Genomic DNA, 57,671 nt, shown 5'->3' on the forward strand with positions numbered 1-57,671 from the left:
TCCCTGGGCTGGACTGGTGTCGAAGGTGCCCGCGATACGGAGCGCAACGAGCGGGCTGAGGATCACGCGCGCCGCGTCGAGTGGCAGGCGCGGTCGCGCCACGCCCTTGTCGGCGGCATTCTTGGCGATCGTCCCGGAGCCGCTGGTGGTGACGATCTTCGAATATTTCAGGAAGGTGTCTCGCGTCTGGACGGTGAAGCCCCGGCGTGCCGATTCCGCGATGCCGTTCTGGGCATAGCCATAGGTGCCGCCGACGATGACGCTGCCGTCGAGCAGGGTCGTGCTCTGGCCGGGCAGCGGCGCGCCCGTGCCGCTGTTCTCCACCAGTCGCAGCGCGCCGGGGATCGCCATCGCATATTTGGCCGGCACGAGCAGATACTCGCCGCCCGGCACGCCCGGCGCGCCGTCGAGCCGCACCGTTCGCCCGGCATTGCCGCCATAGAGATCGACCGGGCCGCCGCTGCCGTAATCGGCCGAATAGAGCGGGTCATAGGGCGCGATCCTGTTCGCCTCGCTGACCGGCACCAGCGCGAAGACCTGCCGCTGGTCGGCGAATTGATACCCGCGCCCGGTGGCCGGATCGAAGCCGTTCCCACTGAACGGATCCCGGTTGAACCGGTCGAGCAGGTCGCGCGATCCGCCCACGCCTGACTGGAACTCATAGGCGAACAGGTCGCCGCCGCCGCGCCCATCGACCCGCGCACCGGCTTCTTCGACGATCGAGGCCGCGGCCAGATTGAGCTGTCCGGTCGGCAGCCGGGTGATCGGCGTCGGGATCGTCGGGAAATAATATTCGATCAGGTCGGACGTACTGCCATAGGGGATGTTGAGGCCGGCACCCGAAACCGTAGTGACGCTGCCCGCGCCGAAGCTCAGCGCAGTGGTGGCCAGAGCGGACATTCCGCTGAAGTTCACGGCGCTGTTCGAGCCGAGCTCAAGCAGCCCCAGCGGCGCCGCGAGATACCCGTTCTGCGCGATCCGCGCGGCAAGGACGCGCAGATGCGTGCCCGCCGACAAGGGCGCGGGGACACTCGCATCGAGATAGGTGTTGCCGAAGGTGATGCTGTGGTCGCCGAGCGCGGCAATGTCGAAGGGATCGATATTGCTGGTCTTGCCTTCGAGCAGCGCCTGCAGATTGCCGGTGCCGGTCGTCGCATAGGTGCGGCGCGCGTCGATCAGCAGGTCACCCGCGGTGAGGAGCTGCCCGCTATAGGCGATCTGTCCCAAGCCGCGGTCGTTCACGCCCGTCAGGCGGAGATCGCCCGCGCTGCGCAATCCGATCGAGGCTATGCCGCGGTCGAAGGCGACGCCCCCCACCAGGTCGATGCCTTGCGCACCGGCCACGAACTCGACACGCGCATCGCCGGTCGTTCCACCGGGCAGCGCCGCGGAGCGATCGCTGGCGAACCGGATATAGCTTGCCCCGACCGATGCCCTGGTGCCCGCGGTCGCCGCGACATGGACCTGGCTGCCGAACTTTGCCCCGGCAACCGTCGGGTCCTGCGAGAGGACCATCAGCGACTTGCGCAGCGAGAGCGAGAAGTCGCCGTCCAGGGTAAGCGTGTTGCGCGCGACCAGGCTGTCGAAACCGCTCGCCGCGATCATGCCCGCATTGAGATAGTCGAGCCCCCCGGCGGCATTCGCGCCCAGGGTCGGCAGCAGCCATTCGAGCCGGCCACCCTCGGCCTTCGCCGTGCCGCCATGCGCGTTGATCGGCGTGATGCCGAGCGAACCGCCGCCCAGTGCCGAGATCGTGCCCGCCGCGCTCCACTCCAGATAGGGCGTGAAATTGCCCAGTCCGGTCGCCAGGTCGACGAACGCGCTGGCGCCGCCGATGTCCAGCATCGCGCCGTCGCGCCGGGTCAGGGTCGATTGCGACAGCACCGCCGAGGAAGAGCCGCGCCGCGTTGCTTCCATGCCGGAGCGGAGCGCGATGCTGCCGCCATCGAGCAGACGCGCCGTCCGGACCTGGGCCCCGCCCGGCTGAATCGGGGTGCGCGGGTTGAATATCGCGATGCCCGAAAGATCCGTGACGCTGCCATTGTCGAGCAGGATCCCCTGCCCGGCATCCAGCCGGCCAAGGAAGTAGATCAGTCGGTCCGAGCCTTCGCGCGAGACCAGCTCGCGATTGGTGATCACCCGGTTTGGGTTCGCATGGTCCGTGACCCCGGCGGCGTTGAGCGCACTCTCGTCGAACCGTCCGAGCGCATCGGTTCCGCCGCCGAACGCGTCCGCCAGCCCATGGCCACCCATATCGCCCCCCCGCACGCCGAGCCCGCCGACGACGAGGTCATTGGGCAAGTCGTTGCGCTGGGTGATCGTGCCGCCGTGCAGCGCGATCGTGCCGCCATTGTAGAGCTTCCCGACCGTGAGGCTCGCCTCGGGCGCGCCGCTGATCGTGCCGCCCGCGAGCACGTCGAGCTCGGTGAGTCCGCCGAGCACCAAGTGCGCCGCCTTCCGATCCCATATCGCCTCCATCCGCGAGGGCGCGAGGAACGATTGGCCGCGCAGTTCCGCCCCCGTTGCGAGTCCGCGCAGCGCGCTCGCCTGATCGGCGTTCGGCACCGAGGGGAGCAGCCATTGCGTCAGATCGAGCGTTTCGCCCGCCTTCACGGCGAACTGGCTGGTCTCCAGGAAAGCGGATTTGCCGGCACGCGGGTTGGTGAAGACGTCATCGACGATCCGCGAGCGATAGCTGCTCAGGTCGAGCGTGCCGAAGCCGGTGGTGCGGAAGAAGTCGAAGCCGATATGCGTGGTGCCGGCCCGATTGTCCGAACCGAAGCTGATGTCCGGCGCGGCCAGTGAGAAGGTGCCCCCACCGGCAAAGCCATAGCCCAGGATCGTCGCGCCCCCGATGTCCACCGTCGCGCGCGGATCCGGCACGAGCTGCGGCAATACCGGGGTGCCCGGGAACGGCAGCCCCCCGACCGGGAGCGGCGTGAAGTCGACCGATTGGCTGGTGCCTCCGAGCGGCTTGTCCGCCAGCGGATTGGACGATTCCTCGATGCGCCCGCTATTGGTCAGCCCGGCCGCCGCATAGGTGGTCGCCGCCGACAGCGAGACATTGCCCCCCTTGCCGTCGAGCACCAGGCTTCCCGTCGTGCTGACATAGCCGCCCGACATCACGTCGAGCGTCCCGCTCACGCGCACGCTGCCGCTCAGGTCGACTGCCTGGGTCGCCGTCTCCAGGCTCGTGCCGATTGCCGCGAAGACGTTCCGCGCAGCCGACAGGGTGATGCTGCCGCCGTCTCGGAACGCTCCGCCCCGCGGCGCGCCCTGCTCGACATAGTCATTGACCCACAGCCCGGCGGTCGAGAGCTTTCCGGTGACGATCACGTCGAACGGGTGGAGCTCTCCGGGGTCGGTGGCGTACAGCAACAGGCCGCCGGTGCCGAGATCGTCCCCGTTGCCATTGCCATAGGCGCCGATGCGATAGGCCGATCCCGGCGGGGCCAGGCCGAGCGCAGCCGTGTTCACCGTCCGCGCGTCGATCGAGCCCGAACTGGCCGTCACCGTGCCGTCGAACCGGATCGTCCGCCCGGCGATGACCGTCAACGCGCCACCCGGCGCCAGGGCAAGATCCGACGCGCCGGTGATCCGCAGCGCGTCCGGCGTCTGCAGCGTGAAGGGGTTGGTCCCGGCAAAGGTGACGGCGCCGAGCGTAGTGAGCGACAGGGCCGACAGGCCGGCATCGTTCAGCATCGCGTCGCGGAGCAGCAATTCGCCCCGGTCGGCCGCCGCGGTGCCGCGCTCGCCATGATAGATCAGCATGTCGCCGGCGGAGCGGATCGACACGGCGCCGCCCGAGGGCAGCTCGAACGCGTCCCGCTGGAGCTTCCGGCCATCGCCGGCGACCGTGCTCGCCAGGCTCGGCCGGTCGGCCGCCGCGATCTGGCGGGCACCGGCAAAGGCATTGCCGTAGAAGGCGCCATCGACCGTCACCGTCGGCGCATTGGCGACCATCGGATCGCCGATCACCAGCCTGCCGGCATCACGCCCCTCGTCATAGGCGGCGTCGAGACGCAAGCCCTGGCCGGATGCGCTCAGATAGGTGCGCAGCACGCCGAAACGCGGCTGGACCTCGGTGAAGCCGTCGACCACGCCGACATAGACGTCGTTCGGATCGGCCTTGCCGATATCGACGATCCGCCCGTCCTTGGTGACGAGCCGGCTCGTCCGCACCGTGCCTGCGGCATAGTTTACCCAGCCTCCCGAGAAATCGATCGTCGCGCCCCGCGCGATATGAACGCTCGCCGGGTTCGAAGCGGTGCCGCCCAGCGGCGACGTCAACAGGCTGACGCTGCCGCCCCTGGTCATGAACTCCTGCGCAGTCACGCCGATCTGGCTGGCGAGGCTGCCCGCCTCGATCAGCGGCGAGCCGACCCAGGCGACTCCGTCCGCCCGCACGCCGGAGAGGCGCGGATCGACATAGAGCGTCGCACCGTTGAGCGTGAAGTTGCCGTCGAGCGCCACGTCGCGATAATTGGGCGTGTCGCGCAGTTCGTTGCGCTTCACCGGCGTGATCTCGATCGAATTGCGCGACGCGCTGAGCTGGACGTCCTTGTAGCCGCTGACGTCGATAGTCGCGCCGCCGGCGATGTCGATGCGCCCCGGTGCCAGATTCGCCACGGTCGTGAGGTTCGGGCCCGCGCTCGCCGCGCCCACCGAGACATTCGCCCCGGGCGCATAGATCAGCGCATTCTGCCCCATGCTGAAGTTGGTGGCCCACAAGGCGCCGACCGGCGCGCCCAGCACCTGGACCTGCGTGCCGATCTCCAGCTGCGAGGCCTTGAAAGGCGCGGGCTCGTTCGCCGAACCTTGCGGAATGGTCTCGCCATTATCGTCGGCGATCATCTCGATCCCGCTCGCGCTTCCGGGATCGGCACTGCCCGCGAGCAGGATGTTGCCCGCGGTGATCGAGATCTTGCCGTTGCGCGAGACGCTGGTCGTCGTCGCGAGCAGCCCGCGATTCTCGATCGAGCCAAAGGCGCCGGTCCCGAGCGAGAGATAGCCGCGGCGGGATTCGATGATGCCGTCAACGACGATCTTGCCGTCATCGGGCCGGGGATCGCGCGGCAGCTGAACGTTCCCGCGAAGGCCGTAGTCGAAGCTGTTGAGCTTGTAGCCGCGAACATAGGGATCGGCGCTGCCGGCCGCGCCCGTCGATTCGATGAAGCTGACCGCACGGCCCGCCTGCAGGCTCACCTGGCCCTCGATCGCCCGCAACGCGCCCGCGCTGTAGATCTCGGGAGCGGCGAGAATGAGGAAACCGCCGCTGGTCGTGCTCAGTTGCGCGCCGCTGTCGACGGTGATGCCGCCCTCGACTTCGCTGACGAACTTGACGTTGGTGCCGTCCTGCTGCGTGATCCCGGACACGAGCAGTGCCACGCCGGTCGGTGTGGTCTCGGTAATGTCCACGGCATTGTTGGCAGGCGCGAACAGGCCATTTTCGAGATAGTAACGGTTGCGGTCGCGGATCGACGCCACGGCGGTCCCGCCCGTCGCCCCCCGCACCGCCGCATTGCCCAGTTCCAGCGTGCTCGCCAGCAGCGAATGGGTGTTCACCTGGCTGTTCTTGCCGAAGATGATGCCCGCGCGATTGAGCACGACCACCGTGCCGTCGGCCTTGAGGTTGCCGAGGATCAGGCTCGGATCGGTCGTGTTGGTCACACGGTTGACCGCGACCCAGCCGGGCTTCGCGACGCCGTTCTCCTTCTGGTTGAACTGGAGCGTCGTGTTGGTGCCGATGTCGAAGCGGTTCCAGGACAGCAGCGCCCGCTCCTGGGTCTGATCGATCGTGACGACGACGCGCCCGTCGACCACCGTCTGGCTCGGCAGCCCCGCACCCTGCCAGGTCTTGAGCCCGGTCGCGTCATTGGCGGCACCCGCGCTGACGAGGAGCTGGTTGGCGCGCGCGGTGTCGCCGGCCTTGGTGGCTGCGATCGCTTCCCGGATCGCATCGGTCGGGTCGAGGCCACCGGACGACAGGCCGTCGGTCACGCCGGTGCGCGTCGCAGCCTGGCGCAGCGAGCTCGCATAGGCACGGATCTGCGCGATCCGCGACTGAGTCGAGCGCTGGCGCGACAGTGCCGCCTGCATCGTCGGCGAGCGCACCGGTACCGCGCTGGGCTGCTGCGCCTGGGGTCGCGGCGCGCCGGCCTGCTGGCGGAGCAGCCCCCCCATCGTCTGGGCGGCGGCCGGCGAACCGGTCAAGCCGAGCGCCAGCGTCGCCGCGCTCGCACCGAGAAGCAGCAGATGACGCCGGGCGTCAAAGGACGAAGGCAAGCGACGAGCCGTCATTGCGGTACTCCAGCCTGAAAGTCGTTCAGGGACGCGAAGAAGGTCGGGGCAAGGCAGCCGCGCCGCCGCCAATGACCGGCGCAGTCGCGCGGACATGGCCGGGCGGCGCGGCGGCGCATCAGAAGGCCACGCTGAGGTCGAGGTGCAGCACGTCGATCGCCAGAGGCGCGTCGACGATCTGGTTCGCGCTCAGCCAGCGTGCACCCAGCGCAATGCCGTCAAAGGGCGCCCAGGCGCCGCCGACGACGAAGCCTCGCGCGTTGGTGCCGCCCAGGTGGAAGTCGGAATCGGTGAAGCTGTCGGGAACGGCATCGCTCTCGAGATATTTATAGGCGAGGTTGACGGCCCAGGCGCCCCGCTTCGCACGGCGCGGATTGACGCTGAACAAATTGGGGTCGCCGATGGAGAAATAGCCGCCATAGCCCTGATTGCCGCCGACGAACCGCGCCGGCTTGGTCGCGTCGCAGGCGCCCTGGAGCGGATTGTTGGCCGGGTCCGAGAGCACGACGTTGTTGAGCGGTGCCCCATCCGGCCCCTCGGCGCAGATACCCTTGGGATTGAAGCCGAAATTGTAGAGATAATTGCCGGTCAGCCTGGCGACGACCCGGTCGGAGATCGGCACGCTGACCGATCCGCTCAGATCGAGCACGCGATAGGCGAATTTCAGCCCCAGATATTGCGGCTGGCGCGGATCGTTGGGGTTGGGATTGGCGGTCGTGTCGAACCGCCGCAGGAACATCAGCGTGTTCCCCTTGGTCGCGAAGAGCGGGCGCAGCGCATCGGTCGAACATTCGATATTCTCGACCGAATAGATGTCGCACGGCGCCGAGACATGGCCGCGCAGATAGGTGAAGTTGTGATAGGCGCCGGCCAGATGCGCCTCGACGCCGTTGCCGAACTTCTTCGCCAGCTCGAGCTGGCCGCTGAACAGATAGCGGTCGCGCCAATTGCGCTTCTCCGACGCGGTCGAGGGGTAGTTCGGATCCTCGAACATGATCGGGAACGCCCCGCCGCGCACCGCCAGGGTAAAGCCGTCCTCGCCGACGATCTTGGCGAGGTTCGCCTCGCCATAGAGCCCGTCGAGCGCCAGATCGGGATCGAACATCAAGTCGGTGGTGCGGAACGGGTTGTCGAACCGGCCGAGCATCGCCGTGACGCCGGGGACGAGTTCGCCCTTCACATAGGCGTTCTGGAGCCACAGGTCGCGCTTGCGGAATCCGCCGGTAAGCGTCGCATTGGTCGAGATCGGGCCGGGGTCGTTCCCGGTTGCGAGCTGGAAACCGAGCGTGAACCGATCGGCCACGGTCGCTTCCAGCCCGATCCGCGCACGAAGCTCCATGTTGTTGCGCTTGTCGCGGGTCGTGTTGATCCGCGGCGCGAGCTGCCGGGTGAGATCGATCGGCCCGGTCGCATTGAACTCGGGTACATTGATATAGTCGGGCGAATTGTCCTTCGCATAAAAGGCGGAGGCCGAGCGGAAGCGCAGATCGCCATGGATCCGGATATTGTCGACCCAGTCGGGCGCGGCCTTGCCCGGCGCCGCCCAGCCCTCGGTCTTGGCCTGCGCCAGCACTTCCTTGCGCAGCTCCTCCTTGATCTGGTTGCGGACTGTTTCGGGAACATAGGGCACCCGCACCGTTCCCGCAGGCGGCGGCGGCAGATCGGCAGCGGCCTGCTGAACCGGCACGGCAGGCGCCTGCGCCATCGCGGCGCGCGCCTGCACTGCCTCGGCCTGGGCCTGGTCCATCAGCGCCTTGCCCTTTTCGGGCGTCAGCACGCCCTGCTCGATCAGCAGACGGACCAGATTGACCATCGCACTGTCCGAGGGCTGGGCCGGGGTGACCGCCTGTTGCGCGAATGCCGGCACGGTCCAGAGCAGCGCCACCGCCGCGGCGCCGCTCGCCATGGCGCGGCGCGAACGCCGGAGCTTCAATCCAACGAACATCATCACACCCCTTCGTGTTCCGCGCGCGGCCCCCTTGTCCGGGGCCGTCACACGCCAAATTGTCGAGCCGCGCCGCGGGCCGGATGCCACGCGCACGTCAAATCCCCCGCCGGCCGCGGACGGTGATCCGCTGCGGAAAGGCCATGGATTGCGGCGGTGCGTTGAGCCCGCGGATGCCGGCGAGCAGCGCGGCCAGCCGTTTCATGCCTTCTTCGTCATTGCCCCCGCGCACCTCCAGCAGGCGCACGCCGGTCACCCGGCCGTCGGTCGTCACGGTCAGCGAAAGATCGGCCGAGAAGACCAGGCGGCTCAGCCGCTCGTCGGCGCGCACGCGGTCCTCGAGCGCGGAACTGAGATAGCGGCGATAGAGCCCCTCACCCATGCCCCCGCCGGCGGCCGGCTTCGCGCCACAATTGGTCCCGAGGCAGGTGCCGCCACTCCCTGGCGCGCCGATTCCGCCGCCATTGCCCGCCGCCAGCCCGAAACTGTCGGTTCCAGCCTGTGCCGGCGCCGCGATCGTCACCGGCGCCGCCTGGGGCTGCTGCTGCGGCGTCTTCGGCGCCTCGGCCGGCGAAGGCTGGGGCTGCTCGGTCGGCTCGGGCGGCTTTTCCTTGAGCTCGGGCGGCGGAGGCGGCGGTGGAGGCGGCGGCAGCGGCACCACATCGACCACTGACCTGGAGTCCTCGTTGACCCGCACGCCGCGCACCGCCGTGATCTGGCTGTAGACGAACCAGGCAAGTGCCCCCAGCAGCAACAGCCCCACGACATAGGGCAGCGCTTCGCGGATCGGCGCGCGATCCTCGAAGGCCTCGAAGTCCTTGGGCTGCGGGGTGATCACCTGCGCCTCGCCGCTCAGGAGGTGGTGCCGGGCTTGCCGGTGACCAGCCCCACCTTGTTGAGGTCGAGCTGGCGGCACAGGTCGAGCACCTGCGTCACCTTGCCATATTGCGCGGCCTGGTCGCCCTTGAGCACGATCGGCACATCGGGATTGCTCGCCTTGGCGTTGCGCAGCCGGGTCTCGAGGTCGGCCATCGTCACCGGAAAGGCGTCCATGAAGATCTGCCCGTCCGTGGTGACGGTGATCGCGATCGTCTTGGGCTGGACCAGGCTCTGCGCCGCGCTCGCCTTGGGCAGGTCCACCTTGATCCCCTGCACCGAAGCGGTAGCCATCAGGATGAAGATGACGAGCAGCACATAAGCCAGATCGAGCATCGGCGTGATGTTGATGTCGTCATAGGCCTTGCGGCCCTTGTTGATCTGCATGGTCGGTCTCCCCTTCCCGCAATCACTCGGCCGCCTGGAGCACGGGCGGCGGCGCGTCCTCGATCTGCATCTCGGCGAGGCGGGTGATCAGCCGGTCGACGAAGACGCGCATCTCGTCGGAGAGCGCCGAGATCCGGCTGTTCAGATAATTGTATCCGAACAGCGACGGGATCGCGCAGGCGAGGCCCGCGATCGTCGCCATCAGCGCCGCGGCAATGCCGGGGGCGATCGCGTTGACGTTGACGTCGCCTGCCTGCGCAACGCCGGCGAAGGTGTTCATCACGCCGAGCACCGTGCCGAGCAGCCCGATGAACGGGCCGCCCGAGATCGCGATGGTGAGCAGCACCAGCCAGCGGTCGAGCTTCTGGTTCTCCTCGACCACCACCGCGTCGACCGCCGCGCGCATCGCCTCGACGCTCTCGCCTGCCAGCGGGCGCCGCCCCCGCGCTTCGCGGCGCACCTCGAGCTCCTCGATCCCGGTCTCGTAGATCCGGCCGAGCGGCGACCGCTCGATCGCGGCGAGCTCGCGCGGGCTCACGCCCTCGACTTGCTTCATGCTGACGAGATGCTCGTGCAGACTGCGGAAACGCCGCACGAACACGCGGTTCGCGCGCACCGATCGGTTGATGTAGTTTGACTTGGAGATCATCACGATCACCGCCAGCACCAGGATGAACAGGCACAGGCCGATGATGAAGGCATCGATCAGCTCGACCTTGCCCAGCACGTAGAAGAAGGTGCCGCCGCCCGAGCTCTGCCGCTCCGCGGTGCCGGCGACGGCGACGATCTTGTTGCTCGGCCCCTCGGCCTGCGCGCTCGCCAGCAGCATTGCGGCGGGACGCGCCGTCTTGGACAGGCGGACCTCGTCGAGCTCGCCGGTGAACGGCCGGCCGGCAGCGCCGCCCAATGTGATCGGCCCGTCAAGCGCAGGCAGCACGCCGGCTGCCGCGGCGGCTTCGACGCCGCTCGCATAGAGGCGCAGATTCTGCCCGTCGGCAACCAAGCCGAGCTGCGTCCATTCGCCGGGCTTGAGTGCCGCGGCAGCCTGGATGCGCTGCGTGCCGACCAGCGCGAACGGCACACCGTCGGCAATGCCGACGGTCAGCGGCCCGCGCGTGAAGATTGCCTGTTCGCCCGCCGGCTGGTCCGCCTTCACCCAGGCGCTCAGCGTCAGCGGCGCCCCGGCGGGCATCGCCAGTGAAGGCGTTGCCGGGATGACCAGCTCGCCCTGGCCCTGGAAGCGCGCCGCGCGCGCGATCACGCCATTCTCATCGATCGCCGGGACCGCGTTCTGCGCATTGTTGGCGTTCGCGGTCAGGTCGCCGGCCGGTTTCCCGGCGGCTTCGCTGAAATGATAGGCGGCGATCGTGTCGGGATCATAGGTCTGGGCGACGTTGCCGGCCGCCGACGCGTTCTTGTTGCCGTAATAGAGCCAGAGCTGGCGCTTCTCGCCGCCATTGAGATTGGGCACCGACACCCATAGCGCCGCGATGCTGTTGGTCGCGTCGTAACGCTCGATATGGAAAGGCAGCGGGGTCTTGCCGTCGGCGTCGATCACCCGCAGGTCCGCGCCATTCTCGAGCGCGTCGCCAAAGGTGAAGTTGCCGTCGTGCAGCCGCACCAGCAGCACCGTGCGGCCGATCGCGCCGCTGATATTGCCCCCCGTCGGCGAGGTGTCGACCGTCACCGGGCGGCGATAGGGCCAATCCTTGTTCCACCAGCCGCCGCTGGTCTGGGCAAAGGCCGGGGTGGTGATCGCGAGCAGCGCGATCAGCCATGCTAGAAATTTACGGCCCACGTTCAGATCCCCATTGCTGTCCGAAGTTAGAATTCGCCCTTCAGCGAAAAACTGTATCGCGGCTCGCCACGCCTGGTCGTCGGCCCCGCGCGCAGCGGCACGCCGATCACGAACTCGCCGCTGAGCAGCTTGAAGACCTGCAGCCGGAAGCCGCCGCCGATCCCGGCGATCCGGAATTCGTCGGTCTGGCCGATGGCGGGCGCACGCAGCCGCGCATATCCGGCGTCGAGAAAGGTGAAGAAGCGCAGCTCGTCGACAAAGCCGGCAAGCGACGGCGCCAGGCTCGGCGTGCGCATCTCGATCGAAGTGACGAAGCCGTCGTCGCCGACCGCCTCCGAAACATAATAGCCGCGCACGCTCGACATGCCGCCGATCGAGAACTGCTCGTTGGTGACCAGGCTCGCATCCGCGAATTGGCCCGAGACGCGCAGCGCGAGCTGATAGTCCGCGATCAAGGTGCGCGTGTAGTTGAGGTCCAGGTTGAAATGGACGAAATTCTCGTTCGCATCGATCGCGCGGCCAGTGAACTGATCGGCGACCACCCCGATGCTGCCATTGCCCAGCCGGCAGGTGAGCACCCCGGACGGCGGCGTCGGGGTATCGAAGGGGCTCTCGAAACAGTCGTCGCGCTTGACGACGCGCAGGCCGGCGGTCGCGCCGAAGGTGAAGCCGAAGCTGCTGACCTCGTCCGCGCCGCTCAGCGCATATTCGGTGACGAACGGCAGATAGCGGATACGGGTCGGCTGCAGCGCCTTGCCTGCCAGCGAGATGTTTTCCTTGAAATTCTTGAAATCGGGCCCGAAGCTTATCTGCTGCGAGACCTTGTCGCCCGGCAGGCGATATGTGGCGCGCGCACCGATCTGATAGCCGTTGCCCAGCACATTGGTGCCGCCCAGCGCAGCGACGTTGCTGTTCGACTTGTAGCCATAGAGCAGGAACGACCAGGGCGTTCCGATCAGCGGCACATTGTACGAGGCAGAGAGCACTGCGCTCTGGTGCGTGTCCTGCGGCGTGAATGCGCTGGTGAGCGTCAACGTATGACCCTGCCCCCACAGATCGGCGTAGCGCACCGTGCTGCTCAGGCGCAGCGGCCGGGTGTTCGGGCTGTTGTCGTTGTTGAGGTCGATGCTGGCGTGGAGCGGCAGCTTGTCCTCGACCTCGAGGTCGACATCGACCGTGCCGGGGGTCGCGCCAGGCTTGAACTTCGGATTGATCGCGCGATCGGGATAGCGATTGGCCGCGGCGACGTCGCGCTGGAGCGCGGCGACGTTGATCGGCTGCCCCTCGACGAGCGAGGGCACCTGGGCGCGCGCGACTTCGGCCGAATGATGCTTCGCGTCGACCACCTGGACGCGCCCGAGCGGCGCCTCGCGCACGGCGATCTGGACGATGCCCTGGCTGAAGGTCTCGTTGGGCTGGATCGGGATCTCCACCTCGACCGCTTCGAATCCCTTGGCCGCATAGGCCCGCTCCAGCGCTTTCTGCGCGGCGATCACATCGTCATTGGTCCGGCCGGGACCGAGATAGGGATAGACCAGCGTCTCGATCTCGGCATTGCTGAGCCGGGTGACGCCGGACACATCGATCGCAGCGATCATGAAACTGGCCGGCGCCGCGCGCGCGCCGGCGCGCTCTGCTTCAGAGGGCGGCGCATCCTGCGCGAGCACGGCGGGAACCGAGCCCATGGCGACCAGCGCGGCGACGGAGACCATGCGGAAGAACGGCTCCTGCATCTCAGATCTCGATCAGGCCCGCGCCGATCGCCAGGGCGACGGCGTGGATCTTGTTGACGGCGTTGAGCTTCTTGCTCGCCCGCGCCACGTGCAGCTCAACGGTGCGGATGGAGACGCCCAGCTTCTTCGCAGCTTCGGCCAGCGTCTCGCCGAGCGCTGCAAGCCGCAGGCAGGCAATCTCCCGGTCGGACAGCGCCGGCCCCAGGCTGTTGCTCGGCGGCACGATCACCTTGGCCATCAGGTGAAAGGCGAGCGCCAGCATCGCGAGCGACGGCGCCTGAGTGTCGACGAGGTGCATGGCCCCTTCTTCGGTGCCGCCGAACAGGATCAGGCAGGCGGGGCCGGCCGGATGATCCTGGACGGGCACCGTGACTCCGGCGGGCCGGCCCTGGAATTGCTGCGCCGCATACCAGCCACGCTGCTCGTCGGTCAGCCCCTCGCCTTCGCCGCTTGACCAGGCGAAGGGCAGGAAGGCCATCAGGATGGTCTCCACCCCGGCCTGATCGGTCATCCAGAGATTGGCGCTGTCCGGATGCGTCGAGAGAAAACGCTGCAGCTTCCAGTGCGGAAGGCGCTGTCCCAGATGCAGATGGCCGAGATGCATGTAGCGCGCGCCGCGAAACCCATGCCGTAGCGCACGATCGGCGAGCCATTGCTGCAACGCCTCGGCGTTCTCGCATTGGGCAAGATCGTCGACAAGCGCGGCGAGCGACGCCGGGGCAGTCAGCCCCACCCGATCCGCAGGCCGCAGCCTATCGGGTGCAACGGGGCTGATGTGGCGCCCAAAGGCGCTGCTCGCGAACATTTCTCTTTCCCCGCCGATCTGGCTCCCTGCTAAGTGGACACGGGGCTAGCTCCATTTTGGCAAAGCTTTTTTGTTGCAATTTGATGACGATATTTGTCTGAAATCGCACAATGTGGATCATCTAGAATTGATGCTGAGTATAAATTGAAGAATGAATTTGGAATTCATGCCATGAATCATCAAAATGTGACTTTATTTTCATGAAATAGTCGAATTTTATCATAATTTATTCTTCGGCTACTATTGATAATTTCCTGACACGGCATGCTCCTCGAAAGTTCCCGGCCGTGATGACGAGAGATCGATCCTCACCTGCGGAACCGAACGACTTGTCCGGCCCGCGACAATGCCTGGCTCGATCGAGGGCCTTGCGGACCGAGCTGCATGCAATTCGTACCTCGCAACCGGCCCGGCGCTGCTCTATCCTGACCCGCAATGGCGCCGCCGATCTTCTTCAGGATGGTTCCGGCATGCGCGGTCCTGGGGGCCCTGCCCGGCGCGGCCTTCCCCGCTTGCGAGGCGCGGACGCAGGCGAGCAGCGGCGAGCAGCGCATCGCCTTCGATATTCCCGCCCAGCCGCTCGATGCGGCGCTTGCCAGCTATTTCCGCGCCACCGGGGTCCAGCTGCTCTATGACAGCGCGCTCACGGCTGGTCGCCGGTCGGGCGCGGTGCGGGGCAATTTCACGCCGCGCGAGGCCTTGCGCCAACTCCTGCGCGGAACGGGGCTCATCGTCCGCTACAGCCGGGCGAACGCCGCGATCCTGACCAGCCCCGAGGCCAGGGAGGCCGCCTCGCTGGTGCCGCTGGGGCGCGTCGTCGTGCGCGAGCAGGTCGCGCCGCCGCCGCGTCTCACCATGATCCAGCGCCTGGCCTTTTACGGGCAGCTCGCGCGCGAGCTCCAGGCCTATCTGCGCAGCGACCAGCGTACCAACCGCCTCGCCTTCAGCATCCGTGCCTCGATCGAGATCGCGCCGGGCGGCACCCTGGAGCGCATCCAGGTCGAACAAGGGGGGGATCCGCGCGTCGATCGCCTGATCGTCGAGATCCTTACCGGGAAGACCGTCTCCCCCCCACCCCCCGACATCACCCAGCCCCTGCTTGTCGTGCTCAAGGGGAAGCACGGCACCCGCGATTGACGAGCCTGTGGTTTTCCCGAGCGGACGGCTGCGCCAGCCGCACTAGGATCGGGCCGCGTCATTCCCGGCGCGCGGAAGGAGCCGAGCGCGCGGCATGGATGCGCTTGCCGAGAGAGCCGTCGATGACGGCGGAATCATTGCCATGGGCCGACGGGCGATCGCGACCGAGGCGGAAGCCTTGTGGTCGCTCTCGCACGGGCTCGACGCCAGTTTCGCCCATGCGGTGACTCTCCTGATGGCGACTTCGGGCCGCGCAGTGCTTTGCGGGCTCGGCAAGTCGGGCCAGATAGCGCGCAAGGTCGCCGCCACCCTGGCGTCGACCGGATCACCGGCGATCTTCCTCCACGCCGGCGATGCGGTGCATGGCGAGCTGGGGACCCTGGGCACCGGCGACACGCTCGTCATCTTCTCCAACCAGGGCGACACGCGCGAGTTCGGGGTGATCATGCGCCGGGCGGAAGCGCTCGCGGTGCCGATCATCGCGATCACGTCCAACCTGGATTCTCCCGTGGCCGCCAGCGCGCGGATAACCTTGCCGCTCCCGCCGCGGCCCGAGATCTGCCCCTTCGGCAAGTCTCCGACCACTTCCACGGCGATGATGCTGGCGCTTGGCGACGCGCTCGCGGTGACGATGATGCAATTGCGTGGAATCCGCAGCTCCGACCTGCTCGCCCTGCATCCCGGCGGCCGGCTGGGGCTCGACTTGGTATCCGTCGAAAGCTTCATGCATCAGGGCGAGGTGCTGCCGCTCACCATGCCGGACGCGCCGATGGGCGAGGTACTGGATCTGATCAGCGCCCGGAATTTCGGCATTGCCGGCGTCGTCGACCGGCACCAACGGCTCGTCGGCGTGATCACGGACGGCGATATCCGCCGTTGCGGCACCGACCTCGGATCCCGCACAGCCGAGCAAGTGATGACTCAGCGGCCAAGGACGCTCGGCAGCGATGCCATGGCGCGCGATGCGCTGACCATCATGTCCGAAGCGCGGATCACCGCGGTGTTCGTTCTCAACGACATGCTCGGCGGGCGCGTTCGCGGCCTCGTCCATATCCATGATCTGCTTCGGCTCGGCATCGGGTGATGCTCAAGCTCGTCGGGGGAACAGGTGTGACGGCGCCGCCCATGCGCGCGGCGATCGTCATTCCGGCACGCTTTGCTTCGTCCCGCTTCCCGGGCAAGCCGCTCGTTTCGCTGCGCGGCGCGGGCGGCGCGGCGAAGAGCCTCATCCAGCGCAGTTGGGAGGCCGCTTGCGCCGTGGGCGGCGTCTCCGAAGTCTGGATCGCCACGGACGATGATCATATCGCCGCTTCGGCGCGAAGCTTCGGAGCGCAGGTCGTGCGGACACCGGCCAGCTGCCGCAATGGCACGGAACGCTGCTGGGCGGCACTCTGCGAGGCGGGGATCGACGCGGAAATCATCGTGAACCTGCAGGGAGATTCCCCGCTCACGCCGCCGCTCGCGGTCGAACTGCTGATCGAGACCCTGCGCGTGGAGCCCCAAGTCCGGGTTGCGACACCGATGATCCACTGTTCGCCGCTGCAGCTGGATCGGCTGACCGAGGAATCCCGGCGCGGCCGGGCGGGCGGCACGACGGTGGTCTTCGACGCCGCCGCCGACGCGCTCTATTTCTCGAAGCGCGTCATACCCCATGTGCCCGAGCGCTGCCGGGATGCCCCGGTCTATTTCCATCTCGGCGCCTATGCCTATCGGCGAGGCGCGCTGGCGGAATATGCCCAGATGTCTCCCTCGCCGCTCGAAATCGTCGAGGGACTGGAGCAGCTTCGCTTCCTCCATTGCGGCATCGGCGTGCGGATGGTGGAGATTCCTGATCCGGCCGGCGGAATCTGGGAAGTCAACAATCCTGGCGACATCGCCCTCGTCGAAGCCGCGCTCGTCGAGCGCCACCTCGCCTGATCGAACGGACGACCATGCAGCTTTTCGGCCACGAGATCGGCAACGACCGGCGCCTGTTCCTCATCGCCGGCCCCTGCGTGCTCGAGTCCGAGCAACTTGCCCTCGACATTGCGAGCACGCTCGCGACGCTGGCCCGGCGGCTGGGCATCCTCGTCATCTTCAAGGCATCATTCGACAAGGCCAATCGTACCTCCCGGGCCTCGTTTCGCGGCCCCGGGCTGGACCAGGGGCTGGAAATCCTCGCCAAGGTGCGTGCGGAAACCGGCCTTCCCGTTCTGACGGACGTCCATGAAGTCTGGCAGGTCGCGCCAGTCGCGCAAGTAGCGGACGTGCTGCAGATTCCGGCCTTTCTGGCCCGCCAGACCGACCTGATCACGGCAGCCGGCCGGTCTGGTCGTCCGGTCAATATCAAGAAGGGGCAGTTCATGGCCCCGAGCGACATGGCGCATGTGCGGGACAAGGCCGCACGCGCAGCCGCCGAGGCCGGCCTCGGCGAGGACCGCTTCCTTCTCTGCGAGCGCGGCACCTGCTTTGGCTACAACAATCTGGTCAACGACATGCGCGGGCTCGCCATCATGGCGGACACCGGCGCACCCGTGGTGTTCGACGCAACGCATTCGGTCCAGTTACCGAGCGGGCAAGGCGATCGCTCGGGCGGCGAACGAGGTTTCGTCCCCCTGCTCAGTCGCGCCGCGGTGGCCTGCGGCATCGCGGGCCTGTTCCTCGAGACGCACCCGGATCCGGACAGCGCCTTATCCGACGGACCAAATGCCTGGCCGCTGGCACAGATGGAGCCGCTGATCGAACAGCTTCTCGCACTCGACGCGCTGATCAAGCGCGCGCCGGATCGCGACCCGTCCTACCGTTAGATCGCGACTGCGGCGCCCGCGCCGAATGCAAGCACGACAGCACGAAGCTTGGTCGGCGCGCCCAGCTTTTCCAGGGCGTTGCGCAAGTGGAACTCGACCGTCCGGCCCGAGATCCCGAGCGTCTGACCGCTTTCGTCCACGGTCTGGCCCAATGCCGCCAGACGAAGGCACTCCAATTCGCGGTTGGACAATCGCGGGGCACGGCCGACCCAGTCTGCGATCGGCACCAGCGTCTTGGCCAGCGCATGGAATTGGCCGGCAAGGAAAGTCATTTCCGCCGCGCACTGATCGATCAGGTGCTGGATCGAAGATTCATCGAACCCGAAGAAGCTCAGATAGGCAGGACAACCCGCACTGTCCTGCACCGGTACCACCAGGCCGGCATCGACGCCCCGGGCGCGCTCGCCATCGAGCCAGGCGCGATGGCGGGGGCTGGCCGCGACGCCGCCCCGCGTCGACCAGGAGAAGGGCGCATAGGCGCCGCGGATCCGCCCGATCGCCGGATCGCTCGCGATCCAATGCTCATCCTCGCGATCCGCCTGGCTCGACGTCGACAGATAGCGAATGGCGCAGCCCGGTTCGCTTTCCTCCAGGCCCCAGCAAGGCCGGCCGAGCTGGATGTAGCGCGCGCCGTAGAAGCCAAGGTTGCGCGCATATTTCAGCAGCCAGTTGCGTAGATCGAGCGCGGACCCACAATGGCCGAGCGGCGCGAGCCCGGGCTCCACCTTCGCGAGCCCGCCCGACCCGGCAGGACCGACATCCGCACCGGCATCCATGCAGTCCTGCCGGCGCTCTGCATGCGCAGCTCCACTAGAAAGCATCGGGCGCGTTCCTCTGGTGATCCTCAATAGAAGGGACACCCGGGCCCAGGCCTTTTGGCAGAAGTTTTTTGTTGCAGTTCAATGACTCACGGGACGACGCGCGCCTCAGCTGAGAACGACGATGTTCCCCGGATAGCGCGCGACATTCACGCCCAGCGCCAGTTCGGCCTGGCTGAAGAAATCGTCCAGCCGATCGACATAATAGGTGCCGCTCAGCGGACGCGCACCCAGCGCGCTGTTGGTGAGGAAGACCCGCCCGCTCCGATAGCGATTGATCTCCGCCACCACCTGGCGCAGCGGCATGCCGCGGAAGATCAGCGTGCCGGATTGCCAGGCGGTGAGCACCGCCGGATCCGTCCCGCGCACCACCGCGCCGATACCCGATGCCGCGTAGCGGACTTCGTCGGCCGGGCCGAGCACGCGCCTTTCCCGTGCCCAGGTCACTTCGACCTTCCCCGCCAGGCAGGTGACGCAGACCTTGTCGCCATCGCGGCGGGCGTTGAACCGACCGCCGCTGACGACACTGGTTCCCGCGCCCGCGATCAGCGCCGCACGCCCATTGCCGGCGCTCGAAAGCACGGCTTCGCCGGAAACCAGCTCGATCGCGGGCATGCCCAGGCCGGTGCGCACATCGATCGCAGTACGGGTATTGAGATCGACGCTCGCGCCGCCCGCCAGCCGCACGACCCGCCGCTCGCCGGGGCCGGTGCGATAATCGGCCATGGCCTCCGCTGCGCTCGGTATCAGATCGAACGCGCGGCCGAACAGAATCCCTCCGCCCGCCACCGATGCGGCGATCGCACCGCCGAGCATGTGGCGCCGGGTCAGCCGACGTGCCGCGCGATGTTCGAAGTCCAGTATTTCGGCGCCCTGCCCCGCGTCGCGGATATCGGCCTGGAGAACCTCCTCTTCCGCCGCAGCGGCCGTGCCGCCCTCCACCACTCGGACGAGCATGCGCAGGCGCAGGGCGGCGCGAAAGGCTTCCTCATGCGCTCGACTCTGACTGCGCCAGGCGATCAGGGCAGCGGCGTCACGATCGGTCGCATCGCCCGACTGGAGGCGATTGAGATGATCCAGACCTTCCAGACGCAAGCGCGCGAGATCAAGATCCTTCCAGCCGCTCCCGTGCGTCATTCCCAATGGCCGTCCAATAGCTCCGCCAGGGACGCGTTCTGCCTGATCATCGCGCATCCCTATTGTGGAGACACTTGGGACAGGCGTTTTTGCAAGTCCGCAACAAATATTTCTTCTGTCACTGCGTGCAGGTGACGCGTCGCCAGAAGGAGTTCATGGCGGACGGTCCGCTCCGACACGTTGAAATCCGAGGCAATTCTCCGATAGTCCGCGTTCTCGACCCAGAAGCGCCGGAACATGGCACGTCGCCGCGACGGCAGCGCCTGCAACGCGCGTTCCACCGCCTCGAGCTCCGAGCGCGCCTCGGCGATCCGCAGCGGATCCGGGCTGTCATCGGCGATATCGAGCAACTCCTCGATATCCGCCGCGGACAGATGCCGTGCCTCCGATCGCGTCCGGTTGGACGCGATATTGACGGCCATGGTGATCAGATAGGCGCGCGGGTTGCGCAACTCGCCCTGGATCTCGGTGCGCTGGAGCCGGACATACGTGTCCTGCAGCGCTTCATTGGCCGCCTCCGCCGAACCCAATCGCGCAGTGAGCCGCTTCTTGAGGTCCGGGTAGGTGGAGACAAGCAAGGCGATGAGAACATCGCGCGCCGATTGGCTCGTGGCAGCGCTCCGATCGGGCCGGTGTTGCGCACGCGCCTCGAAATGAGTCACTTCCGTCCGGCCTGCTGGATCGCGTCATGCCGAATGACCGAGAGATCGATCTCGATCACGAAGTTCAGTCGCGGCGGTAGCCCGATGGGAATGGGTGGCAGCGGCTGGGCTCGCTCAAGGGCCGCGAGCGCCGCATCGTCGAGCAATTCCGAGCCGGAACTCTCTTGAATCCAGCTGTCGAGGACCTTGCCCTCGCGATCGACCTTGAAGGCCAGCCGCGTAATGCCCGACAGATTGAGACGGCGCGCCTCTGCCGGATAACGGCTGCCGTTCGCCACTGCTTCGTAAAGGCGCCGCTGATAGTCGCTGAGCTGGGACGGGTTCATCGCCGCTTGCTCGCCCTGCGCTTCGCTGGGCACCTTCGCCGGCACCGCATCCGCGACGGGCGCCGCCGCCGGCCGCGCGGGATCGCCCGGGCTCACGAGCTCGGCCAGGCGACGCTTGCCCTTGGCGAGAGGCGCGGCGGCGGCCGCCACATGATCGGCCTTCGCCGCCCGGCTCCGCGTCCCTTCGGCACGGAACGGCTCGAACTCCAGGACCAGCGGGGCATGCGCGTCCCTGATCCCCAGCCTTTCCCGGTGGCTGTCGGAGAGTCCGTACAGGATCCCGCCCAGTATGACGGCCTGACCGACACACGAGCAGAATAGACCCGGGAAATTGATCCGATTTGGACCAGGCATGAACACTCGCATTGAGTCGGAGCACCGTGCGCTTTTTAGACCACTTTTCTGGGACGCTAGTGTGACATGGATGATCCCGCGCTTTGCTCACCTAGGGGAAACACGGGGTCTTCTGGCGCGCCGCACAAACGCGTGAGGGCGGGGCCCACGGAACTACCGCGACCGCTTCGTCATCGATCGCCCCTGCACCCACATTCACTGCCAGTGCGGCCGGCCCGCGACGGTGCGGGCATCACATGGCCACCCCAAATCACAACATCATACAAAATCATCACAACAATAAACAATTTCATATCATCAATAGACAAAAGCTGACCACAATAGACAATTCACAAAACAAAGAACCGCAATGGCATTGTCATACTCGATGATTAGCCAGATGCGTCACTTTGTTTGTGATTCGTGTAACCATATCATCCCTACGCGCCACACGTAGACTTGCTAAAGGAATAATATCCCATGGATCATCTCAGCATCAGCGATGCGAGCGTCATCGAGGGTGATTCCGGCACCCGCAACCTCGTCTTCACCGTCACTCGCACCGGCGATGCGAGCACCGCCGCCAGCGTCGAATATGGCGTCGAACTCGACGGCAGCGCTTCCGCGAACGATCTCGCTCCCGGCGCGGCCCTGGCCGGCGTCGTCGATTTCGCCGCCGGCGAAACCACCAAGACGATCACCATCCCAGTCAAGGGCGACACCCAGGTCGAAGCCAACGAGACGCTCTCGGTCCATCTCTACCCGCTGAGCGCCAACGTGATCGTCGATCGCGACACCGCCACCGGCACCATCGTCAACGACGATGTTCTCCCCAGCCATGTCAGCATCGGCGACACCAGCGTCGTCGAAGGCAATAGCGGCACGAGCAACCTCGTCTTCACCGTCACTCGCACCGGCGGCATCGACGCCGCCGCCAGCGTCGAATATGGCGTCGAGCTCGACGGCAGCGCTTCCGCGAACGATCTCGCTCCCGGCGCGGCCCTGGCCGGCGTCGTCGATTTCGCCGCCGGCGAAACCACCAAGACGATCACCATCCCAGTCAAGGGCGATACCCAGGTCGAGGCCAACGAGACGCTCTCGGTCCATCTCTATCCGCTGAGCGCCAACGTGATCGTCGATCGCGACACCGCCACCGGCACCATCGTCAACGACGATGTTCTCCCCAGCCATGTCAGCATCGGCGACACCAGCGTCGTCGAAGGCAATAGCGGCACGAGCAACCTCGTCTTCACCGTCACTCGCACCGGCGGCATCGACGCCGCCGCCAGCGTCGAATATGGCGTCGAACTCGACGGCAGCGCTTCCGCGAACGATCTCGCTCCCGGTGCGGCCCTGGCCGGCGTCGTCGATTTCGCCGCCGGCGAAACCACCAAGACGATCACCATCCCAGTCAAGGGCGACACCCAGGTCGAGGCCAACGAGACGCTCTCGGTCCATCTCTACCCGCTCAGCGCCAACGTGATCGTCGATCGCGACACCGCCACCGGCACCATCGTCAACGACGACTATCCCAATCAGGCTCCCGTGGCGCACGCCGATACCGCGGCAGTCAACGAGGATGCGACGACGCCGAACCTGTGGGCCACATTGCTCGCCAACGACACGGATCCCGAGGGCCAGCCGCTTTCGATCAGTGCCGTCAATACCACGGGCACCCTGGGCCATGTGGTGTTCGACCCCGCGCACCAGACCCTGCAATATGTCGCCGACGCCGATGCGTTCGACGCGCTCGCGCCCGGCGCAACCGCGACCGACAGCTTCACCTATACGGTAACCGATGCCGGCGGGCTCACCAGCACGGCGACGGTGACCGTCACGGTGACCGGGATCGCGGATGGCGTGGTGCGCGTCGGCACCATCCACAACGACACGCTCTACGGCACGTCGGGCGAAGACGCGCTGTATGGCGGCCTTGGCAATGACACGCTCTACGGCCTGGACGGACACGACGTGCTCGACGGCGGCCTCGGCAATGACACGCTGTACGGCGGCGACGGCAACGACACGCTGTATGGCGGCGCAGGGAAGGACCAGCTGTACGGCGGCGCGGGCAACGACGCGCTCTATGGTGGCCTGGGCAACGACCAGCTGTGGGGCGGCACCGGCGCAGACAGCTTCCACTTCAGCTGGTTCGGCGGCCGGGATACGATCTACGACTTCGACACGAGCCAGGATCGGATTGTCCTCGACGACGGCGTCACCGTGACCGGAACCAAGGTCACGGACGTCAACCATGACGGCATCAACGACCTCGTCCTCAAGCTCAGCCTCGGCGGATCAGCGGTCCTGCTCGGCGTCAGCGATCCCAGCAAGGTCCAGATCGTCACCGGGGATTCCTGCTTCGACTCTCTGTCCGCTCTGGCTGGCAAGCTCGATGCCGATGGCACGCTCGCGAGCGGGTTCTCGCACGCGGCGCCGATCGACCTCGCCCACGGCTTCTGACGTGCGGCATCCCGGTCGGGCCCAGGCTCGACCGGGATGCCACATATGTGCCCATATGCGCGAACCGGGGTGAATGGACGAAACCAGCGCAGTTGCCGGCCATCGCTCCGTCAATGTTCGCGGAACGAGGACCAGAAGCTGCCGATGAGAGGCTCGAGAGCATAGTCGAGCGCCGTCCGCTTGCGCAGCGGGATCAGCACTTCGACCGGCATTCCGGCCCGCAGCGCGAAATCGCTGCCCCGCACCGCCCGGATCAGGCCCAGCTGGTCCCGCGGAACCGTGACTTCTCCGGTGAAGAAGCTCTGACCGGTCCTCTCATCCGTAAAACTGTCCGCCGACAAGCGGCTGAGCCGGCCCTCGAGGCTCGGCAGGCGGCGCTCGTGGAGCCCGGTGAAGCGCACCAGCGTCCGCTGCCCCACCGCCAGGTCATCGGCATCGTCGGGAGCGATCCTTGCCTGGATACGAAGCGCGACATGTTCGGGCACGATGTCCATGAGCTTCTGGCCCGGTGAAATCACGCCGCCCGGGGTGAAGATGGACAGGCCGACCACCGCCCCGGTAGCAGGTGCCCGTATGGCGGTTCGCTCGAGCTGATCGCGCGCGGCGATCCATTTGGGCAACGCCTCGCCGAGCCGGCTTTCGACATCGCGCAGGTCGGCGGCGGTCCGCTCGCGGAAGCTGCGCTCGGTCTCGAGCATCTGCATGCGGCTCTCCCCAACCGCGCCATGAGTCTGCGCGACGCTGGCACGATATTGCCCGCCCCGCCCCCGCAGCTCGGCGCGCGCGCGCTCGAGGTCACGCATTCTGGTTTGCGATACGAACCCCTTGTCGGCCACGGGGCGCAGCACCCTGATCTGCTCCTCGACCAGCCGCAGTTGCTCCTCCGTCGAATCCGCCTGGCGACCATAGCCGCGGCCCTGCTCGCTCGACTGGACGACACGCTGACCGAGTGTATCGCGCTGCGCCGCCAGCACGGCGTTGCGAGCGGCCAGCTCGATCCGCTGGAGCCGCATCGCTACCGCCGCCTCCGCCCGGTCTTCGGGCGCGAGACCGCTGAATTCACGAGGCGGCGCGAACGCCGGCTTGCCGAGCTCCTCCGCCTGCAGCCGGGCGCGCTGGGCGAGCAGGCGAATGGACTGGGATGCCAATGCCCGCTCCTGCGCCTGCACTTCGGCGGCGGCCAGCTGCATCAGCAATTGCCCCCGTTCGACGCGCTGGCCCTCACGAACGAAGATCCGGCCGACGACGCCGCCATCGCGATGCTGGACCGATTGGCGCTGCCCCGAGACGACGAGCGTGCCGGGTGCATAGGCGGCGGCATCCAGTCGTATGAATGCCGCCCAACCCAGGAACAGGACGAAGAAGAGCATGGCCACGATCGCGCCGAGCCGGATGTCTCGCGTCGGATCGGCTCGCGACGGGGCTGGAAGCGGCGCCACGTCGCGGCGCGGAGGGAGCAGAATGGTCGTCGTCATCCCGCCTGCACTCCCGCGGCACGAGCGACGCGCAAGGCGGGTGGCGCGATCTTCGGCAACACCTCGTCACGCGGCCCGAACATCTCCACTCTCCCTTCGCGCAGCACCAGGATGCGATCGACCACCGGCAGGATGCCGAGCTTGTGCGAGACGATCAGGATCGTCCGCCCTTCCGCCTTGAGTGCGCCAAGCGCAGCGATCAGCGCGGAATCGCCTTCAGCGTCGAGATGCGCGTTGGGCTCGTCAAGAATCAGGATCGGCGGATCGCGGTACACGGCGCGTGCCAGCGCGATCCGCTGTGCCTGGCCCGCGGACAAGCCCTCGCCACGCAGCTTCAACACATGCTCATAGCCCTTGGGAAGCCGGCGAATCAGCGCATCGGCGCCGACCGTCTCGGCTGCGGCGATCACCGCCGCGTCGATCGCTGCGCGATCCTCCTCGAGTTCCGCGGAGAAGCGCGCGACATTCTCCGCCACCGTGCCGGCGAACAGCGCGAAATCCTGGGGGAGATAGCCGATATACCGGGCCAGCACCTCCGGCTCCCAGTCAATCGCATCGGCGCCGTCGAAGCGAACGGTGCCATGGTCGGGCAGCAATGCGCCGGCGATCGCGCGGACCAGAGTGGATTTCCCCGCCCCGCTCGGCCCCACGATCGCGATCACTTCGCCCGGCGCGATGCGCAGCGAGACCGAATTGAGGATCGCGCCGTCGCGCGCATCGTTGAGCACGGTCACATTCTCGAGCGCCACGGCGCCGCGCGGCGGAGGCAGCCGGGTCGGCTCCGCCGCATCCTCCGCACCGTCCAGCAATAGGGTGAGGTTGCGATAGGCCTGGTGTGCCTGGACGATCGGACGCCAGGTACCGATCAGCTGCTCGATCGGCGCGAGCGCGCGCGCGATAAGGAAGGAAGCGGCGAAGATCGCCCCGCCCGAGATGAGATTGTCGACCGCGAGCAATGCGCCCAGCCCGAGTGCCAGCGACTGGAGCGCCAGGCGGACGAACTTGGTCGCGGTGAGGTAGCCGCCGGTCGCGAAGCCCGCATCGGTCTGCGCGTCGAGCATCGCCTCGCGCTGGCGCAACTGCCGGGCGACCATCGCCCGGCGCATCCCGAGCGCGCGGATGCTGTCGCTCGACCCCAGCGCCGCTTCCTGATGCGCATAGGAAAGCGCGGCGATCCTCTGCGCCTGGTCCAGCCGCTTCCGGGTCGAACGCTCATTCGCCCAGGCGATCAGCGGCAACAGCGCGCAGCCGAGGATCGCGACCAGGCCGAGCCAGGGGTGCACCAGGAAGCAGACCAGAATGTAGATCGGCACCCAGGGCGCATCGAACAGCGCCAGCACACCCGCCCCGCTGAGCGTGGCGCGCATCGTGTCGAATTCGCGCAGCGCCTGGCGGGCGACCGGCAGGTCCGGGCGCCCCAGCGTGGCATCGAGGATCTGCGGCGCGAGTGCGGCATCGAGCCGAACACCGGCGCGAACCAGCAGCCGCCCGCGGATTCCGTCAAGCAGCGCCAGCGTGGCCAGCGCGAAGATCAAGACCAGCGTGAGGAAGGCCAGCGTCTGGAGACCCCGTGTCGGGATCACCCGGTCATAGACCTGAAGCATGTACAAGGTCGGCGCGATGTAGAGCAGGTTGAGGAGCGCGCTGAACACCGCTGCGGCGAACAGATGGCGACGACACAGGGCCAAGGCGGCCGCGATGCCCGGCGAAGCTAGACGCAACTTGTCCATGGCTCGATCCGGAAAGAACCCCCGTGCGTGGGGGATGCCCGCATCGCTTCGCCCCGGCCCGACACCGCTACCGGATCAACATGACGCTTTCCCGGAGAAAAACCCCCGGATCGGCTCCGCATGCGCGATTGTAGCCACAATCGACAAAACCCGGAACGGTTCGGCCTGGTCTCCGGCGACCGGCCCCGGCGAACCCGGAACCATCGGCCCGGCGGATCGCTTGCCGCACCATGGATGCAACCGGTCTCCGCGACGTGAAGACTCCTTCGGGGCGAGACGCATGAAGCGCCTGATCGCCTTCGATCTCGACGGCACGCTCGCCCCGAGCAAGCAGATGCTCACCAGCGCAATGGCCGCGATGTTGGCCCGGCTGCTCGAAGTCGCCGATGCGGCCGTGATCTCCGGCGGCGACTGGCCGCAGTTCCAGCGCCAGGTCGCGGCGCGGCTGCAGGCCGGCACCCGGCGGGAGGGCCTGTGGCTGATGCCAACGACCGGCACCAAGCTCTATCGCCACGCCGGCGCATGGCGGGAAATCTATGCCGAGCGCTTCGACGATGCGGAGAAGCAGGCGATCCGCGCCGCGTTCGACCGGGCACTGGCCAAGGTCGCTCTTCCCGCCGAGAAAATCTGGGGCGAACGGATCGAGGATCGCGGAAGCCAGTTCACCTTTTCCGGGCTCGGCCAACAGGCGCCGCTGGAGGCCAAGGCGCAATGGGACCCCGACCGGAGCAAGCGCGAGGCCCTGCAGGCCGAGTTGCGGCGCCTGCTGCCCCATCTCTCGATCCGGCTCGGCGGCACCACCTCCATCGACGTGACTCGCCCCGGCATCGACAAGGCGCATGCGCTGGAACGGCTCGCCGGCGAAAGCGGCATCCCCATCGCCGACATGCTGTTCGTCGGTGATGCCCTGTATCCCGGCGGCAATGACGAGCCCGCGCGCGCGACCGGCATCGATGCCATCCAGGTTCGCGACCCCACCGAGACCGGCACCGTCATCGCCACCGTCACCGCCTGCCTGCGCGACCAGGCGCGGCCGCCCGCACTTTCCACCCGCCAGCTTTCCGCCGAACCTGGGCACCGGCCAGGAATTTGAACCAAAGTCGTTGAATTAAAAGCTATTTGCCTTGGCGGAAATCCACCTGGAATTATGGTTAACGAATCCGTGCCGAATCGTCGATTCGGGGCGGGAAATCGGAAAATCCGGGGGGATTTCGTGGAAGCCGACCGCGCGCTCAATTTGCTCGACGACATGTTGTGGAACTGCCTGATCGTCGCCGGGCCGGTGTTGCTCGCCACGCTGGTCGTCGGCGTGCTGATCAGCATCTTGCAGGTAGCGACGCAGATGCAGGAAATGACGCTGAGCTACGTGCCCAAGCTGCTCGTGGCGGCGATGCTGCTCATCCTGCTGGGCCCCTGGATGATCGCGCGGATCACCGATTTCGCGCGCGGCCTGTACCTGGTGATCCCTACGCTCGCGAGCTGATCATGGGCGACCTGACCGACCAGGCGGTGGCCGTCCTGCTGCTTAGCCTGCGCATCGCGCCGACGCTGAGCTTCGCACAGCCCTTCACGCTCTTGCGCATTCCGGCGATGATAAGGCTGATCCTGGCGATCGCCCTTTCCGCCTGGCTGGTTTCCGGCAATCCCGACGCGACCTGGCGCGCGCCCTTCCGGGACGCCGGCCTGCCGGTGGTCGTGCTGGGCGAGCTCTTCCTGGGCGTGTCGCTCGCGCTTGCGCTCCAGCTCGCCTTCGCGGCGCTGCTCACTGCCGGGCGGGCGATCGACATCCAGGCCGGATTCGGGCTGGCGGTGCTGGTCGATCCCACCACACGCGCGCAGATGCCGCTGGCCGGCACATTCTTCGCCTATGCCGGGGCCGCGATATTCTTCGCGATCGGCGCACCCGAGGACCTGCTGGCGATCTGGGCGGCCTCGGTGGAGAAAGTGCCGCTCGGCGCCGCGCGCCTGGGCGGCGATCCGGCGCCGTTGATCGAATATATGGGCACGGTGTTCCTGATGGCGATCGGACTCGCAGGGATCGTGCTGCTGGTGCTGTTCCTGCTCGACCTGATCGTCGCCTTCCTCTCGCGCACCCTGCCGCAGATGAACGTGCTGCTCCTCGGCTTCCAGGTGAAGGCGCTGGCGACCATCGCGGCGCTGCCGCTCGCTCTCTCCTTCTCGGGCGCGCTGTTCGCCCGGCTGATGCGCACTGCGCTCGAAACCATGCCGCGGCTGATCTGACATGGCCGAGCAGGAGCAGAACCGCAGCGAGGCGCCGACGCCCTTCAAGCTGAAGAAGGCGCGCGAGAAGGGCATGGTCGCGCGCAGCGCCGAGCTGGGCTTCCTCGGCGGGCTGGTCGCGCTGGCCGGCTTCGGGGCGGTGGCGGGGCCGGCGATGGTCGGCGAGATCGCCGAGCTGATGCGCAAGGCCTTCTCCGCCGGCATCGACCGGGCGGGCGATCCCGAACAGGCCCAGGCGATGATCGGCACCATCGCCTGGGCGGCGATCCAGCCGCTCGCCCTGCTCGGCGGCACGATCATGGCGGTGGTGATCTTCCTCGAGATCCTCCAGCTGCGCGGGCTGATCTTCACGACGCAGCCGCTCAAGCCCGACTTCAACCGGCTCAACCCCGCCACCGGCCTCAAACGGCTCTTCTCGATGCGGATGCTCAAGGAGACGCTGAAGACAGTACTCAAGTCCGCGGTCTATGCGATCGCCGCCTGGTTCGTCGTCCAGGATGCCATCGCCCGCTTCGCGATCGCCGCGAGCGACGGCGAGCGGCTGGCCGAGGCGCTTGCCGGCGCGGGGCTGCGACTGGTCTTCGTGTTCATCGCGATCGCCATCGGCTTCGTCATCCTCGACCAGGTGCTGGTCCGCGGCGAGTTCCTCAAGCAGATGCGGATGAGCCGCCGCGAAGTGACGCGCGAGGCCAAGGACCGCGAGGGCGATCCGCGCATCAAGCGGAAGCGCAAGCAGCTCCATGCGGAATTCGCCAAGCAGAGCGAAGGCCTGGGCACACTGCCGGGATCGGATCTGGTGGTGGTCAATCCCGAGCATTTCGCCGTGGCGCTGCGCTACGATGCCGAGCGGATGATCGCGCCCGAAGTCTCGGCGAAGGGCCGCAACCGCTTCGCGCTGGCGATCAAGGACGAGGCGTTCCGCCTGGGCATCCCCATCCTCGAGCGGCCGCCGCTGGCGCGCACTCTCTTCCGCGCCTGCCAGGCGGGCGGTGCGATCCCCCCTTCCACCTATGAGGCAGTGGCCGAGCTCTACATCGCGCTCCGCCGGGCCTCGCACCATCCGGAAACCGCATGATGCTCGACAAGCTGTTCCGCAACCAGAAGGACCTGGCGCTGGTCGGCGCGACGATCGCGATCCTCGTGATCCTGTTCGTGCCGATCCCGCCGGCCTTTCTCGACCTGGCGATCATCGTCAATTTCGGCCTGGGGCTGACGATCATGCTGCTGACCTTCTATGTCGGCAAGCCGGTGGAGTTCTCGACCTTCCCCTCGCTGCTGCTCGTCGCGACGCTCTACCGCCTGTCGCTGAACGTCGCCGCCACGCGCCTCATCCTGACCGGCGGCAATGCCGGCGACGTGATCGGATCGATCGGCGCCTTTGCGGTGCAGGGCAATTTCGTGATCGGCCTGGTCGTCTTCGCGATCCTCGTCGTCGTCCAATATGTCGTGGTGACCAGCGGCGCCCAGCGCGTCTCCGAAGTCGCGGCGCGCTTCACGCTGGACTCGATGCCGGGCCAGCAGATGAGCATCGACGCCGATCTCAACATGGGCCTGATCGACCAGAAGGAAGCGGTGCGCCGGCGCGAGGAACTTGAGAAGGAAGCCAGCTTCTACGGCGCGATGGACGGCGCCTCGAAATTCGTGAAGGGCGACGCGATCGCCGGCATCATCATCCTGCTGATCAACATCATCGCCGGCTGGATCGTCGGCGTCAGCCAGATGGGCATGGAGTGGCCTGAGGCGCTGCAGCACTTCACGCTGCTGACCATCGGCGACGGCATCGCCACCCAGCTGCCCGCGCTGATCATCTCGATCGCCACCGGCATCATCGTCACGCGCTCGGCGGCGGACCGCCAGCTTTCCACCGAAGTGTTCCGCCAGCTGGCGTCCGAGCCGCGCATCCCGCTGATCGTCGCGGCGGTGCTGCTGGCGCTTATGCTGATGCCGGGCATGCCGAAATGGCCGATCCTGCTGATCGGCGCGGCCGCCGGCTTCGCATGGTGGCGCCTCCGCCGCCGCACCGCCGCGCTGGCCGATGCCGAGGAGGACGCGACCGACCCGACGACGGCATCGGGCACCGCGCCGCTGCCCGCGGTCGAGATCCGCTTCGGGAGCGAGCTCGGCCAGGCCTGGGACAAGGAAGGCGCCCTGATCCTCGAGCGCCTCGCCGGGCTGCGCCGGGCGCAGGAACAGGAGCTCGGCATCGGCTTCCCCGCGGTCAAGCTCGTCGACGGCCAGGGGCTCGGCAGCTTCGAATATGAAGTGCGGCTGTTCGGCGCCCGCTATGGCGCCGCCGAGATCCGGCCCGAGCGGGTGCTGGCGATCGCCAATCAGGGCGCCAGATCCAGGCTGGCCGGCGAGGAAACGGTGGACCCCGCCTTTGGCATGCCCGCCTTCTGGATCGCGGAGAGCGAGACGCGCGCAGCGCGCGACGCGGGCTACACGATCATCGATCCGATCACGCTGATGGTCACGCATTTCGGCGAGATCATCCGCAGCGAGACTTCGACCCTGCTCACTCGCGCCACCGTCGCCGGGCTGCTGGGCGAAGTGCGCGAGCGCCAGCCCGGGCTGGTCGAGGACCTGATCCCCAACACGCTGACGCTTTCCGACGTGCAGCGCGTACTGCAGAACCTCCTGGGCGAGGGCGTGTCGATCGCCAATCTCGACCTGATCGTCGAACATCTCGTCGACCTGGCCCGCACCCAGAAGGACCCGATCGAGCTGACCGAACAGATCCGGCAGCGGATGAGCTATGCCATCTGCCACCAGCTGCGCGGCAGCCATGGCGACCTGGCCGTGCTCAGCCTCGATCCGCGCGTGGAGAACCAGATCGTCGCCAGCATCGGCGCCAATGCCGGCCACAGCTCGCTCGCGGTCGAGCCGCGCCTGGCCGAGCAGATCATCCGCCGCCTCGCCCCAATGAGCGAGGAGATGTTCCGCCAGGGCCGCGCGCCGGTGCTGCTCTGCGGCGGCGAGATCCGCCGCCATCTGAAGAACCTCACGCGCCGCAGCATCCCCAAGCTCTCGATCCTGTCGGTGAGCGAGATCCCGATGCGGGTAAGTCTGAAATCGTTCGACGTGGTCCGGCTGGAGGGATGAGCGCGGGCCGGCATTTCCCACATCGCCAGCGCGCAGTCGCCGAAAGTCGCGAAGTTCACGCGAATACGCGATTCTCACGGCGCTCAATTCCGCCTCGGTTTGCGGATTGTCGTCCATCTCGCAGCATCCTTGCGCGAGCGTGATCCCATCTTTCCAACAGAGGCAAAGAGCGGCCGGACCGGAGGTCCGGCTGCGCGAGCCAAGCAGCTGAAATCCTACATTGCAAGCCGCCGCCGCCCGAATGGCGGCATGGTTTGGGAGAGGGGCGCCATCGGCAAGCCGAGGATCGCAGTTTCCGCAGATGACCCGCCACCCCGGCCTTGTTCGGCACTTATCCCCTTCAGGCAAGGACGGTCCAATAGCCGTCATCCCCGCGAAGGCGGGGATCCAGGGTAATGCGGGATATCGGCACCACCGCGCGAACGCTGTCCGGAGAGGGCAGGACCGCCACACTCGTTCCGCGCCTGGCCCTGGATCCCCGCCTGCGCGGGGATGACGACGGGAAATCAGATGCTTGTTTGAGTTCTCAACCTAGGGGCTCCGCCCCTATCGCGCGCCCAGCTTCATCAGCGAATGCGCCAGGGTCTTGCCGTCGCTGCCGATCGGCGTGTGGAGCGCGGTCTCGAAGATCCTGGCGGCGCGCTCGCGATTCCCCTCGCCCGCCGCGAGCAGCATCGACGCCAGCGCCGCCGAGAAGCTCTCCCGATCGAGGCGCATCGCAATCGCGGTGCGACGGCGCGCTTCCTCGACATGGCCGTCGAGCAGCTCGATCACCCCGATCGAACCCTGCGCCTCGCCGAAACTGTCGTCGAGCGCCAGCGCCTTCTCGAAGCGGGCGCGACCGGCGGCGCGATCCCCGGCCAGGACATGCGCCCAGCCCGCCGCGATCCAGGAGCCGAGATGCGTGCCGAACATCTCGGCGCCCTTGTCGAGATCGCGCGCGGCCTCCGCCTGGTCGCCGCCCAGCATGCGGGTAAGCCCGAGCCCGATCCAGGCCCGGGGCGCGCCGGGCGCACGGGCAAGCGCCGCCTCGAACAGCTCCGCCGCGGCAGCCGGATCGTCCTCGCTCAGCGCGAGCGTGCCGAGCGTGGTGAGTGCGTCGGGATGGTCGCCCGCCACGCGCGCGGTACGCGCCGCGAGATCGGTGTCCTCGATATCGATCGCCAGCGTCGAGACGATGGCGTTCAGCCCGCGATGCTCGGGATGGAGCGCGATCAGCGCACGCGCCCGCTCCACCGCGCGATCGAACTGGCCGAGCTCGTGCAGCAGCTGCACTTCCAGCTGCGCCGCCTGGGGCAAGGCGGCGCTGGTCGCCATGTCGAGCGCCGCCAGCGCCTCGTCGAAGCGCTTGGCCATGGCGAGCGACCAGGCGAGGTTGAAGCGCACTGGCGGCGCATCCGCCCCGCCGGCGAGCAACGCGGCATAGATATCGGCGGCGTGCGGCCAGTCGAGCCGGCGCATCGCGACGAGCCCGGCCAGATGCTGCGCCTGGGGCGGCAGCGGCTGGAGCCGGGCATGGCGATCAAGCAGCGCCTCGGCGGCATCGAGGCGCTCTTCGGCGAATGCGGCTTCCGCGGCATCGGCGATCAGCGCGACATTGTCCGGATCCTCGACGAGCAACGCCGCGAGGCGATCATGGCGGCTCTGCGCGGCGGCGGTCTGGTTCATGCTCGTGATTCCCTCAACTGGGCCAGGGCCCTGTCCATCAATTGGCGCCCCTCGGGCGTCTCGCCGATCATCCGGCTCACCTGATCGACAATGGCGATCAGCGCCGGATCATTCCCCACGGCTTCGCCGAACTGCTCGGCAAGCAGGCCGCGGACCATCGCCCGGCGCAATTCCTCTTCGTCCAGCGTATCGAGCGCGGCAAGCGCACGGACCCGATCGAGCGGGCGCGCGGACGATGCCTCTGCACGCGCCGTCCGCCCCTGCCGCGCCGTGCCGCGATTGCGGCTCGTCCGTTGCAGCTGCTCCTGCAGGAGCAGCAACACCTGATCGACATTGCCGATGCGAGTCATGCCGCGCGCGCGCTCAGTGCGTGGTTCCCCGCCCGAGCTGGTCGAGCAGGAAGGAAGTCGCCGAAGCCTCTTCGTCGGCCGGTTTCGCGGGGGCGGCGCCGTCCCCGGCCAGGCGGCTGCATTCGTCGATGATCAGCCGCATGTCGTGGTTCAGCGGCGGATTCTCCTCGTTCGCCGCAATCCCCTCGGTCAGCTCGCGGATCGCCTCGCCGAAATGATCTTGGATCAGGTGCCGCAGCCCGCGGACGAAATGCACCAGATAATGGTCGGACGGCAGCGCATCGAGCGGTTCCCAGGTGGCGAGCGCGCGCGGCGCCTCGCCCGAGGTCAGCTCGAAAAAGCCGAGCTGGAAGCGCGCCAGCGCAAAGTCCGGCGCCAAGGCGACGGCGCGGCTCAGCGATGCGTGCGCTTCGATCGGCCGGCCCGACCCGGCGAGCATCGAACCGCGCAGGAAGTGGAGCCGGGCATCCTCCGGATAGGCTTCGATGAGCCGCTCGGCAAAGCCAAGTTCGTCCGGCGTATCCGCATGCATCGCGGCGAGCAGCTGCGCCATCTCCTCGTCACTGCAAAGCGTCATGTCCATCTCCATCAACGATATCCTATCCGGGCCCGCAGCCTGGCCAGCGCGAGCGCGTGGAGCTGCGAGACGCGGCCTTTCGACAAGCCGAGCAATTGCGCGATCTGAGAGAAGCTTACGCCGTTCTCATAGTGCTGGCGAATGATCGCTGCCTCCCGTTCGGGCAAGCGATCGATCTCGCGATCCAGCTGGGCGTTGAGCTGGCGCCAGGCCAGGCTCTCATAGGCATTGGGCCGCCGATCGATCCCGTCCTCCGGCTCGACCAGGCCGGTCCCCTCCAGCATCAGGCCGATCGCAAGCCCGGCGGCGAGGTCGGCGAGCGCGTCGAGCGGATCGGCCGGCCCGGTCTCCGCCGCGATCGAGCGCAGCCGCTCCGTCTCGATCCGGCGGCGATAGCTATATTGCGCGTCGCTCTCGTTCATCCGCGCCGCGCCATCGGCGATGCTGCCGATGATCCGGCGCCGGGCAAAGGCGCCGAACGGGATGCCGCGCAGCGGATCGTACCGATCGATCGCGACGAGCAGCCCTTCATAGGCGAACTGCTCCATGTCGTTGAGCTCGACGCCGTTGCGCGGCCGCGCGCGCAGCTGGCGCCGGGCGATGGCACGGGCAAGCGCCCGATACTGGGTGAATATCTGTTCGCGGCAGCGGAACTCGCGCTCGAAGCGGAAACGCCGCCAGAGCGACGCCTCCACCCGGGGGGGCACCAGCAACAGGCCGAGCCCCGAGGAAGTACCGCCCCGGCGCGGCTTCACCTGAAGCTTCCCAGCACGCCTTGCAGGATCAGCCCCCAGCCATCGATCAGGACGAACATGAGGATCTTGATCGGCAGCGAGATCGTCGAGGGGGGGACCATCATCATGCCGAGCGCGAGCAGGATCGAGGCGACGACCAGGTCGATCAGCAGGAAGGGCAGCAGGATGACGAAGCCAATGGTGAAGGAGACCCGCAGCTCATTGAGGATGAAGGCAGGCGTGAGCTTGAGCAGGTCCACCTGCTCGGGCCGGTCCGGCACCGGGGCCTTGGCGATCGCGTAGATCGCCTCGATGTCGCTGTCGCGCGTCTGGGCGAGCATGAAATTGCGCAACGGCCCGCTGCCCTTGTCGATCGCCTGCTCGACAGTGACGCTGCCGGCCATCAGCGGCTTGAGCGCCTGGCCGTTCACGGCAGTCAGGGTCGGCCCCATGGTGAAGGCCGTGAGGAACAGCGCGAGGCTGATCAGCACCGGGTTGGGCGGCGTCTCGGGCATGCCGAACGCGTGGCGAACCATCGCCAGCACCACGACGATCCGAACGAAGCTGGTCATGCTGATGAAGATCGCCGGGGCGACCGCCATCAGCGTGAGCAGCAGCATGGTGCGCACCAGATCGGTGCTCATGCCCGCCCCATCGGCAGCGAAGGCAGTGGCCGGGGCAAGCAGCGCGGCGGCCAGCAGATAGGCTTTGGCAATGCGGACATGGCGCATCAGCCGGCCTCCCCCGCCGCGCCCGCCACCCTGGACGGCACCGGCGCCGGACACTCGCTCTCGCGCAGCAGGAGCTGCTGCTGCGGCGCGCAAAGGACGAGATATTCCCGCCCGTCGCAGCGCAGCAGGCAGATATCGGCATATTGGCTGACGCGGCGCGTCTCGAGCACTTCCACGCGCCGCTGCGCCGGCAGGGCCGCAACCAGCCCGCGCAACCGCGGGAGATCGATCCGCCCGCCGCTCCGTTTGAGCGCCAGGGCAATCAGCGCGGCGAGCATCAGGCACAGGATCAACGCCATCACGATCCGCGTGAGCGAGAGGTTCAGGCTCCCGCCGCCGCCCAGCCGCCCCGGTTGCGCGAGCGCCACCGGCGCCTGGGCCAGATGTACGAACAGGCATGCGAGAATTGCGGTCAGTCGGGCCATTGCGCGATCTCGGTGAGGCGCACGCCGAACTTCTCGCCCACCGCGACCAGTTCGCCGCGCGCAACCGCCACGCCGTTGAGCCGCAGCTCGACCGGCGTGTTGAGCTGCGCGTCGAGCGTCACCACCGCGCCGGCGGCAAGGCCTGTCAGATCGGCGACCGTCATCGGGGCGGCGCCCAGGAAGGCCTCCAGCTGGACGCCGACATTCTCGATCAGCTTGCTGCTGACACGCGCCGTTGCCGGCCGATCCGGCCTGGTTTCGATGGGCTTGGTCTCGGGGGGCAGGATGTCACTCGGTTCGGTCACGGGGCTACTCATCGGGTTGGAGCTTCTACGATCTCGAGCGCGGGCCCGCGCTCGCCCTCGATCACCGCGCAGCGGCCGCGCGCCAGCGGGAGGCCGTCCACCGCGAGCGGCAGGACGGCGTCGGTCGCCCGGTCGAGCACGAGCACGTCGCCGCAGCCGAGCCCGGCCAGCTCGGCGACGGTGATGCGGCTGCGGCCGAGCAGTGCGGAGAGCGAAACCGGGATTTCGGCAAGCGCGGCGCTGCCGGAGCCCAGGGGCGCGCCGGTGGCCGGCTCGGACAGCGCCTCGCGGACGAAACGCGCGAAGCACGGCGCCGACAACTCGACCTGGAGCGTCAGCCCGCGCGCGGCGGTCACGATCTCGAGCCGGTGCACCGGCCCATCGCCGCGGGCTGCTTCCGACAGATGCCAGACCGGCTTGCCGAGCGCGAGGCACTGGACCAGGCGGGACTTGAGGCCGTCCAGGCATTCCTTGCCCAGCGCCTCGAGCAGCGCGAGGTCATGCGCGTTGCGCTGGCCGGCCGCGGCCGGAACGCCGAGCACCATCGCCCCCAGTGCCATCGCGCCCGCCGACGGCACGCCGATCGCCGCGCCTTCGTCGCAGCCGTGCCACAGCAGCTTGCGCAACTCGGCACGCGGCGCCGCGACGCGCGCGAGCGCTCCGGCGACGCGCATCGGCTCGCCGGCGAACCACTCGCCCGACCAGCTCTCGACCATGTCGGCAAGCGCGCGCTGCGCCGAAGCGGGCGCAGCCGTGCCGTCGGGCAGCCAGGATCGGCAGGGCAGCGTCATCCCTGGCCCCGGATGCCGAAGAGCTGCTGGATCATGTCGTTCGAGACGCTGACGATCTGCGACGAGGCCTGGAAGCCGCGCTGGATCAGGATCAAGTCGCCGAACTGCTTGGACAGGTCGACGTTCGACGCCTCGAGCTGCCTGGCCTTGACCAGGCCTACCCGGGGATCGTCGCTGGCAAGATACATGCGCTCGCCGCTGCCGTCATAGCTGAACAGGCCGCCATCCTTCTCGGTCAGCGACCGGGTGTTGCGGAAATCGGCGAGCGCGACCGCGCCGAGATCGAGCTTCTGCGAATTCGAATAAGCGAGCTCGAGATGGCCGGTGGCGTTCACTGTCACCGTGGTCAGCGCCCCCACGCCGCGCCCGTCGATCGAGGATGCCCGCAGGTTCGAGACGTCGCCCGAGGAATAGGATTGCACGGCCGAGAAATCCAAGCTCACCTTGAAATCATTGGTCGCATCCTCGACTTCGATCTTGGCGGTGCTCGGATCGATCACGCTGCCGATGAACTTGAGGGTCTTGGTCGCGACCGTGCCCTTCTCGTCGCTGATCTTGACGGTCCATTCGCCGGCGGTCGTGCCCTTCTCGAACTTCGCGCTCCATTTGTGCGAGCCGCCCTTGGCGTCGTACACCATCATGTCGTTGATCGTGACTGCGTTGACGGCGGTGTTCGACAGATTGTCCGTGAAGGTGATCGCGGTGGTGCCGAGCGGAGCGTTGGTGCGCTTCTGGTCGATCGACAGGCTCACCGGGCGGCCGGAAGAGTCGAGCGTCGCCAGCCGGTATTTCGTGCCCGAGAGGACGATGAAGCCCTTGTCGTCCACTTCGAAGCTGCCGGTGCGCGCGTAGAGCATCCTGTCGCCGTCCATCAGGACGAGGAAGCCGCCGCCGTCGATCGCCAGGTCGAGGTCGCGCCCGGTCTGCCGCAGCTGGCCGGCGCTCAGGTCGAGCCGGCTCTCGCCGATGCCCACGCCGTTGCCGCCGCCGCTGCTGTCGGTGTCGTGCGAGAGCCCGCCCTGGCTGCCGCCGCCATAATAATTCTGGAAGGTCACCGTCGAACCCCGGAAGCCCGAGGTGTTGAGGTTGGTCACATTGTTGCTGACCTGCTCGAGCCCGCGGGAATAGGCGTTCAGGCCACTGAGGCCGATATAGATGGCACCGAACATGGCTTAGTTCCCCTTCCTGACTTGCGAGATGCTGGCGATCGCGAGGTTGCTGATGGTGCGATTGTCCGCCGTCTTGATCGTGATCCGCGGCATGCCGTTGTCGAAGGTGACCGCAGTGACCGTGCCGGTGAGCGTGGTCGCGCCCGCGGGCACGTCGACCTGGGTCCCGAGCAGGCTGGTGGCCTGGCTGGTCGCCTGGGCCGACACCAGCAGCTCGAGCCGGTCGTTCATCGTCTGGCTCTGCTGGATCTGCGAGAATTGCGCGAGCTGCGAGACGAACTCGAAATTGTCCATCGGCTTCAGCGGATCCTGATAGGTCAGCTGGGTCAGGATGATCTTGAGCAGCGCATCGAAGCCGAGGCCGAAGGCATCGGTCGCGGCGCTGGCGGTGCTGGCATTCTGCTGGGCAGCGGCATCGGCGCCCACTGGCGCGGCTTGCGCGATCATCGTTCACTCTCCCGTGGCGGCATGGCGTTGATTCGGATGCGGGCGGCGGAAAGCCCGTGGCGGCCGAGCAGCGCCGCGATCTCGTCGCGCAGCTGGTGCCGCTCCGCTTCGTCCAGCCCCTCGACCCGCGCCGCGACCTGCAGGCCGCTCTCCAGCTCGCGCAGGGCCACGTGCAGCGCCGAGCGCGCGGCGGCGGTCGGGCGATGGGCGCGGCGTTCCAGCGGGGCGGCCGGATCGGCGGCCTCGGCTTCCTCGATCGGCGCCGGCGCGGCGACCGCGGCACCCGTCGGCCCTGCCCCCGCGGAATCGGGCCCCGCCCCGGCGGCGCGCATCGCCAGCCCCTGTGCCGCGTCCGAACGCGATATCGTGCCCGCACTCCCGCGCGTCGAAACCGCGACATCCGGCCGCGGGCCCGCAACCTGGCCCGCCGGCGCCGCCGGGTTCCACGGCTCGGCGGACCCCGCATCCTCACGCGCCAGCGTCACGGCCAGCTCGGGTGTCTCGCCCGCATGGCCGAAAAAGCCGTTCTGGTTGAACCTATGGGCGAGCGGCGCGGACTCCTGCTGCCCCGGCTTCGCGGCCGCATCCTGCCCCGGCGCGAGCATCGCGGCGTCCGGCGCCGATGGGGAAGGCAGGTCGCCGGGCATCCCCTGCCCTCCCGCGAGCATTCCCCCTGCACCGAGCAGCTGCGCGAACAGGTCGCTCGGCGCCTCTCCGTGCTGTGGATCGGCGGAATCGCCGCGCCCCTCGGGCGGCACGGGGCCGGCATGCGGCACGGGTCCAATCATGATCGCCTCCAATTCGAAGCCAAGCGGTCGGCCAGCGCATCGAGCGCGCGTTCGTCGCGGTCGCGGCGGCGCGCGCGGCGACTGGTGTCGAGCGCGCGATCGGCGAGCCGGCAATGCGCGTCGCCGTCGTGCCAGGCCCGCTCCGCAGTCGCGCTCGCCTCGGCCATCTGCTCGCGATATGCCTGCGCGGCCGCGCTCGCGCGGCCATGTTCGACAAGCTCTCCGGCGAGCGCGCGGGCGAACTCCGGCGCGAACTCCGTGCCGCCGAGATGCGCGTCCCAGGCCCGCGCGGCTATTTCGGTGCGCTGGTCCGCACGCCGCGCCGCATCCGCGGCTTCTTCCTCGCGCTCCTGGGCCGCCGCCAGCTCCTGATGCGCGGCCATCCGCTGCGCGGCGCGGAGCGCGGCGATGTCGGCAAGCGCGCGATGGGCGCGGCGATCATGCATGGCCGCTGCTCCCCATCGCCGCGCGCAGGCCCGAAAGCGTATCGGCGAAGGCCGAATTCTCGCTTTGCCCCTGGCGCAGGAATGCCATCAGCTTTGCGCGCATCGCGATCGCCTGATCGATCTCGGCATTGGCGCCGCTCTTGTAGACGCCGCTTTCGATCATCACCCGCGCTTCGTCATAGACGCCGAGCTGGGTGACGGCTGCGCGCGCCGCGGCGGCATGCTGGCGTTCCATCAGCCGCGCAGCCTGACGGCTGATGCTGCGCGACACGTCGATCGCCGGGAAATGGCCGCGCTCCGCCAGCGTGCGCGACAGCACGACATGGCCGTCGAGCAGCGACTTCATCACTTCGACGATCGGGTCGTCGACATCGTCGGTCTCGCTGAGCACGGTCATCACCGCCGTGATCGCGCCGCGACCCGTGGCGCCGCACCGCTCGACCAGCCGCGGCAGCGCGGCGAAGACGTTCGGCGTATAGGCGCGCACCGTGGGCGGCTCGCCGGCGGCAAGGCCGATCTCACGCAGCGCCATGGCGAGGCGCGTGACCGAATCCACCACCAGCAGCACATGCTCGCCGCGATCGCGCCAATGCTCGGCCAGGCACGAGGCGACATTGGCGGCGCGGGCACGCAGCGCCGCGGTCTCGTCGGACGTCGCGGCGACCAGCGTGAAGCGCTCCGCATCGACGCGCGCGGAAAGCGTTCGCCAGATCGCCTCGACCTCGCGGCCGCGCTCGCCGACCAGGCACAGCACCACCCGGTCGCATTCGATCTGCCCCGCAAGCTGCTCGAGCAGGCTGGTCTTGCCAACGCCCGCTGCCGCAAAGATGCCGACGCGCTGCCCCTCGCCGAGCGTCAGCAGCCCGTCGATCGCGCGCAGGCCGGTCTTCACCATGTTCGCCGGTGCCGCACGATCAAGCGGGCGAGGCACCGATCCGGCAAGCGGAATCCGGGCCGCCACGGCCACATCGCCCTTGCCGTCGAACGGGCGTCCGAACGCATCGATCGCGCGGCCGGCAAAGCCGTCGCCCACCGCCGCCGCCCCGCCCCCGGGCAGCGCAGTCACCTGTGCGCCCGGACGCACCTGGCGATTCTGCTCGAGCGGCACCAGGATCAGCCCGGCCTCGTCGACCGCGGCAACCTCGACGCAGACAGCGCCGCCTTCCCCGGCCACCTCGCAAAGATCCCCCACCGTGCAGGCCGGGCCCGTAGCCTCGAAATGGCCATGCGCGACCTTGCGCACGAAGCCGACGGGGCGAACCAGCTCCAGGTCGCGCAGCCGCTGAAGGAAGGGATGATCCGTCATCCGGCCATCTCGGCAAGCAGCGCCGACAGCGCCTGCCACTGGGTGCGCAGGTCGAGATCGATCTGCCCGAGCCGGCATTCGATCCGGCTCGCACCGGCACGCAAGGCACGATCAGTCTGGATGCGCAGCCCTTCGGCGCCAAGCCCGTCCGAAAGCCCGGCGAGCGCGGCGGCATCCGGAAAATCCTCGGGGCTCACATGAATTGCGATCACACTCGACCGATGCAGGGCGGCGAGCTGACGCGCGATCATCGCCTCGGCCGGGGCGGCCCAATCCTCGCCATCGGCGAACAGCTTGGCGAGCGCGGCGCGGACGAGCTGCGGAGCGAGCCGATCGAGCGCTTCCAGCCGCGCGGCGAAATCGGCCCGGGCCTGATCCACCCCCCTGCGAAGCGCCGCGATTCCATCGGCCTCCCGCCGCTCGGCCTGGATCAGCCCCTCGCGCCGGCCTTCCTCGCGCGCCGCCTCTACTGCGCGTTTGGCGGCCGCCGCATCCTCCGCACGCTGGCGCTGGAACCGCTCGATCTCGGCGATCAGCTGCGCGCGCTCGATATCGCGCGGATCCGGCATCGGCGCGTCGTTCGCCTCCACCGATAGCCTGGAGCCACCGATGAAGCTGCGCACCGCGACGGCGGCATCCGACTTGATGAGCATCGTCACAGCGGCTTGCCGCGCGGCCGGAGCAGCCCGCCCATCGTCTGGGCCAGCGACAAGCCGCGATTCGGTTCGGCGCGCGTCGCGCCCTTCCCCGCCGGCGCCAGGAACGCATCGAGCGCACGCCGCCCCGCCACGGTGAGCCCGGTATCGCTCGCCTCCAGCCGTGCGGCGATATCGGCCGAATAGGGAGAGACCGGCTCCACGGGCCCGCCTGCCGGCGCGGCGAGCCGCGCGCGGACGCGGCGGCGCTCCTCGACGCCCAGCTTCGCAAGCACGGCCCTGCGATCGGCGGCGGGCATGCCCCGCAGTTCGTCGATCAATATGTCGAGCCGGGCTTCAGGCAGCAGCATCGCCGGCTTCCTCTGTCATGTTGAGCTGGCGGCGCAGCCGCTGCGCGAACGCCTCCTGTTCCTCGCCGCTCATCCGGCCGCGCGAACCGCCGAAGCGCCAGACCAGCACCGCCGCCATCGCAATGCCGGCAACGATCCACAGCCAGATCGGCGGCCAGGCAAAGACCTGCGCCGGCACCGGCGCAGTTGCCGCGGGCGCGCTCGCCGCCGCATAGCTGGGCTGCGCGACGGGAGGAGCGGAGACAGGCTGGTCGATCGGCCCGATCTCGAACGACAGGCTGTCGCCGGCCTGATCGTTCAGCCCCGTGGCCTGGACGATGGCGCCCCGCGCAACCTGCTGGTCTTCGGGGTTGATCGGAGTCTCGCTGATGAACAGGATACGCAGGCGAAAATTGCGCGCCGCGCCATCGCCGGAGGGTGTCCAGCCGGCGGCGGGCACCGTCGCCGGCTCTCCGTCCCCGGTTCCTCCGGCGGACGCCGCACCGTTCGGAAAGAGCAGGACCCGCAGCGCGAAGCGCACGCCCGGCATCTGCCGCTCGACGGCGCCGCGCGCCCGGGCGCGATAATAATTCTCGACCGCCCCGCGCTCCTCGATATCGGCGGGACGCTCGGCACCCGGGGCGCTTTCCACCACCGGCGCGGGGCTGATCACGTGCCCCGCAGCATCGAGGACCACGACCTTGCTCTGGGGCAGGTCGGGAACCGCGGCGGCAACCAGCTGCTGGATCCCCGCGACGCGTGCCGGATCGGCCGTCTGGCCCGGCTTCATCGTGACGGTCACGGCCGCCTTGGGTTCGACCCGATCGCCGCGGAACAGCGCCTTTTCGGGCAGCGCGAGATGAACGCGCGCCGTCTCCACGCCCTCCATCGCCGTGATGGTGCGGACCAGCTCGCCCTGCAACGCGCGCTGATAGTTGATCTTCTGCGCGAAGTTGGTGAGTCCCATGTCGGACTTGTTGAACAGCTCGAAGCCGATCTGGCCGCGCGCCGCCGCGTCCGATCCGGCGATCGCGACGCGCGTGGCGTCGGCCTGCCCCTCCGGCACCAGGATGGTCGCGCCGCCGTCGCGCAGGCGATAGGGGACGCCACGCTTGTCGAGCTCGGCGACGATCGCCGAGGCGTCGGTCGGGCGCAGCCCCTGCGCGAGCACGGCATAGTCGGTGCGCAGGAACAGGAAATATCCGATCGCGAGCAGCAGCAGGACGAGCGCGAAGACGCCGCCCAGCAGGTATAGCTGTCCGCGCGGGGCGGCAGGAGCAGGAACAGGGTTTTCCATCGGAAATCAGCCGGTCAGAGAGGAATGTTCATGATTTCGCGATAGCCCTCGACGATCCGCGAACGGACCTGCATCGCAAGTTCCACCGAAAGCCGGGCCTGTTCCAGCGCCATGGTGACCTGATGTACCGGCACCGAATCGTCGATGGTGAACTGCTGGACGAGCTTGTCGGCAGTGGCGATCTTCTGATCGACGCCGCGCAGCCCGCTCATCAGCACTTCACCGAAACCGGCGCCTCCAGCCGGCTGCGCGACCGTCGCAGTCGCCTCGCCCAGACGCATGGCGATCGGTGCCGCGTCGGCGTGGCCGATCGCCGCGATCCCCTCGATCCCGGTCATGCCTGCTTGCCCAGTTCGGCGGCGCGCGAATACATTTGCTGCGCGATGCTCATCGCGGTGAGATTGGCCTCATAGGCGCGCGAGGTCTTGATCAGCAGCGTCATCTCGGATGCGTGATCGACATCCGGATAGGTGACGAAGCCATCGGCATCGGCATGCGGATGGCCGGGTTCATGGACACGGCGCGTGCCCGCCGCCATCGGCTCGAGCCCGAGCACCTCGACTCCGCCGGGCACCTTGTCGCCCGCTTGCACGAGATGCGCGAAATCGACCTGCGGCCCGGACAGCAGGCGCAGCGGATGGAACGGCTCTCCCGAAGCGGTGCGGCTCGTATTGATGTTGGCGAGGTTCTGCGCGATCACCTGAAGGCGCTGCCACTCGACGTCCAGGCCGGTGCGGCTGATGGCGATGGCGTCCATCTCAGCGGCCTCCCGACACGATGGTGCGGGCCAGGTCCATTTGCCGACCGAGGATCGAGAGCAGCGCGCCATAGCGCATCGCGGTCTGCGAGGCGTTGGCGATTTGCAGATCAAGCCGCATCTCGCTGGCGACACGCGGCATCGGCTCGAGTTCGATCCTGGGTTCGACTCCCGCGATCGCCCCGCCGCCCTGCGCCGCCGCGCTGCGCAGCCTGTCCTCGAAAGTGACGCGGATCGGCCGGTAATTGGGCGAGTTCGCGTTGGCGATGTTCTGCGCGGTCGCCTGATAGCGCGCGGTAAGCCCGTCGAGCGCCTTGGCGATCAGCGCCGTTGAAATACTCTCCATTTCCCCACCCTTTTCACGCTCACTGAACGATGATTTCCGCGTGCAGCGCGCCCGCGGTCTTGATTGCCTGGAGGATGCTGATCATGCGCCGCGTATCGACATGCGCGCGCGACAGCGCCTGGACGAGGTCGGCGACCGAAGTGTTGGGAAAGCGGAACGACTTGTCCCCCACCCCCTGGGCCACTTCGAGCTTGGTATTGGTGACGACCAGGCTGCTGACGTCGCTCGCGAAGCCGCCATAGAAGCCGCCGCCGGGCTGCGATGCGCTGCGCTCGCCGGTCACCGTCACCTTGATGTCGCCCTGCGCGATCGCGACGCTCGAGATCATCACGTCGCCGCCCGCCACCACCGTGCCGGTGCGCTCGTTGATCACGATGCGCGGCGAGACGGCGGGCTCGACCCGGACATTCTCGAGCTGCGCCACGAAGCCGGTGACCTCGCCGGGCACGCCGGTGAAATGAATGCGCACTTCGTCGGCATTCCTGGCAAGCGCAGTGCCATCGCCGAACCGCGCATTGATCTGATCGGCAATGCGCTGCGACGTCGAGAAACTCGGATTCGCGAGCAGGAACGCAATCTCGTTGCCGCCCCGCAACACTGCGGACTCGACCGGCGCTTCGATTGTGCCGCCGCCCTGAAGCACCGCGGTGGTCGGGTAGTTGCGCTGCTGCTGATTGAGATCGGCATCGAAGCGATAGCCTCCGACGAGCAGCGGCCCCTGTGCCAGCGCATAGGTGCGCTGGTCCGGGCCGAGCAACGGCGTCATGATCAGCGTGCCGCCTGCCAGGCTGCGAGCGTCGCCGATCGAGGAGACAGTGACGTCGATCCGGTCACCGACATTGGCCGAAGGCGGCAGCACCGCGGTGACCATCACCACCGCGACGTTGCGGCTGCTGAGCTGATCCTCGCTGACGCTGGTGCCCAGGCGGCTCAGCACGTTCCGCAGCGCCTGGCGCGTCACCACGCTGCGGCGCGTGTCGCCCGATCCGGCAAGGCCGGTGACCAGGCCATAGCCCACCAGCGCATTCTCGCGCCAGCCGTCGAACCTGCCCAGGCTCTTGAGCGGCACCGACTGGGCCATGGCGGGAGCGGTCGGCATCGCCACGGCCAGGAGAAGGGCCGCCACGGAAACGGTTCCGGCGACGCGCATCAGCCCAGCCCCAGCAGCGAGAAGATGCGGTTGAGCAGCCCCGGCCTGGCGCTGCGCGAGACGAAGCCCTTGCCGTCATAGTTGATCTGCGCATCGGCGATCCGGCTCGACAGCACGCTGTTGTCGCTGCGAATGTCCTCGGGCCGGATCCGCCCCCGCACGGCGATCAGCGTCTTCTCGCCGTTCACATGAAGGCGCTGCTCGCCGACGATAAGATAATCGCCATTGGGCAGCACCTGCTCGATCGTGACGCTCAGCTGCGCCACCAGCCGCTCGCTGCGGCGCACTTCGCCCCGCCCGGTATAGCCGCCCCCGAAGGAAAGCTGGCCGCTCTCGTTGATCGAGCCGGCGTTGAGCCCGCCCGACAGATCGGTGCTCTTGCGGGTGGCGTTCTGCGTGGTGTTCGAAGCCTCGGCCGCCTGCTGGACGACCACCGTGATCGCATCGCCCACGCCACTGGCGCGGCGATCCGCGGCCATCGAGGACCAGTTCCCGCCCTTGTAGAGATCCTGGGCGGCCGCCGGCGTCGCGAAGAGTAGGGCCATCGCGGCGGTTGCCAGCGGAAGCCTCATCGCGCACCCTCCTGGCCGGCCAGGGCGAGCGGCGCGGCGAAGACCTTGCCTTCTGCGTCGCGCACGAACAGGCGGGCGCCGGCGCGGCCCGGCTGCATCGTCGTCACCCTGCGCTCGACCGTCACAGGGCCCGCCACCGAACGCAGCGTGAGCGGCGCGCCCTTGCCGATCGCATTCCGCGGGAGCGCAGCCACCCGCCCGAGATAGGCCCCCGCCGGCAATGCGTCGCGCGTCACCGCCAGCCCGTCCCGACCATAGCGCAGCGTCGCCGGTGTCGTGCCACGGCATGTTGCCGCAATCACGTCGCCGGCCGTGACGGCGGCACCTGCCGGGATCCGAGTGGCCGCCGCGAAGCAGGCGCCAGGGTCATGGCCGGGGCCCGCCGCGATCGCAACGCGTATCCGGACGGTCTCCGTCGCCGGCAGGGACACGCGCAACCCGGGCACCCGGCGACGCACCAGCGCGGCGAGATCGCGGGCCGGCAGCGCAAGCACCGCCGCGCCGCGCGGCAACCGCGCCACCACCAGATCGGCGATGCGCGCCGGCAAACTCCCGTCGCGCGCCGTGACCAGATCGCCGACGCGCAGTTGCGCCGAACCTAGCCGGACCACGGGCCTGACCGTGACATCCACGGCACCGTCCCCGGCCATAGCAGCGACGAGCGCCAGCCCCATGACGATTCCCCCTGCCATGTTGCTAGCGCCGCAGGCCGTTCGCGATGCCCATCAGCTGATCGGCGGCCTGCACGATCTGGGCATTTGCCGCATAGGCGCGCTGGACGAGCATGAGCCGCACCATCTCGTCGGTGAGCGCCACGTTCGATTGCTCGATCGAGCCCTGGACGAGCATGCCCGTGCCGTCTTCTCCCGGCACCGCCTCGCTGAGCGCGCCGGCATCATCGACGCGATAGAGGCCGCCGTCGAGCCGCGAGACTGCCGATGGATCGTTGACCCGGACCAGCTGAAGCTGCCCCAGCTCGACCGGATCGACGCTGTCCGGCACGCGCACGCGCACCACGCCATCCTTGCCGATTTCGATCGCGCCGGCGTCGCCGGGCACCGTGATCGCGGCACGCAGGGCGATGCCGTGGCTGGTTGCAAGCTGGCCATCGTCATTCACCTTGAGCGCGCCGCCGCGCCACAGCAGCGTCTGTCCCCCCGGCCCCATCAGCTCGATGAAGCCCCGGCCGTCGATCGCGACATCAAGCTGCTGCCCCGTGCGCTCGAGCTGGCCCTGCTCGTTCAGCATGAACTGCGTGTCGAGCATCACACCGGCAGTGTCGGCAGGCGGGCGGCGCAGGTCCGGCGTCGCCACGTCCTGCGGGCGGCTGGCGACCACGTCCGAGAAGCGCTGCTGGACGCGCTTGAACGCCGGCGTGTTAACATTGGCGATGTTGTTCGCGATGCCGTCCAGCGCGCGCTGCTGGGCCTGGAGGCCCACCGCCCCCACGTAGAAGGCGTCGCTCATCGCGTCTGGCCCAGGCTGGAGATCGCGCGGCCGATCAGGTCGTCATAGACCTGCACCAGGCGAGCGCCCCCTTCCGACTGGCGCAGCGCGGCCATCATCGCGACCATCTCCTCGCCCATCTCGACGTTCGAGCTTTCCACGAGGCCCTGGCGGATCACCGGGCCGCCAACTGAATCCATCGCACCCGGCCCCGCGGAGAAATAGGATTCGCCGACCGGCTCGAGCGCCTGCGGATCGCTGGCCGCGAACAGCTCGATCCGCGCAACCGGGCGACCGTCCTCGATCACCGTTCCGTCCTGCTGGATGGTTGCCGCCTCGCGATCGAGCACCAGGTCCCCTCCCCCTTGCTGCTGCAGCACATAACCCTGCGGCGTGACCAGGTTACCCTCCGCCGAGAGCCGGAACTGGCCCTGGCGCGAATAGACAAGGCGATCGCCGGCACGGAGCTGGAAGAACCCGTCGCCGCTGATCGCAAGGTCGAACGGATTGCGAGTTTCGGTGAGCTTGCCCTGCGTGAAGTTACGGCGGACCGCAACTTCGGGCAGCGGCCGCACATCGCTCTCCGAAGCCTGGAGAAGCTGCGAAAATCCTATCTGCCGCTTGAACCCGGGTGTGGAAACGTTCGCGACATTGTGCGCCGCCACTTCCAGCTTTCTTTCAGACGCACTAAGAATAGCCGTCGCCGCATCGACGAGACCCGACATACCACCCCCCGGTTACTGTCTCGATATGAGACAGATACCGATATTCTCCGTCAAGTGCCGTCGTGAAAGAAATATTTCAGCATGTTTCACTCACGATACGAGCATGGAAACGCCGCGATTCGCGGATATTACCCGCATCAAGCCTGCAATCATCTGTCATACTTCAATAGTCCGAATCGATTTACATTCGTTTTGGTCCATTTTCTCTCGGATGACGTTTCGCGCTTCGTGAACGGTAAAAGCACGGCATACTCGATCCGATATGGGACCATTGGTCGCCCGCGTGCCCGGTGCTTCGGCCCGCGCCGGAGTCGAGGCTCGATCAAGACCTTGATTTCGTTTCGCCATACCTGCCCAGCCGACGATCCATGGCCAAGGGGCGGAGCGGGGGCAGCAGGCCCTGCCCCTCCGCATGGCATTCGTGCGTGGCGCCGATATCCCGCGCTATCCCGGCTCCCCGCCCGTGCGGGGATGCCGGGGCCCGCTGAATGCGTCGCGACGCTGGGCAGGGAGCCCGGCAAGCCCTTGATATTGACGCCGCCGGCCCAGCAAAGGTGGAAACTTGGAGTGCCGCCGAGCGCGGGTGCGATCGAAGCGCGCCACGCACACGCCGCCGCCCCGCCGATCCAAAAGATCAGTCCGGGATACGCACGCCCGAGATGCGCGCGCCCGCCGGCAGCCCCCGCGCCTGGCGGATGAGGTCCACGCTCACCGACCAATAGACTTCCATGTCGATCAGCTCGAGATTGGCGGTGGTGTCCTGTCCGCCGAGGAACAGCGGACGGATATAGCCGACGCACTGGTTCACGCGCGGCGCGGGCTTGCCGCTCCCGCGCCAATTCTCGAAGAACTCATCGGCCAGCGCGGCATCCGGCGCATCGACGAGCTCTTCGTCATGGAAGGTCAGCACGTTGCAAGGTATCTCGAGTGCCGAGGCCGTGCCCGGCTCGAACATCATCACGCCGTCGCGTCCCTGGATATCCGACTTGCTGGTCGTGGCGAAGATCCGGCCCAGCCAATCGCTTCCGAACACCGTGACGGCGCCCGCGAAATCGGGGAAACCCTCTTCCACCATCGCATTGTATTTGGGCAGCTGGATGGGATCGAACACCCGATAGATGCCGCCGTTGAACGAGACGCCGCCGAACCGCTCGAACAGTTCGGCAAGCGCTGCGTCGCCGGGACGGACCGGCAGCGGAACCGAGGGCCGATCGAAATCCTGGGAGAATGCTTCGGTGAAATCGTCGAACACCTGCTACCTCACAATCCTAATGCACGATCCTGATGCCGGAAACCTTGGTACCGGATGGGACTCCGCGCAATTGCCGGCCGATCTGCGCGCCGAGGCTCCTGTTCACGCTCAAGTCCAGCGGCCGCAAATTCGATATAATGTCGGCGCCTCCCAGCTGTAAATCGATGATATGGTCCACATCCGCGCCAGCGGGGATGGCATTGCCCGCCTGGCGATAGCGCGCCGCCGCCGAAGTGCCGCTGCGCACCGAAGGCGTCACGCGCAATTCGGCCGCATTGAGCGCATTCACCTTCTCGAGCGCGGCGGCGCGCTGCTCGGCATTCCATCCCTTCTTCATCTTCACGGTCAGCTCGATGGCCTCTTCGGCCTTGGCTACCGCGCGCGCCGCCTCGGCACCCCGCACACCCATCGCGGCTGCCCGGGTGCCGCGGATCGCAGTCGTCACCAGGTTCGAGCTGCCCAGCGTCGCAACAGTCAGGCCGACTTCACCGACGGCGAGCAGGCCCCAGCCCGCCGCAGCCCAGTAGTTGCCCGACTGATAGGCCTCCCAGGCGGACTTGCCGCTGCCATAACCGGGAACGATGACCTGCGCGGCGACATCCGCCACTTGGCCGACGGTGATCCCGCTTCCGTTGCCGGCCTCTCCTCCCTGGCCGGCAGGGGTGGTGAGCGGCGAGATCTGCGGCACGATGTCCGCGCCGACGCTGAGCTTGATCCCCAGCCCCGGAATTTCGACCGTGCCGCCGGTATAGACATAGGTGTCTCCGCCGGTCGACATGAAGCGGGTGGCGCCACCGCTGCGCTCGAACGCCGCCCAGAAGCTGGTGACGCCGGCCGCGTTCCCGGTGAAGTCCACATTGATGCCCGGCGTATTGGCAACCGCGACGCCGTCCGTCGCCAACCAGGCCGGCAGGCTCGTCTTGATGTAGAAATGGTGATCGTCATCGTTGACGATCGGCACGTCCGGCCCGGCGCGCAGCTTCGGCTTGCCGTCGTCGGGAACAGCCGCACCCCGTTGTATCGCTTCGCCGCGCGCGCGCATGGCCGCCAGATCGCCGCGAACCACCACGCCGTTGTCCGTCAGGTCGAAGGTGATGCCATATTGCCTATAGGCCTCGAGATCCTCCGGGGTTCGGCTGTTGAGCCACTCCGCGCCTGCGGTGCGAACCGCATTGACCGGCTTGGGCTGCTCGGGCGCCTTGAGCGTGGCACCGCGCAACATCAGGTCGCTGAGCGCCTGGCCGATGACGTCAGGTATCCCCGCGACCAGGTTGTCGCCGAAGCTCGTGCCCTCGATCGCGCTGCGGGTCGCGGCACTCGCCACCATGGCGGCGGCGCTCTGGCCGAGATGGGCGAAATGATTGCCGATGCTGGTGTCGCCGATGGTGGCCACTGCGCCACCGGCATTCTTGATGTCGGTGAACGATTTGGCGCCAAACAGCTTGCCCGCCTCGAAGCTGGCCATCGCGCCCACGCCCGCCGCGGCCACGCCCGCCCAACTGAACTTGTCCTGCAGCCCGGTGGCGACGCCGATCCCCTGGCTGACGAGGCTGCTCGCCGCCGAAGTGACGCCGGCGCGGATCACGCCGCTCTTGATGCCGTCGAAGATCCCGCTGCCGCCGATGCCGGCACTGACGCCGCCGCCGATCGCCGCGAGGCCCACCGCCTTCCAGCTGAACTTCTCCTGGATGCCGGTGGCGACACCGATGCCCTGGCTGACGATCGAGCCGACTGCCGCCGCGCCGGCGCCGATCGCAATGGCGCCGCCCAGCCCGATGCCCGCGGTGGTGGCGAGGGTTCCGCCGAGCACCGCGGAGATGCCGGCGCCGATCGACGAGATCGACGGGGCCAGCGCCGCCGCCGCCGCGCCGGCCGTGACCACGGTGACGGCGATCGCCACCACCGCGAGCAGCACCATGCCGATCACGCCGCACTTGTTCTTCTTGCCCCCGGCCTGGGGCTGCGGCGTCGAAGGCGTGACGTCGCCGATCGCCTCGGCCGGATTGTACGGCTTGAAGCCGGTCGCGTTGTAGCTGCTCTTGATGACTCCACTCGGCAGAGTCAGCGTGCGGCCCTCGGCCAGCGCCGTCGCGCCGCTGATGCCATTGGCATCGGCGATCCGGTACCAGAGGCTCGAATCGCCCCACATCGCCAGCGCGATGCCCTGCAGCGTGTCGCCCGCACGGACAGTGTAGCTGCCGCCCGACGATCCCTGGCTGTAGCTGTTGATCGGATCGTAGCTGTTGGCGAAATCGGCATAGGACATGCCGTAGCTCGAGCCGTTGCGGAAGGCGCCCGGCGTGGTGGGCGACACGGTCTGCCGCTCGCCGATCGACTGCGCAGTCGATACCTCGCTGGTGCCGTTGTTGCCGACATAGCCGAGCTGGCGGCCGTTGAAGCGGTACCAGATCTCGTGCGGGTCGCCGTTCGACCAATTATAGTCCTGCTCGTCGCGGCGGATAATCTGTCCGTCGCCGTTGAGCTTGAAGCTGACGTTGCGGGCCCGCGCGTCGCCGACATAGAGCGATGTCAGCTGCCCCAGGCCGTTATAGTAGAAGCTGGTGTAGTAGGTGGTCGACTGGCCCGTATTCGGCTTGTGCGCGATCTGCGACTGCACCGCCCCGTCCCACCAGGCGAAGCTGTTGGTGGTCAGCGTGTCGGGCGCGTTGGCGTTGTTGTTGTCGCGATAGTTGATCGTCGAGACACTGATCGCCGCGCCGAGCGCATAGTTCGTGCCATAGCCATAGTCGTAATAAGTGTACGACTGATAGGTGTGCCCGTCATATTTCTTGGTCGAGCTGTTCTCGTAGGTAATCTGACCCTTGTTGTTGTAGCTCGCATAGCGGCTATAGGCGATGGTCGAGCCGTTCGCTTCGTAATCGGTCTGCGAAGTCTGGTGCCCCGTCAGGTCATAATAGAAGCGCGAACGGAGCGTGCCGGTCGAAGGCGCGGCCGGGATGGTGCCCGGCGGCGTCGCGATGCCGGTGTTGTAGTCGTAGTCCTCGCCGACATAGCCGCCCATCGAGGTCTGGATCTCGAACACCCGGCCGGCGCTGTCATAGCTATAGTTCTCGCGGCTCTCATAGTAGCTGCCGGGATAGTAATAGCCCCACTCATAGTCGTAATAGCCGGGCGAATATTCGGTGCGCATCACCGCGATGCGCTGGCCGGCGAGGTCGTACAATATGTCCTGCCCGCCGCCGGTGCCGTACACCGCCTCGCCGCGCACGATCTGTCCGCCGCGCAGCGTGCCCTTGTCGGTGACGACGCGGTTCATGCTGTCATAGCGGAACCAATAGTCGCTCGTATTGGTGTAGGACGAGACATTGCCCTGATAGTCGAGCGTCCGATAGGTCGCGGTGGTGCGGCGGACATTGCCGTTCGCGTCATATTCATAGGCGAGGTTCGCCGCGGGGAGCGTCGCCGTGCCCGTCTCGACAAAGGTCTTCAGCCGACCAAGCGCGTCATAAGTTGCGGACGAGTTCTGGAGCGTCGCCGAAGTGGTGTAATAGCTCTCGTCGACCCAATAGCTGTTGGTGACGTACCCGTAATAGGGGTCATATTCCTCGTACCAATAGCCTGGCTGATAATAGCCCGCTTCCTCGCTGGTCTGCTCGGTGAGGCGCTGGCCAAGCTTGTCGTAGCTGTAGCTCGAGACAGTGCGCGCCCAGGTAGAGTTGGCCACCGGGTTGGGCGCCCCGAGGATCGTCGAGCCGAGTTGGCCGGTGTTGAGGTAATTATAGGTCGTGTACACGCCGCCCGTGCCCGACTGGTAGAGCCGGCCGGCGACGTCGTAGCTGTAGGACCAGACATGGCCGCCGAGATCGGTCTTGGCCGTGGTCCGGCTGAAGATGTCCTTGCTCTCGACCAGCGTCCTGCCATTGGCGTGAGTCGTAACCTGGGTCCAGCCGCCGAAAGTGCCGATCCCGCTGGTCGAGATGCCGCCGTTCCAGGCATAGGAGAAGCTGGTCAGGTCGCCGCCGAACCCGAGCTGGCTGGTCACCCGGCCAAGCGAATCATATTCGGTCAGCGCCTTTTCGGGCGTGTAGCCGATGATCGGCGTGTAATATTCCCAATGGCCCCCGCCGCCATAATAGCCGCCATAGGGGTCATAGGGATCCTCGACCCAATAGGCTTCCTCGGGGCCGTAGACCGGGTTCTGATACTGGTTGTTCCACGCCTGGATCCGCTGGCCCAGCCCGTCATAGGCGAAGTTCTCGACCAGGCCGCCATAGTGCGAGACGGTCGTGACGCGGCCCATCGCGTCATAGTCCTGAGTGGTGACCCGGCCGATCTGATCGGTGACGCGGCGCACATCGCCATGGATGTCATAGGCATTGGCGATCTTGCCGCCATCGGCGGCGAAGCTCGTCGCGATCAGCGCTGCCCCCGTGCCATAGCCGGTGCCGGCGAGGAAGGTGCGCGTCGAGAGATTGCTGTTCGCGTCGCGGCTGCCGATCAGGCGGCCGCTCAGGTCATAATAATAATATTCGGTCGGGCGGACATATTGCTGGCCGCCATTCTCCAGCGTGATCCAGACGGCCGGGCTCTCGCTTTTGATCAGCTTGCCCATCGCGTTGTAGCTATAGTCGAGCGTGGCGCCGAGCGCGTTGGTCTCGCTCACCACCTCGAGGAAGGCGTTGTAGGTCCGGCTGGTGACGAGCTGGTCGCTCGCCGAGGCGCTGAGCTGCCGCCCCTCCTCGACCACCTGCACGGCCAGGTTGCGCTTGTCGTAGCTGGTATAGGTGGCGTTGACCGTCGCCAGACCGACCAGCGACAGCGCGCCCGCAAAGGACTGGCCGGCCAGACTGGTGCCCGCCGAAGTGATGACCACGGTCTGGTTGCCGTTGCGGTCATAGCCGAAGAACTTCCACACGCCGTCACCGGCATTGGTCGCGGTCAGCCGCCCGCCATTGTCATACTGGTTCTCGGTCTGCCACAGCCCGTTGACGCCGTTCTTCCAGACTTCGCCATAGCCGGTATATTGGGACTGGCTGTAGTCGAGCATGGCATAGCTGCTGCCGTTCCAGGTCGCGACGCCCTGGAAGACCTTGCGCCCGGCCAGGTCGTAGCGCGTGGCGATCGCGTCGGTGACGGCGCCGCCGGCCGCGGTGGTCCGGCTGTAGCTCTCGCGCTTCACCCGGCCCGCCACGTCATAGGCATAGTAGCGCGTGAAGCCCGATGCGTCGGTCATGCTGCCAAGGCGGCCGCCGGCGCCGTAACTATAGGTCGTGACCCGCGTCGGCGCGTTGGTCGCCCCCGACTGGACCGAGCGCGAGAGATTGCCGAGCGCGTCGTATAGATACTGGGTGGTCGGCGAGACCCACTGGCCGTTGAAGTCGACGAACGCCGCGCGGGTCTCGACCGCCAGGCGGCCGGCCCCGTCATAGCTGTAATTGGTCTGGTCTCCGGTCGCCTCGATCTTGCGGATCACCTGGCCAAGGCCGTTGTAGAGATACTGGATCGTCGCGGTGCCGGTGACCGAGGTTAGCGCACCGTTGCTCGCGTTGATCGCATAGGCCTCGACCGAGAGGCGCGCTTCGGACGTGCGGTTGCCGTTGCGGTCATAGCCATATTGCGTGGCTCGGTCCGCGCCGGCCGTCGCCACTGCCGGCGCACCGGCGACCGAAGCGACCCCCGTGAAGCGAGTCGCATAGCGGCGCTCGCTGGTGACGTTGCTGTCGGGATCATAGGTCCAGCCGGTAAGATAGCCCTGGGCGTCCAGCTGGCCGGTCTTGCGACCCAGCAGATCGTACCAGCTGAAAGTCTCGCCGCCATTGGGATCGGTGACCTTCTGGAGGTTACCGTTCGCGTCATAGGCGTAGTAGGTGACGAGATCGGCGGCGGCATAGCCGCTCGCATAGTTGCCCGATACGATCCCGGCGACCTTGCTCCAGGTGAGACGATCGAGCGCGTCATAGTTGAAGAACGTCTCGCGATAGCTGCTCGCCGGGGGTGACGGCGGCGTGGCGCCGACCGTGCCCGGCAGCGCGATCGACCCGGCATAGGCCCGGCTGCTCTTGAGATTGCCATTCGCGTCGTAAGTGTAGCTCGAATAGCTGTTCTCGCTCGCCGAGGTCTGGCGGATCTCGACCTTCCTGCGGTTGAGCGCATCATAATAGAGCAGCGTCCGCGCGCCCGCCGCGTCGATCCGCTCCTTGACGTTGCCGCGCGCATCGTAGCGGATCGTCTCGACCGGGGTGACTGTCGTCACCGTCACCAGATCGTCGGCAATGACGTTGACTGCGTCGCCGCGCGTCTCGATCAGCCTATCGTTCTTGTCATAGGTGAAGGTCGTCGTGCGGCGATAGGCGAGATTGTCCGCCTCCACCTTCCTGGTGCGGTTGCCGCGCGCATCATATTCGAAGCGATTGACGACGACGGCGCTGGTGAGATTGCCGGCGGCGTCATAGGTCGCCATCGGCAGCGTCTCGGTGAGCATCTGGCCCAGCCGGTCATAGCCATAGGTAGTCGTGGCGCCGGCGACGGCGCTGTCGGTGGCCGATTTGGCGGTGACCGAGAGGCGGTTGCCGAAGGCGTCGTAGCTATAGGTCTCGAAGAAGCCCATCGCATCGGTAGCACGCGTGGTCCGCCCGAGCTTGTCGTATAGGAACGACGTGACCGAATCCTCGCCGGCATTGGCCGCCACCGCAGGCGGCGTCGCCATTGCCGCGCCGCCGCTCACCTGGTTGAAGCGGCGGGTAAGCGTCGAGATCTCGCCGAAGGTGGTGAACTGCGTCTCGGTCAGATAGTCCCCGGCGTCGCGCACATGGGTGACGCGACCGAGCTTGTCGTACCAGCGATAGGTGGTGCCGCTGCCCGGATTGGTGATCTTCCAGGCCTCGCCGAACCCATTATACTCATAGCTCGTCGTGCCGCCGAGCGCATTGGTCTCCAGCTTGAGCTGGCCGAGCTTGTCGTAGCTGTAACTGGTCAGGTTCCCGTTCGGATCCCACATCTGGGTGCGGTTGCCGAGCCCGTCATAGGCATAGGTGGTGGTAGAGCTGTCCGCCGTGTTCCAGCCGCGAATCTCCGTCACGACGCGGCCCGCGGCATCATAGCCATAGACGGTGACCACCTGGTCGCCGGTGCCATAGGCATCGTAGCGCGCGTTGAGCCTGCCGGTCGCGGTATAGTCGTACAGCGTGACCACGCCCAGCGGGTCGGTCTCGGTGTAGAGCTTGCCGTCCGGATGATAGGCGAAGCTGCGCGCGGCATAGTCGCCGGCGCCCGCCGATGCCGCATCGACCTGGGCGATCGTCGCCGTGTTGGAGACGCTGATCCTGCTGGCCCAGACGACGCTGCCCGTGACCTTGCCCGAAGCGCTGTAGTCGGTGCGCGAGACATAGC

Annotated in this window: 49 protein-coding genes (1 of these 49 running past the window's edge); 10 read left to right on the plus strand and 39 right to left on the minus strand. The window is 67.5% G+C overall.

Features of this window, described 5'->3' with window-relative positions; translation table 11 throughout:
* The 7 genes from FFS08_RS18340 to FFS08_RS18380 form a co-directional block, all read right to left on the minus strand.
* Positions 1-6,300, minus strand: a 6,300-nt coding sequence (locus FFS08_RS18340; protein ID WP_171012690.1) for a two-partner secretion domain-containing protein, incomplete at its 3' end; no start/stop codon positions are given.
* 118 nt (positions 6,301-6,418) lie between these two features.
* Positions 6,419-8,245: a putative porin gene (locus FFS08_RS18345; protein ID WP_171012691.1), complete on the minus strand. Its 1,827-nt coding sequence runs from the start codon at positions 8,243-8,245 to the stop codon at positions 6,419-6,421.
* Between the two features lie 97 nt (positions 8,246-8,342).
* A complete protein-coding gene (locus FFS08_RS18350) occupies positions 8,343-9,083 on the minus strand; it encodes a TonB-dependent receptor (RefSeq protein WP_137861295.1) in 741 nt (246 codons plus the stop codon).
* Between the two features lie 14 nt (positions 9,084-9,097).
* The gene (locus FFS08_RS18355; RefSeq protein WP_137861296.1) at positions 9,098-9,508 is read right to left on the minus strand and encodes an ExbD/TolR family protein; all 411 of its coding nucleotides are present in this window, start codon (positions 9,506-9,508) and stop codon (positions 9,098-9,100) included.
* Between the two features lie 22 nt (positions 9,509-9,530).
* Positions 9,531-11,306 (minus strand): MotA/TolQ/ExbB proton channel family protein, encoded by a 1,776-nt coding sequence (locus FFS08_RS23610; RefSeq protein ID WP_171012693.1) that lies wholly within the window; start codon positions 11,304-11,306, stop codon positions 9,531-9,533.
* Positions 11,307-11,332: 26 nt separating this feature from the next.
* The gene (locus tag FFS08_RS18375) at positions 11,333-13,039 is read right to left on the minus strand and encodes a ShlB/FhaC/HecB family hemolysin secretion/activation protein (protein ID WP_249340964.1); all 1,707 of its coding nucleotides are present in this window, start codon (positions 13,037-13,039) and stop codon (positions 11,333-11,335) included.
* A 1-nt stretch (position 13,040) separates the two neighbouring features.
* Positions 13,041-13,844, minus strand: coding sequence for a helix-turn-helix transcriptional regulator (locus tag FFS08_RS18380; RefSeq protein WP_137861297.1), 804 nt, complete (start codon positions 13,842-13,844; stop codon positions 13,041-13,043).
* Between the two features lie 435 nt (positions 13,845-14,279).
* Between FFS08_RS18380 and FFS08_RS18385 the strand changes: the two genes are divergently transcribed.
* From FFS08_RS18385 to kdsA, 4 genes are all read left to right on the plus strand, one after another.
* The gene (locus FFS08_RS18385; protein ID WP_137861298.1) at positions 14,280-14,981 is read left to right on the plus strand and encodes an STN domain-containing protein; all 702 of its coding nucleotides are present in this window, start codon (positions 14,280-14,282) and stop codon (positions 14,979-14,981) included.
* Positions 14,982-15,075: 94 nt separating this feature from the next.
* On the plus strand, positions 15,076-16,065 hold the full coding sequence (locus FFS08_RS18390; protein WP_249340965.1) for a KpsF/GutQ family sugar-phosphate isomerase: 990 nt from the start codon (positions 15,076-15,078) through the stop codon (positions 16,063-16,065).
* A complete protein-coding gene (locus tag FFS08_RS18395) occupies positions 16,065-16,898 on the plus strand; it encodes a 3-deoxy-manno-octulosonate cytidylyltransferase (RefSeq protein ID WP_137861299.1) in 834 nt (277 codons plus the stop codon). The genes FFS08_RS18390 and FFS08_RS18395 overlap by 1 nt, the downstream gene beginning before the upstream one ends.
* Before the next feature lie 14 nt (positions 16,899-16,912).
* The gene (gene kdsA / locus FFS08_RS18400) at positions 16,913-17,767 is read left to right on the plus strand and encodes a 3-deoxy-8-phosphooctulonate synthase (RefSeq protein ID WP_137861300.1); all 855 of its coding nucleotides are present in this window, start codon (positions 16,913-16,915) and stop codon (positions 17,765-17,767) included.
* On the opposite strand, the gene FFS08_RS18405 is transcribed toward kdsA, so the two are convergent.
* The 4 genes from FFS08_RS18405 to FFS08_RS18420 form a co-directional block, all read right to left on the minus strand.
* Entirely contained in the window at positions 17,764-18,543 is a 780-nt protein-coding gene (locus FFS08_RS18405; RefSeq protein WP_137861363.1) for a helix-turn-helix transcriptional regulator, read from the minus strand. The genes kdsA and FFS08_RS18405 overlap by 4 nt on opposite strands.
* 150 nt (positions 18,544-18,693) lie before the next feature.
* Entirely contained in the window at positions 18,694-19,722 is a 1,029-nt protein-coding gene (locus FFS08_RS18410) for a FecR family protein (protein WP_137861301.1), read from the minus strand.
* 59 nt (positions 19,723-19,781) lie between these two features.
* Positions 19,782-20,384 (minus strand): RNA polymerase sigma factor, encoded by a 603-nt coding sequence (locus tag FFS08_RS18415; RefSeq protein ID WP_137861302.1) that lies wholly within the window; start codon positions 20,382-20,384, stop codon positions 19,782-19,784.
* Complete coding sequence (locus FFS08_RS18420; protein WP_249340966.1) at positions 20,381-20,860, minus strand: energy transducer TonB; 480 nt, start codon at positions 20,858-20,860, stop codon at positions 20,381-20,383. The genes FFS08_RS18415 and FFS08_RS18420 overlap by 4 nt, the downstream gene beginning before the upstream one ends.
* Before the next feature lie 663 nt (positions 20,861-21,523).
* On the opposite strand from FFS08_RS18420, the gene FFS08_RS18425 reads away from it, so the two are divergent.
* A complete protein-coding gene (locus FFS08_RS18425; RefSeq protein ID WP_137861303.1) occupies positions 21,524-23,506 on the plus strand; it encodes a Calx-beta domain-containing protein in 1,983 nt (660 codons plus the stop codon).
* Between the two features lie 110 nt (positions 23,507-23,616).
* Here FFS08_RS18425 and FFS08_RS18430 read toward each other — a convergent pair whose 3' ends face one another.
* Positions 23,617-24,981: an HlyD family type I secretion periplasmic adaptor subunit gene (locus FFS08_RS18430; RefSeq protein ID WP_137861304.1), complete on the minus strand. Its 1,365-nt coding sequence runs from the start codon at positions 24,979-24,981 to the stop codon at positions 23,617-23,619.
* Positions 24,978-26,711 (minus strand): type I secretion system permease/ATPase, encoded by a 1,734-nt coding sequence (locus FFS08_RS18435; protein ID WP_137861305.1) that lies wholly within the window; start codon positions 26,709-26,711, stop codon positions 24,978-24,980. Before FFS08_RS18435 ends, FFS08_RS18430 begins: the two co-directional genes overlap by 4 nt.
* A gap of 280 nt (positions 26,712-26,991) precedes the next feature.
* On the opposite strand from FFS08_RS18435, the gene FFS08_RS18440 reads away from it, so the two are divergent.
* From FFS08_RS18440 to FFS08_RS18460, 5 genes are all read left to right on the plus strand, one after another.
* Positions 26,992-27,804, plus strand: a complete 813-nt coding sequence (locus FFS08_RS18440) for an HAD-IIB family hydrolase (protein WP_137861306.1) — start codon at positions 26,992-26,994, stop codon at positions 27,802-27,804.
* Positions 27,805-27,924: 120 nt separating this feature from the next.
* Complete coding sequence (fliQ, locus tag FFS08_RS18445) at positions 27,925-28,194, plus strand: flagellar biosynthesis protein FliQ (protein WP_086130312.1); 270 nt, start codon at positions 27,925-27,927, stop codon at positions 28,192-28,194.
* Between the two features lie 2 nt (positions 28,195-28,196).
* On the plus strand, positions 28,197-28,952 hold the full coding sequence (locus FFS08_RS18450) for a flagellar biosynthetic protein FliR (RefSeq protein WP_137861307.1): 756 nt from the start codon (positions 28,197-28,199) through the stop codon (positions 28,950-28,952).
* A gap of 1 nt (position 28,953) precedes the next feature.
* A complete protein-coding gene (locus tag FFS08_RS18455; protein ID WP_137861308.1) occupies positions 28,954-30,027 on the plus strand; it encodes an EscU/YscU/HrcU family type III secretion system export apparatus switch protein in 1,074 nt (357 codons plus the stop codon).
* Positions 30,024-32,054, plus strand: coding sequence for a flagellar biosynthesis protein FlhA (locus FFS08_RS18460; RefSeq protein WP_249340967.1), 2,031 nt, complete (start codon positions 30,024-30,026; stop codon positions 32,052-32,054). The genes FFS08_RS18455 and FFS08_RS18460 overlap by 4 nt, the downstream gene beginning before the upstream one ends.
* A gap of 546 nt (positions 32,055-32,600) precedes the next feature.
* Here FFS08_RS18460 and FFS08_RS18465 read toward each other — a convergent pair.
* The 26 genes from FFS08_RS18465 to FFS08_RS18590 form a co-directional block, all read right to left on the minus strand.
* Entirely contained in the window at positions 32,601-33,722 is a 1,122-nt protein-coding gene (locus tag FFS08_RS18465) for a tetratricopeptide repeat protein (protein ID WP_137861309.1), read from the minus strand.
* Positions 33,719-34,072: a hypothetical protein gene (locus FFS08_RS18470; protein WP_137861310.1), complete on the minus strand. Its 354-nt coding sequence runs from the start codon at positions 34,070-34,072 to the stop codon at positions 33,719-33,721. The genes FFS08_RS18465 and FFS08_RS18470 overlap by 4 nt, the downstream gene beginning before the upstream one ends.
* A 13-nt stretch (positions 34,073-34,085) precedes the next feature.
* Positions 34,086-34,649, minus strand: a complete 564-nt coding sequence (locus FFS08_RS18475; RefSeq protein ID WP_137861311.1) for a tetratricopeptide repeat protein — start codon at positions 34,647-34,649, stop codon at positions 34,086-34,088.
* Positions 34,650-34,660: 11 nt separating this feature from the next.
* Entirely contained in the window at positions 34,661-35,404 is a 744-nt protein-coding gene (locus FFS08_RS18480; RefSeq protein WP_171012694.1) for a sigma-70 family RNA polymerase sigma factor, read from the minus strand.
* Positions 35,401-36,114 (minus strand): flagellar type III secretion system pore protein FliP, encoded by a 714-nt coding sequence (fliP, locus tag FFS08_RS18485; RefSeq protein WP_171012696.1) that lies wholly within the window; start codon positions 36,112-36,114, stop codon positions 35,401-35,403. The genes FFS08_RS18480 and fliP overlap by 4 nt, the downstream gene beginning before the upstream one ends.
* The gene (locus FFS08_RS18490) at positions 36,114-36,539 is read right to left on the minus strand and encodes a hypothetical protein (RefSeq protein WP_137861313.1); all 426 of its coding nucleotides are present in this window, start codon (positions 36,537-36,539) and stop codon (positions 36,114-36,116) included. Before FFS08_RS18490 ends, fliP begins: the two co-directional genes overlap by 1 nt.
* Positions 36,527-36,844, minus strand: a complete 318-nt coding sequence (locus tag FFS08_RS18495) for a FliM/FliN family flagellar motor switch protein (RefSeq protein ID WP_171012698.1) — start codon at positions 36,842-36,844, stop codon at positions 36,527-36,529. Before FFS08_RS18495 ends, FFS08_RS18490 begins: the two co-directional genes overlap by 13 nt.
* A gap of 8 nt (positions 36,845-36,852) precedes the next feature.
* Positions 36,853-37,635: a FliM/FliN family flagellar motor C-terminal domain-containing protein gene (locus tag FFS08_RS18500; protein WP_171012699.1), complete on the minus strand. Its 783-nt coding sequence runs from the start codon at positions 37,633-37,635 to the stop codon at positions 36,853-36,855.
* Positions 37,632-38,804, minus strand: a complete 1,173-nt coding sequence (locus FFS08_RS18505) for a flagellar hook-basal body complex protein (protein ID WP_137861316.1) — start codon at positions 38,802-38,804, stop codon at positions 37,632-37,634. The genes FFS08_RS18500 and FFS08_RS18505 overlap by 4 nt, the downstream gene beginning before the upstream one ends.
* A gap of 3 nt (positions 38,805-38,807) precedes the next feature.
* Positions 38,808-39,251, minus strand: a complete 444-nt coding sequence (locus FFS08_RS18510) for a flagellar hook assembly protein FlgD (protein ID WP_137861317.1) — start codon at positions 39,249-39,251, stop codon at positions 38,808-38,810.
* Positions 39,248-40,039, minus strand: coding sequence for a hypothetical protein (locus FFS08_RS18515; RefSeq protein ID WP_137861318.1), 792 nt, complete (start codon positions 40,037-40,039; stop codon positions 39,248-39,250). The genes FFS08_RS18510 and FFS08_RS18515 overlap by 4 nt, the downstream gene beginning before the upstream one ends.
* Positions 40,036-40,485, minus strand: a complete 450-nt coding sequence (locus tag FFS08_RS18520; RefSeq protein WP_137861319.1) for a hypothetical protein — start codon at positions 40,483-40,485, stop codon at positions 40,036-40,038. The genes FFS08_RS18515 and FFS08_RS18520 overlap by 4 nt, the downstream gene beginning before the upstream one ends.
* Positions 40,478-41,791, minus strand: a complete 1,314-nt coding sequence (locus FFS08_RS18525; RefSeq protein WP_137861320.1) for a FliI/YscN family ATPase — start codon at positions 41,789-41,791, stop codon at positions 40,478-40,480. Before FFS08_RS18525 ends, FFS08_RS18520 begins: the two co-directional genes overlap by 8 nt.
* Positions 41,788-42,444 carry a FliH/SctL family protein gene (locus FFS08_RS18530; RefSeq protein WP_502702051.1) on the minus strand — a complete coding sequence of 219 codons (657 nt, stop codon included), beginning with the start codon at positions 42,442-42,444 and terminating at the stop codon, positions 41,788-41,790. The genes FFS08_RS18525 and FFS08_RS18530 overlap by 4 nt, the downstream gene beginning before the upstream one ends.
* A gap of 2 nt (positions 42,445-42,446) precedes the next feature.
* Complete coding sequence (locus tag FFS08_RS18535) at positions 42,447-42,797, minus strand: hypothetical protein (RefSeq protein ID WP_137861322.1); 351 nt, start codon at positions 42,795-42,797, stop codon at positions 42,447-42,449.
* Complete coding sequence (gene fliF / locus FFS08_RS18540) at positions 42,784-44,073, minus strand: flagellar basal-body MS-ring/collar protein FliF (RefSeq protein ID WP_137861323.1); 1,290 nt, start codon at positions 44,071-44,073, stop codon at positions 42,784-42,786. Before fliF ends, FFS08_RS18535 begins: the two co-directional genes overlap by 14 nt.
* 14 nt (positions 44,074-44,087) lie before the next feature.
* Positions 44,088-44,411, minus strand: a complete 324-nt coding sequence (fliE, locus tag FFS08_RS18545) for a flagellar hook-basal body complex protein FliE (protein WP_137861324.1) — start codon at positions 44,409-44,411, stop codon at positions 44,088-44,090.
* Entirely contained in the window at positions 44,408-44,830 is a 423-nt protein-coding gene (flgC, locus tag FFS08_RS18550; RefSeq protein WP_137861325.1) for a flagellar basal body rod protein FlgC, read from the minus strand. The genes fliE and flgC overlap by 4 nt, the downstream gene beginning before the upstream one ends.
* 1 nt (position 44,831) lies before the next feature.
* Positions 44,832-45,176: a flagellar basal body rod protein FlgB gene (locus FFS08_RS18555; protein WP_137861326.1), complete on the minus strand. Its 345-nt coding sequence runs from the start codon at positions 45,174-45,176 to the stop codon at positions 44,832-44,834.
* A 19-nt stretch (positions 45,177-45,195) separates the two neighbouring features.
* The gene (flgI, locus tag FFS08_RS18560; RefSeq protein WP_249340968.1) at positions 45,196-46,302 is read right to left on the minus strand and encodes a flagellar basal body P-ring protein FlgI; all 1,107 of its coding nucleotides are present in this window, start codon (positions 46,300-46,302) and stop codon (positions 45,196-45,198) included.
* Between the two features lie 23 nt (positions 46,303-46,325).
* On the minus strand, positions 46,326-46,898 hold the full coding sequence (locus tag FFS08_RS18565) for a flagellar basal body L-ring protein FlgH (protein ID WP_171012700.1): 573 nt from the start codon (positions 46,896-46,898) through the stop codon (positions 46,326-46,328).
* The gene (locus tag FFS08_RS23615) at positions 46,895-47,590 is read right to left on the minus strand and encodes a hypothetical protein (RefSeq protein WP_171012702.1); all 696 of its coding nucleotides are present in this window, start codon (positions 47,588-47,590) and stop codon (positions 46,895-46,897) included. The genes FFS08_RS18565 and FFS08_RS23615 overlap by 4 nt, the downstream gene beginning before the upstream one ends.
* Before the next feature lie 4 nt (positions 47,591-47,594).
* Positions 47,595-48,365 carry a flagellar hook-basal body protein gene (locus FFS08_RS18575; protein WP_137861330.1) on the minus strand — a complete coding sequence of 257 codons (771 nt, stop codon included), beginning with the start codon at positions 48,363-48,365 and terminating at the stop codon, positions 47,595-47,597.
* The gene (locus FFS08_RS18580; RefSeq protein WP_137861331.1) at positions 48,362-49,069 is read right to left on the minus strand and encodes a flagellar hook-basal body protein; all 708 of its coding nucleotides are present in this window, start codon (positions 49,067-49,069) and stop codon (positions 48,362-48,364) included. The genes FFS08_RS18575 and FFS08_RS18580 overlap by 4 nt, the downstream gene beginning before the upstream one ends.
* Before the next feature lie 634 nt (positions 49,070-49,703).
* A complete protein-coding gene (locus tag FFS08_RS18585) occupies positions 49,704-50,321 on the minus strand; it encodes a DUF1851 domain-containing protein (protein WP_137861332.1) in 618 nt (205 codons plus the stop codon).
* 16 nt (positions 50,322-50,337) lie between these two features.
* Positions 50,338-57,671: the 3' portion of a LysM peptidoglycan-binding domain-containing protein gene (locus FFS08_RS18590; protein ID WP_137861333.1), read on the minus strand. 2,971 nt of this gene lie beyond the right edge of the window; only the last 7,334 of its 10,305 coding nucleotides appear in the window; its start codon lies beyond the right edge, outside the window — the gene reads right to left on this strand; its stop codon occupies positions 50,338-50,340.

Source organism: Sphingomonas sp. 1F27F7B, assembly GCF_005503355.1.
GTDB lineage: Bacteria > Pseudomonadota > Alphaproteobacteria > Sphingomonadales > Sphingomonadaceae > Sphingomonas.

Excerpts from the sequence above, each read along its gene's own strand:
- FFS08_RS18345 (WP_171012691.1), bottom strand. The coding sequence starts at position 8,245 with ATGTTCGTTGGATTGAAGCTCCGGCGTTCGCGCCGCGCCATGGCGAGC.
- FFS08_RS18355 (WP_137861296.1), bottom strand. The coding sequence starts at position 9,508 with ATGCAGATCAACAAGGGCCGCAAGGCCTATGACGACATCAACATCACG.
- FFS08_RS18375 (WP_249340964.1), bottom strand. The coding sequence starts at position 13,039 with ATGCAGGAGCCGTTCTTCCGCATGGTCTCCGTCGCCGCGCTGGTCGCC.
- FFS08_RS18380 (WP_137861297.1), bottom strand. The coding sequence starts at position 13,844 with ATGTTCGCGAGCAGCGCCTTTGGGCGCCACATCAGCCCCGTTGCACCC.
- FFS08_RS18385 (WP_137861298.1), top strand. The coding sequence starts at position 14,280 with ATGGCGCCGCCGATCTTCTTCAGGATGGTTCCGGCATGCGCGGTCCTG.
- FFS08_RS18390 (WP_249340965.1), top strand. The coding sequence starts at position 15,076 with ATGGATGCGCTTGCCGAGAGAGCCGTCGATGACGGCGGAATCATTGCC.
- FFS08_RS18395 (WP_137861299.1), top strand. The coding sequence starts at position 16,065 with ATGCTCAAGCTCGTCGGGGGAACAGGTGTGACGGCGCCGCCCATGCGC.
- kdsA (WP_137861300.1), top strand. The coding sequence starts at position 16,913 with ATGCAGCTTTTCGGCCACGAGATCGGCAACGACCGGCGCCTGTTCCTC.
- FFS08_RS18405 (WP_137861363.1), bottom strand. The coding sequence starts at position 18,543 with ATGGATGCCGGTGCGGATGTCGGTCCTGCCGGGTCGGGCGGGCTCGCG.
- FFS08_RS18410 (WP_137861301.1), bottom strand. The coding sequence starts at position 19,722 with ATGACGCACGGGAGCGGCTGGAAGGATCTTGATCTCGCGCGCTTGCGT.
- FFS08_RS18425 (WP_137861303.1), top strand. The coding sequence starts at position 21,524 with ATGGATCATCTCAGCATCAGCGATGCGAGCGTCATCGAGGGTGATTCC.
- FFS08_RS18430 (WP_137861304.1), bottom strand. The coding sequence starts at position 24,981 with ATGACGACGACCATTCTGCTCCCTCCGCGCCGCGACGTGGCGCCGCTT.
- FFS08_RS18435 (WP_137861305.1), bottom strand. The coding sequence starts at position 26,711 with ATGGACAAGTTGCGTCTAGCTTCGCCGGGCATCGCGGCCGCCTTGGCC.
- FFS08_RS18440 (WP_137861306.1), top strand. The coding sequence starts at position 26,992 with ATGAAGCGCCTGATCGCCTTCGATCTCGACGGCACGCTCGCCCCGAGC.
- FFS08_RS18450 (WP_137861307.1), top strand. The coding sequence starts at position 28,197 with ATGGGCGACCTGACCGACCAGGCGGTGGCCGTCCTGCTGCTTAGCCTG.
- FFS08_RS18455 (WP_137861308.1), top strand. The coding sequence starts at position 28,954 with ATGGCCGAGCAGGAGCAGAACCGCAGCGAGGCGCCGACGCCCTTCAAG.
- FFS08_RS18460 (WP_249340967.1), top strand. The coding sequence starts at position 30,024 with ATGATGCTCGACAAGCTGTTCCGCAACCAGAAGGACCTGGCGCTGGTC.
- FFS08_RS18465 (WP_137861309.1), bottom strand. The coding sequence starts at position 33,722 with ATGAACCAGACCGCCGCCGCGCAGAGCCGCCATGATCGCCTCGCGGCG.
- FFS08_RS18470 (WP_137861310.1), bottom strand. The coding sequence starts at position 34,072 with ATGACTCGCATCGGCAATGTCGATCAGGTGTTGCTGCTCCTGCAGGAG.
- FFS08_RS18475 (WP_137861311.1), bottom strand. The coding sequence starts at position 34,649 with ATGACGCTTTGCAGTGACGAGGAGATGGCGCAGCTGCTCGCCGCGATG.
- fliP (WP_171012696.1), bottom strand. The coding sequence starts at position 36,114 with ATGCGCCATGTCCGCATTGCCAAAGCCTATCTGCTGGCCGCCGCGCTG.
- FFS08_RS18490 (WP_137861313.1), bottom strand. The coding sequence starts at position 36,539 with ATGGCCCGACTGACCGCAATTCTCGCATGCCTGTTCGTACATCTGGCC.
- FFS08_RS18500 (WP_171012699.1), bottom strand. The coding sequence starts at position 37,635 with ATGACGCTGCCCTGCCGATCCTGGCTGCCCGACGGCACGGCTGCGCCC.
- FFS08_RS18505 (WP_137861316.1), bottom strand. The coding sequence starts at position 38,804 with ATGTTCGGTGCCATCTATATCGGCCTCAGTGGCCTGAACGCCTATTCC.
- FFS08_RS18510 (WP_137861317.1), bottom strand. The coding sequence starts at position 39,251 with ATGATCGCGCAAGCCGCGCCAGTGGGCGCCGATGCCGCTGCCCAGCAG.
- FFS08_RS18515 (WP_137861318.1), bottom strand. The coding sequence starts at position 40,039 with ATGATTGGACCCGTGCCGCATGCCGGCCCCGTGCCGCCCGAGGGGCGC.
- FFS08_RS18520 (WP_137861319.1), bottom strand. The coding sequence starts at position 40,485 with ATGCATGATCGCCGCGCCCATCGCGCGCTTGCCGACATCGCCGCGCTC.
- FFS08_RS18525 (WP_137861320.1), bottom strand. The coding sequence starts at position 41,791 with ATGACGGATCATCCCTTCCTTCAGCGGCTGCGCGACCTGGAGCTGGTT.
- FFS08_RS18530 (WP_502702051.1), bottom strand. The coding sequence starts at position 42,444 with ATGCTCATCAAGTCGGATGCCGCCGTCGCGGTGCGCAGCTTCATCGGT.
- FFS08_RS18535 (WP_137861322.1), bottom strand. The coding sequence starts at position 42,797 with ATGCTGCTGCCTGAAGCCCGGCTCGACATATTGATCGACGAACTGCGG.
- fliF (WP_137861323.1), bottom strand. The coding sequence starts at position 44,073 with ATGGAAAACCCTGTTCCTGCTCCTGCCGCCCCGCGCGGACAGCTATAC.
- fliE (WP_137861324.1), bottom strand. The coding sequence starts at position 44,411 with ATGACCGGGATCGAGGGGATCGCGGCGATCGGCCACGCCGACGCGGCA.
- flgC (WP_137861325.1), bottom strand. The coding sequence starts at position 44,830 with ATGGACGCCATCGCCATCAGCCGCACCGGCCTGGACGTCGAGTGGCAG.
- FFS08_RS18555 (WP_137861326.1), bottom strand. The coding sequence starts at position 45,176 with ATGGAGAGTATTTCAACGGCGCTGATCGCCAAGGCGCTCGACGGGCTT.
- FFS08_RS18565 (WP_171012700.1), bottom strand. The coding sequence starts at position 46,898 with ATGAGGCTTCCGCTGGCAACCGCCGCGATGGCCCTACTCTTCGCGACG.
- FFS08_RS23615 (WP_171012702.1), bottom strand. The coding sequence starts at position 47,590 with ATGGCAGGGGGAATCGTCATGGGGCTGGCGCTCGTCGCTGCTATGGCC.
- FFS08_RS18575 (WP_137861330.1), bottom strand. The coding sequence starts at position 48,365 with ATGAGCGACGCCTTCTACGTGGGGGCGGTGGGCCTCCAGGCCCAGCAG.
- FFS08_RS18580 (WP_137861331.1), bottom strand. The coding sequence starts at position 49,069 with ATGTCGGGTCTCGTCGATGCGGCGACGGCTATTCTTAGTGCGTCTGAA.